The organism is Streptomyces sp. NPDC001663 (assembly GCF_042893105.1).
Classification (GTDB): domain Bacteria; phylum Actinomycetota; class Actinomycetes; order Streptomycetales; family Streptomycetaceae; genus Streptomyces.
This window is the reverse complement of sequence record NZ_JBIAUR010000023.1, coordinates 110,910-168,580: the sequence shown is the minus strand read 5'-3', so window position 1 is coordinate 168,580 and position 57,671 is coordinate 110,910. Positions and strand designations below refer to the sequence as shown.

Genomic DNA, 57,671 nt, shown 5'->3' with positions numbered 1-57,671 from the left:
ACAACGCGGCGGGTTCGCTCTTCGCGGCCGGCGAGGTGGATGCGGTGCTCATCGGGGCGGACCGCATCGCGGCCGACGGTTCGGTGGCGAACAAGGTGGGGAGCTATCCGCTTGCGGTGCTCGCGCGGTACCACCATGTGCCGTTCATTGTGGTGGCACCGGTGACGACGGTGGATCCGGACACCCCGGACGGGGCGTCCATCGAGGTCGAGCAGCGCCCTGGGCATGAGGTGACCGAGGTCACAGCACCTCAGGTGCCGGTGGCGGGAGCGGAAGCAGGGGGCGGGATACCGGTGGCACCGCTGGGGACCCAGGCGTACAACCCGGCGTTCGACGTGACGCCGCCCGAGCTGGTGACCGCGATCGTCACGGAGGAGGGCGTCGTTTCGCCCGTGACGGCTGAGGCTCTTGCAGAGCTGTGTGCCAGGTCGCGCCAGGTGACGATCGGCTAAGGGATGATGTCGGGCTCGATCGACGGCAACGGCCCCTCCACTTGCGGTGATTCGCAGGGCGAGGGGCCGTGACATCCAACGGCGACATCAACGGTTGACGTCTGGGTCCTGATAGGCCGCTTCCAGCTCCCGAATTCGGGTCGGCTGCCGGAGTGGGCGGTCTAGCCGGCCCACGGCTGCGATGACATCCGCGGGCGGGCTCAGTCGCTCGGTACTGTCGCGGCCTGGCCAAGAGCCGTAGGGCCGACCGCATGGTCAGCCTCCGCCTACCCTGGGTAGCTGACATCCGTTACTGACATCAACGTCGCGGGACAGGGGCAGACAGTGACGGCCCAGTACGACTATCGTCACCGCTCAGTGACCATGCTCACCTGCACCTTCACCACTGTTATGAGAATGGGATGATGTCGTTTATGAAGGGACGAGTCCTTGTCGTCGACGACGACACCGCACTGGCCGAGATGCTCGGCATCGTGCTGCGTGGTGAAGGTTTTGAGCCGTCTTTCGTAGCCGACGGGGACAAGGCGCTGGCTGCGTTTCGGGAGGCCAAGCCTGATCTCGTGCTGCTCGATCTGATGCTGCCGGGGCGGGACGGTATCGAGGTGTGCCGGCTGATCAGGGCCGAGTCGGGTGTGCCGATCGTGATGCTCACGGCCAAGAGCGACACCGTCGATGTGGTGGTCGGGCTGGAGTCCGGGGCCGACGACTACATCGTGAAGCCGTTCAAGCCGAAGGAGCTTGTCGCCAGGATCCGGGCGCGGCTGAGGCGGTCGGAGGAGCCTGCGCCGGAGCAGCTTGCCATCGGGGATCTGGTCATTGACGTGGCTGGGCACTCCGTCAAGCGCGACGGGCAGTCGATTGCGCTGACACCGTTGGAGTTCGATCTGCTGGTGGCTCTTGCGCGCAAGCCCTGGCAGGTGTTCACGCGCGAGGTGCTGCTCGAGCAGGTGTGGGGTTACCGGCATGCTGCGGACACCCGGCTTGTGAATGTTCACGTGCAGCGGCTGCGCTCCAAGGTCGAGAAGGACCCCGAGCGGCCGGAGATCGTGGTGACCGTGCGGGGTGTCGGTTATAAGGCAGGACCGAGCTGAGATGACTGGTGACAGTGCCGCTTCGGCGAACGGGTCGGCAGGGGCCCGCGCGGGGCGGCCTGTCGGCCGGAAGACGGCGGGTGGCCGCTGGGGACGCCTGCTGGAGGGCGGGTTGCTGCAGGGCGGCGTCCAGGGCAGTCCGGTGCTGCGGTTGTTCATGCGCTGGGTGCGGCGGCCGCTGCTGCCCGTCATGCGGCTGTGGCGGCGCAACATTCAGCTCAAGGTCGTCGCCACGACCCTGTTGATGTCCTTGGGCGTCGTTCTGCTGCTCGGGTTCGTCGTCATCGGGCAGGTGCGCAACGGGCTGCTGGACGCCAAGGTGAAGGCCTCGCAGAGCCAGGCCACGGGCGGTTTCGCGGTGGCCAAGCAGAAGGCCGACGAAGCGGCCGCCGGGACCAGCGACGACGGCATCACGGTGGACGGCCGTCCCTCGCAGAACGTCATCCAGTGGATGAGTGACCTCGTGTCCTCGCTGTCCAGCGGTGGCCAGGGCGCCTTCGACGTGGTGACCCTGCCGGCGGGCGAGGACAGCGGCGGCGGGCGTGGCCCGCGTGCCTCCGGGGACGTCGACCCCTCCGCCAGCGTCCCCGAGGATCTGCGCGCGCAGATCAACGAGAGCACGGCGGCCGCCCAGAGCTACACCCGCATCATCTACAGCAACGACAAGGACTCCCAGCCCGCGCTGGTCATCGGCAAACAGGTCAACGACCCCAACGGCGACCCGTACCAGCTGTACTACCTCTTCCCGCTCACGCAGGAGGAGAAGTCGCTCAGCCTGGTCAAGGGCACGCTCGCGACCGCCGGGCTCTTCGTCGTCGTACTCCTCGGAGCCATCGCCTGGCTCGTGGTGCGGCAGGTCGTCACGCCCGTGCGGATGGCGGCCGGGATCGCCGAGCGGCTGTCCGCGGGGCGGCTGCAGGAACGTATGAAGGTCACCGGCGAGGACGACATCGCACGGCTCGGCGAGGCCTTCAACAAGATGGCGCAGAACCTGCAGCTGAAGATCCAGCAGCTGGAGGATCTGTCGCGGATGCAGCGGCGGTTCGTGTCGGACGTGTCGCACGAGCTGCGGACGCCGCTGACGACCGTACGGATGGCCGCGGACGTCATCCACGAGGCGCGCGAGGACTTCGACCCGATCACCGCGCGGTCGGCGGAGCTGCTCGCGGATCAGCTGGACCGGTTCGAGTCGCTGCTCGCGGACCTGCTGGAGATCAGCCGGTTCGACGCGGGTGCGGCGGCGCTGGAGGCGGAGCCGATAGACCTCAGGGAGGTCGTACGGCGGGTCGTCAGCGGGGCCGAGCCGCTCGCCGAGCGCAAGGGCACGCACATACGCGTGCTCGGCGACCAGCAGCCCGTCGTCGCCGAGGCGGACGCCCGGCGCGTGGAGCGGGTGCTGCGCAACCTCGTCGTCAACGCCGTGGAGCACGGCGAGGGCAAGGACGTCGTCGTCAAGCTCGCCTCGGCGGGCGGGGCGGTCGCGGTCGCGGTGCGCGACTACGGTGTCGGGCTCAAGCCCGGCGAGGCCACGCGCGTGTTCAGCCGCTTCTGGCGGGCAGACCCGGCACGCGCGCGTACCACGGGCGGTACGGGCCTCGGGCTGTCCATCGCCCTGGAGGACGCGCGGCTGCACGGCGGCTGGCTGCAGGCGTGGGGCGAGCCGGGCGGCGGTTCGCAGTTCCGGCTGACGCTGCCGCGGACCGCGGACGAGCCGCTGCGGGGCTCGCCGATACCGCTGGAGCCCAAGGACTCGCGGCGCAATCGTGGACTCAATGACGCCGGGCTGCCGCGCGGGGGCGGGGAGAAGGTCGCCACCGTGCCCGCACAGCCGGCGGGGGACCAGATACCGCAGATAGCCCCGAGGCTGAACGGTGCGACCCCCACCGCAGACCCGACGGCGCTGCCCGGCAGCGGCGCACGCGTCGTGCCGCGGCCCACCTCGGGCGCGTGGCGACAGGACGAGACGCCCACCGAGGGCGGGGCGGGGAGCGAGACCTCGAGCCCGGAGACCGGGTCGGAGGACTCGAAGAAGCATGGGGAGGCATTTCGTGGGCGCTGACCGCGAGGGGGATGCGCGGCGCAGACCGGTGCGCGCGGCGGCGTACGGCGCATGTGGTGTCGTACTGCTGGCAGGGTGCGCATCGATGCCCGACAGCGGAGATCTGCGCGGCGTCGACTCCACTCCGCGCCAGGACACCCAGGTACGGGTCTTCGCGATGCCGCCCCGGGAGGACGCCCAGCCCACCGAGATCGTGTCGGGCTTCCTCGAGGCGCTGACCAGCGACGACCCGAACTATTCGACGGCTCGTCAGTATCTGACGGGTACGGCGTCGAAGACGTGGAAGCCGGGGCTGGCCACCACGGTCCTCGCGGACGGACCAGGCACCGAGCAGGACCACTCGGGCGGTAGGGAGGACCCCGGCAACGTGTCCTTCACGCTGACCGGTGCCAGGGTCGCGCGCGTGGACGCGCACCAGTCGTACGCGCCTGCCAGCGGGCACTACACCGCGCTGGTGCACCTCACGAAGGACAAGAAGACCAAGCAGTGGCGCATCGACAGCCTTCCGCAGGGCGTCGTCATGGGGAAGTCGGACTTCCAGCGCAACTACATGTCGGTCAACAAGTACTACTTCGCCTCGAACGCCGCCGCGGGCACGACGACCCAGACGGCGGCCGTCGCCGATCCCGTGTATGTACGCCGGCGGGTGGACCCCATGACACAGATGGTGCGTTCCCTGCTCAACGGGCCCACGAACTGGCTCGATCCCGTGGTGCGGACGAGTTTTCCCACCGGTACGGCGCTGAAGAAGGGCATCACTGCGCTGACGCCCGACGACCAGAGCAAGCTGACCGTGCCGCTGAACGAGAGTGCCGCCCGGGTCGGGCAGACCCAATGCAACGAGATGGCGTCTCAGCTGCTGTTGACGCTGCAGAATCTCACCCCGGCAGTGGACGAGGTCGAGCTGCAGTCCGGCAGCAAGCGGTTGTGCTCGCTCAGCGGGGGCCGGGCCGACGACGCCGCCGCCCGCGCTTCGGTGGAGTCTCCCGGCTACCTGTACTTCATCGACGGCAAGCACCGGCTCGTACGGATCGCCGTCGACAGCAGGGGCACCAAGGCCGATCCAGTGCCCGGAGCGCTGGGCGAGGGCGCCAAGGAACTGCGCTCGGTGGCCGTCTCGCGCGACGAGGACACCGCGGCCGCGGTCGCCGGCGAAGGCAAAGACCTGTACGTCGCGTCGCTGGTGTCGGGCGGTTCGCTCGGGGACCCCGTGCTGACCAGCCAGGGCAAGACGGCGCAGGACCGGCTGACGGCGCCCAGCTGGGACGCCCACGGCGACCTCTGGGTGGCCGACCGCAACCCCGACGACCCCCGGCTGCTCCTGCTGGAAGAGGGCAAGGGCGAGCCGCTGGTGGTGCGGACTCCGGGCCTGGACGGCCGCGTCCAGGAGGTCCGGGTGGCCGCCGACGGGGTGCGGGTGGCGATGGTGGTGGCGAAGGGCGACAAGACGTCCCTGCTCATCGGGCGGATCGAGCGGCGGCAGGAGTCGGGCGAGGACCGGCCGACCGTGTCGGTGCTGGAACTGCGCTCCGCGACACCGGAGTTGGAGGACGTCACGACCATGTCATGGGCCGGGGACAGCCGGCTCGTGGTGGTCGGGCGCGAGCAGGGCGGCGTACAGACAATGCGGTACGTCCAGGTCGACGGCTCCACGCCGGAGGGGCCGGCGCCCGCGGCCCTCAGCGGGGTCAAGGAGATCACCGCGGCGGAGTCCGACGGGCTGCCGCTGGTGGCCTACTCGGAGGACGGGATCGTGCGGCTGCGGTCCGGGGCGCAGTGGCAGAAGGTGGTCGCGGACGGGGTCGCGCCGGTCTATCCGGGGTGAGTCCCGGGGGCCCGTTCTCTTGTCCGGGGTGAGCCCCTGGGGCGAGTCGTCCACAGGGAGTTCTCCAGAGTTTTCCACAGGGGTGGCCGGGGGGCTCCGGCGTTGGCACAGTGGTGGGCATGCGGGGGTGGTGGCAGGACCTCACCGACCTGGTGCTGCCGGCCGAGTGCGGAGGCTGCGGGAGGCCTCGCGCGGTGCTCTGCCCTGAGTGCCGTGCCGCCCTGAGCGGGGCCGCACCGAGCCGGGTGCGACCGGTGCCGGAGCCGCCCGGGCTGCCCGTGGTGCACGCGGCCGCCCGGTACGCCGACGAGGTGCGGGCCGTGCTGCTGGCCCACAAGGAACGGGGCGCACTGGCCCTCGCAGCACCGCTGGGCACGGCCCTGGCGGGGGCTGTGCGGGCGGGGCTGCAGGAGTCCGGGGCGCTGGGCCACGGGGGCACTTCGGCGGGGCTCAGGGACGTACAGGGCAGCGCGGTTGCGGGTGGCGACGGGCCGGTACTGCTCGTTCCCCTACCGTCCGCGCGGGCGGCGGTCCGGGCGCGGGGACACGATCCGGCGCGGCGGATCGCGCTTGCCGCTGCGGGCGAGTTGCGGCGCTCCGGGATCGCGGCGCAGGTGCTCTCCGTGCTGCGTCAGCGGCGTGCCGTGGCCGACCAGGCGGGGCTCAACTCCCGGCAGCGGATGGACAATCTCGCGGGCGCGCTTGCGGTGGCACCCGGCGGGGCAAGGCTGCTTCAAGGCGGACGGATCGTGCTCGTCGACGACCTGATGACGACCGGTGCGTCCCTGTCAGAGGCGGCTCGTGCCGTGCGGACGGCTGCGGCGGACGAGGGGACGGGAGCTTACGGGAGGAGGGCAGAGGAGGGCGTCGCGGATCGGCGGATGTCGGGGCCGGAATCGTACGGTGAGGCAACTACGGCCGTGTACGCGGCAACTGCTCGGGAAGGCACAGAGGAACCGATGGCTGGATCAGCGGACGAAGGGACCGGCCGTATGCACGTCGTGCCGGGAATGGCGGGTGCGGGGCGCGCGGGTGACCTGATCTGCGCAGCCGTGGTCGCAGCGTCGCCGGATGCTTTCGAAATAAACCGGAACTGACTGCGAACTTGCATCGTTGCAGGTAATGAGAGGACCAATTCACCTGAACGGAGGTACGCCGCGGTAGAGGGTGACGACATCCGTCCAGGCGAGATATGTTCGGTTGTGAGGGAAAGGCGCAGGCCATACCTCTCGTATCCGAATGCCGAGCTGCGGGTTTCTCACTATCACCCGCTCCGGTGGAGTGGAGATCTTGCCCGCGGGGGAGGAGGTGGAAGTCACCGAGTCCGAGGTTCCGGAGCACCGGAGCCTGGTGCAAAAGGGAGATGCTCCGCAGCGAGGCGGAGCGATCCGGGAACGGAGTTCTGCGTGGACATCGTCGTCAAGGGCCGCAAGACCGAGGTGCCCGAGCGGTTCCGCAAGCACGTGGCCGAGAAGCTGAAGCTGGAGAAGATCCAGAAGCTCGATGGCAAGGTGATCAGCCTCGACGTCGAGGTGTCCAAGGAGCCCAACCCCCGACAGGCCGACCGTTGTGACCGAGTGGAGATCACGCTCCGCTCCCGCGGTCCGGTGATCCGGGCGGAGGCAGCGGCCAGCGATCCGTACGCGGCGCTCGACCTGGCGGCGGAGAAGCTGGATGCCCGGCTGCGCAAGCAGCACGACAAGCGGTTCTCGCGGCGCGGCGCGCGCCGGATCTCGGCTGCCGAGGTCCCCGACCACGTCCCGGGCGCGGCGACGCTCAACGGGAACGGCCACCCGGTCCATGAGGAAGAGCCGGACGGCGTACCCACCAAGAAGATCGGCTCGCTGGAAGTAAAGGGCGAAGGCCCCCTCGTCGTCCGCGAGAAGACCCACGTCGCCTCCCCGATGACTCTCGACCAGGCCCTCTACGAGATGGAACTGGTCGGCCACGACTTCTATCTCTTCGTCGACTCCGAGACGAAGGAACCGAGTGTCGTCTACCGGCGGCACGCCTACGACTACGGCGTCATTCACCTCAGCACCGACCCGATGGTCGCGCAGGCGCAGTCTCCCGCGCCGGGCGGCACGCTGGGTGGCTGACGCACGCGACTGACGGATGAGCCTGTGCCCCTGGAGCGCCTGTGCGCCCCCAGGGGCACCGGTGTGCAACCACTTCGCGCCCCGCTCTGTCACCGCGTTGTCGTCCGGGCATGGAATCATGGCCGCAATGGCCCAATCGGTGGGCCGTTGCCTTGGGTTGGCGATGGCGCAGCACCACAGGCCACAGCCTTCAGGGGGAGGAACGATGGCGGACAGCTTCGGACCGATGCAGGAGGGGGATGCCGACGGCGGCGTCGTCGGCATGGGCCCGGACGCGGGCACTCCACGCAAGGAGCCGATCAGAGTCCTTGTCGTGGACGACCACGCCCTCTTCCGCCGTGGCCTGGAGATCGTGCTCGCGGCCGAGGAGGACATCCAGGTCGTCGGGGAGGCCGGGGACGGCGCGGAGGCCGTCGACAAGGCCGCCGACCTGCTGCCGGACATCGTCCTGATGGACGTGCGGATGCCGAAGCGGGGCGGGATCGAGGCGTGCACCTCCATCAAGGAGGTCGCCCCCAGCGCGAAGATCATCATGCTGACGATCAGCGACGAGGAGGCCGACCTCTACGACGCGATCAAGGCGGGTGCGACCGGTTATCTCCTCAAAGAGATCTCCACGGACGAGGTGGCCACCGCCATTCGCGCCGTCGCCGACGGCCAGTCGCAGATCAGTCCTTCCATGGCGTCGAAGCTGCTCACCGAGTTCAAGTCGATGATCCAGCGCACGGACGAGCGCCGACTGGTGCCGGCCCCGCGGTTGACCGACCGCGAGCTGGAGGTCCTCAAGCTCGTCGCCACGGGAATGAACAACCGCGACATCGCCAAGGAGTTGTTCATCTCCGAGAACACCGTGAAGAACCACGTGCGCAACATCCTGGAGAAGCTGCAGCTGCACTCCAGGATGGAGGCCGTGGTGTACGCGATGCGGGAGAAGATCCTCGAGATCCGCTGACCGCGACGTCGGTCAACGGAGGGCGGCGACCAGTGCTCGGGTCACCTCCTTGGTGAGCGGCTCGTGCAGCTCCGGGGCGTCCACGCGCTCCACGCGTACGCTCGTGCAGTTCACCCAGCTCGCCGCCTCGACCAGCGCCTCCGCCACGGCCGGGACGACCTTCGCGCTGTCCAGGGTGACCTGCTTGGCGACCAGGGTGCTGCCCTCGCGGGCCGGGTCCACGCGGCCGACCAGGCGGCCGCCGGCGAGGACCGGCATCGCGAAGTAGCCGTAGACCCGCTTCGGCTTGGGGACGTAGGCCTCCAGGCGATGGGTGAAGCCGAAGATCCGCTCCGTGCGCGCCCGCTCCCAGATCAGGGAGTCGAAGGGGGACAGCAGTGTGGTGCGGTGGCGGCCGCGCGGGGGCGTCTCCACGGCCGCGGGGTCGGCCCAGGCCGGCTTGCCCCAGCCCTCGACCGTCACAGGGACCAGGCCCGAGTCGGCGATCACCGCGTCGACCTGTTCGCCCTTGAGACGGTGGTAGTCGGCGATGTCCGCCCGCGTGCCGACGCCCAGGGACTGGCCCGCCAGGCGGACGAGACGGCGCAGGCACTCGGTGTCGTCCAGCTCGTCGTGCAGCAGCGCGTCCGGGATCGCGCGCTCGGCCAGGTCGTAGACCCGCTTCCAGCCGCGGCGCTCCACGCACACCACCTCGCCGTACATCAGCGCGCGCTCGACGGCGACCTTGGCGCCGGACCAGTCCCACCACTCGCTGGTGCGCTTCGCGCCGCCCAACTCCGTGGCCGTGAGCGGGCCTTCGGCTCGGAGCTGCTTGATGACCTGGTCGTAGGCGCCGTCGGGGAGCTCGTGGTTCCAGTGCGGGCGGCCCCGGTAGGCGCGGCGGCGGAAGGCGAAGTGCGGCCACTCCTCGACGGGCAGGATGCACGCCGCGTGGGACCAGTACTCGAAGGCGTGAGTCTCCGTCCAGTAGGCGTCCTCGACCGTCCTGCGACCCACCGAGCCGAGGCGGGCGTACGGGATGAGCTCGTGGGAGCGGGCGAGGACCGAGATCGTGTCGAGCTGGACCGCGCCGAGGTGGCGCAGGACGCCGCGGACACCGCCCTTGCGGTCGGGGGCGCCGAGGAAACCCTGGGCGCGAAGGGCGATGCGGCGGGCCTCGTCCGCCGAGAGGTCGGTGGTGGGACGCGGGGTCGTCATGGTCCGCACGATAGAAGGTGCCACTGACAACGCCAGCTGACCTGCGGATTCGCAGCTAGGCGCCCGAAGTTGGGGCAGGGGCGGGGAGATACGGCGCCGTCGACGGCAGCTCCAGGTCCGAGGGCAGGAGCGAGCCCACCCAGCAGTCCCGCCGTACGCCCTTGTTGTTGATCGCGGAGCGCAGCGTGCCCTCGATGATGAAGCCCGCCCGCTCCGCCACGGCACGGGAGCCGTTGTTGCCCACTTCGGCGCGCCATTCGACGCGGTCGATCGACAGATGGATGAAGGCCCACCGCGAGGCGGCGACAACGGCCTCGGTGGTGTAGCCGTGACCGCGGTGCTCCTTCGTGCCCCAGAAGCCGACCTCGGCCGAGCCCAGGGAACGCATGGTGAAGCTGAGCATGCCCACCAACTCCTCCCCTTCGGGGAGGAAGACGCCGAACGTGAACATGGAGCCGGCCGCCCAGCCGTCGGGGACCAGCTGCTCCGTGAAGCTCTGCGCGTGTTCGGGGAGATAGGGCGAGGGGATCGTCGTCCAGCGCTGGATGTCGGGGTCCTGGGCGGCGGCGTACACGGCGTCGGTGTCCTCGGGGCCGACCGTGCGCAGAAGGAGGCGGGCGGTCGTGAGCGTCACGGGTTCCATCTGCCGATTCTCCTTGGCATGTCGGACGGCACGCCATGTTTTGCCGTGTGTGAGCGCGTGATCACAATTCGCGTAATTCGTCGGCGGTGCGCGGCACCATCCGCGGGGCCCGACCGTTGTCCCCTTTGAAGAAGATTTGAAGCGGTGTGCGAAGCAGTCGGCGGTCGTCGTCCCGGCAGGCCTCCCGGCTTGGCGGTGTCCTCGCATACGATGGCCGTTGCTCAGTAAGTCAAATGGAAACCGACCGTCCCAGGCCCGACCGGCAAGGAGACCAACCCCCGTGTCCGTCCTCTCGAAGATCATGCGTGCAGGCGAAGGCAAAATCCTGCGCAAGCTGCACCGCATCGCGGACCAGGTCAACTCCATCGAAGAGGACTTCGTCGACCTCTCCGACGCCGAGCTGCGGGCCCTCACCGATGAGTACAAGCAGCGCTACGCCGACGGCGAGAGTCTGGACGACCTGCTTCCCGAAGCGTTCGCCACCGTGCGCGAGGCGGCCAAGCGTGTCCTCGGACAGCGTCACTACGACGTCCAGATGATGGGTGGCGCGGCCCTCCACCTCGGCTATGTCGCCGAGATGAAGACCGGTGAGGGCAAGACCCTGGTCGGCACCCTGCCCGCGTATCTGAACGCCCTTTCCGGAGACGGCGTTCACCTCATCACGGTCAACGACTACCTGGCCGAGCGCGACTCCGAGATGATGGGCCGCGTCCACAAGTTCCTTGGCCTGAGCGTCGGCTGCATCCTCGCCAACATGACGCCGGCCGAGCGCCGCCAGCAGTACGAGTGCGACATCACGTACGGCACGAACAACGAGTTCGGCTTCGACTACCTCCGCGACAACATGGCGTGGTCGAAGGACGAACTGGTGCAGCGCGGCCACAACTTCGCCATCGTCGACGAGGTCGACTCCATCCTCGTCGACGAGGCCCGTACGCCGCTGATCATCTCCGGCCCGGCCGACCAGGCCACCAAGTGGTACGGCGACTTCGCCAAGCTGGTCACGCGCCTGAAGAAGGGCGAGGCCGGCAACCCGCTCAAGGGCGTCGAGGAGACCGGCGACTACGACGTCGACGAGAAGAAGCGCACGGTCGCCATCCACGAGTCGGGCGTCAGCAAGGTCGAGGACTGGCTGGGCATCGACAACCTCTACGAGTCGGTCAACACGCCGCTGGTGGGCTACCTGAACAACGCCATCAAGGCCAAGGAGCTCTTCAAGAAGGACAAGGACTACGTCGTCATCGACGGCGAAGTCATGATCGTCGACGAGCACACCGGCCGTATCCTCGCCGGCCGCCGCTACAACGAGGGCATGCACCAGGCGATCGAGGCGAAGGAAGGGGTGGACATCAAGGACGAGAACCAGACGCTCGCCACGATCACCCTGCAGAACTTCTTCCGCCTCTACGGCAAGCTCTCCGGCATGACCGGTACGGCGATGACCGAGGCCGCCGAGTTCCACCAGATCTACAAGCTCGGCGTCGTCCCGATCCCGACCAACAAGCCGATGATCCGCAAGGACCAGTCGGACCTGATCTACCGCACCGAGGTGGCCAAGTTCGAGGCGGTCGTCGACGACATCGCCGAGAAGCACGAGAAGGGCCAGCCGATCCTCGTCGGTACGACGTCGGTCGAGAAGTCCGAATACCTCTCGCAGCAGCTCTCCAAGCGCGGTATCCAGCACGAGGTGCTGAACGCGAAGCAGCACGACCGCGAGGCGACGATCGTCGCCCAGGCCGGCCGTAAGGGCGCCGTCACCGTGGCCACCAACATGGCCGGACGTGGTACGGACATCAAGCTCGGCGGCAACCCCGACGACCTCGCCGAGGCCGAGCTGCGTCAGCGCGGCCTCGACCCCGAGGAGCACATCGAGGAGTGGGCCCAGTACCTGCCCGCCGCCCTGGAGCGTGCCGAGAAGGCGGTGAAGGCCGAGTTCGAGGAGGTCAAGGACCTCGGCGGGCTCTACGTCCTGGGTACCGAGCGGCACGAGTCGCGCCGTATCGACAACCAGCTGCGCGGTCGTTCCGGCCGTCAGGGCGACCCCGGTGAGTCCCGCTTCTACCTCTCGCTCGGCGACGACCTGATGCGGCTCTTCAAGGCCCAGATGGTCGAGCGAGTGATGTCGATGGCGAACGTCCCGGACGACGTGCCGATCGAGAACAAGATGGTCACGCGCGCGATCGCGTCCGCCCAGTCGCAGGTCGAGCAGCAGAACTTCGAGACCCGTAAGAACGTCCTGAAGTACGACGAGGTCCTCAACCGCCAGCGCGAGGTCATCTACGGCGAGCGGCGCCGCGTCCTGGAGGGCGAGGACCTGCAGGAGCAGGTCGTGCACTTCATGGACGACACGATCGACGCGTACATCGCCGCGGAGACCGCCGAGGGTTTCGCGGAGGACTGGGACCTCGACCGGCTGTGGGGCGCCTTCAAGCAGCTGTACCCGGTGAAGATCACCATCGAGGAGCTGGAGGAGGCGGCCGGCGACCGGGCCGGTCTGACCGCCGAGTTCATCTCCGAGTCCATCAAGGACGACATCCACGAGCAGTACGAGTCCCGCGAGGCGCAGCTCGGCTCCGAGATCATGCGTGAGCTGGAGCGCCGGGTCGTGCTGTCGGTCCTGGACCGCAAGTGGCGCGAGCACCTCTACGAGATGGACTACCTCCAGGAGGGCATCGGCCTGCGCGCGATGGCGCAGAAGGACCCGCTGGTCGAGTACCAGCGCGAGGGCTTCGACATGTTCACCGCCATGATGGAGGGCATCAAGGAGGAGTCCGTCGGCTACCTGTTCAACCTGGAGGTCCAGGTCGAGCAGCAGGTCGAGGAGGTCCCCGTCGAGGACGCCGAGCCGGTCGACCTGGGCAAGCAGGACGCGGTGCCGGCGCAGGCGGGTGCGCGTCCGGAGATCCGCGCCAAGGGGCTCGACGCCCCGCAGCGCCGGAACCTCCACTTCTCCGCGCCGACCGTGGACGGCGAGGGCGGCACCATCGAGGGCGACTTCGTGGGTGACGAGGAGCCGGTGCGCTCCGAGGCCGACGGCCTCACGCGCGCGGAGCGGCGCAAGCAGTCCCGGAGCGGGCGCCGCCGCAAGAAGTAGGCCGCGAGCAGGCACGTGACGGTGCCTGCGGCGCCCGTAGCGGATCGAAGGGCCGGGTCACCGAGGGTGGCCCGGCCCTTCGGCGTGTGCGGCCAGGGGGCTACTCGTCGGTGGCGCGTGGCGGGCGGGCGCCGCCCAGTTCCACCGCGGTGCAGCGCCAGCGGAGGTCGTGGCCCCGTTCCAGGCGGAAGGCCATGGCGCGCAGCTGGTCGCCGGCGCCGATGCGGGCGAAGGCCTCGACGGCTCCGGGGCGCGGGACGCAGTAGCCGATGTCGCGGACGACCGGGCGGGCACCGTGGGTGCGCAGGGGCCCGCGCTCGGCGAGCCAGGCCAGTTCGTCGTAAGCGCGGCCCACGGTGTGCCGGAGCATCGAGTGGACGGGGCGCTGACCGCTCAGGACCGCGACCAGGAGGTCGGCGAAGACGTCGGTGGGCCGGGGCTGGGGGACGAGTGTGCGGAGCGCCTGAGAGGGAGGGGGCGGGCTGGTCCGGCGGTCGGCGACGGTGGCCGCCGCGCTCCTGGCCGGAGCTGCGGCGACCGTCGACGGCCGGTTGTCGGCGGGCTTCGTGACCGCCGGGACGCCGCTGCCCCGGGACCTCGGCGGGCGGCCGCCGCCCGGTGCCGTACGGGCCGGGGTGCCGCCCGGGGTGCGGGGCGGGGCACCGCCGGGGCGGCGGGAGTCGCGGCGGGCCGGAGGACGGCTGCTCGACTGGTGCTGCGCCCTGGTCATGACCTTGTGCATCGCATGTCCCCGTTCGGTCGGCCCGGCGATACCGGGCAGTAACTTGGCGATGGGGATCTTGTACGGGGCCATGGGCAGCGGCGGCAAGCAAGCGGGGCCCGGGTCGGGGAGGCCGGAATGTTCACCTATCAGGGTGATGGAGGAGGCCTGTGACCTGGGGATCACGGGGATGCCGCGGGTGAATTCCCGGGTCCGGAGTTGACGCCTCCGGGCGTGTGGGCGGGGACTCGAAAGGGGACGCCACACGTATCCTGAAGGCCCTCCGGGAGCCGCGGCAGCGCCCCGGCCACCGACCACGAAAGCGGCCAGCCATGCGTGTCTACGTCCCCCTGACCCTCTCCGGTCTCGCCGAGGCGTACAAGACGGGAGAGCTGGGGACCGGGCCGCTCGTCGCGTACGCCGTTACGCCCGCGCTGCGCGAGTGGTACCTCTCCGACGACATCGAGGAGCTGGAGTACGCGGCCCTGAACCGCGCCGCCCTGGCCTCGCTGCGGCTGCTGGCCGCGGACCCCGGCGCGGCGCGGCGCCGGGTCGTCGTCGCCGTCGACGTCCCCGACAGTGCGGCCGCCGCCGACCCCGACCGGGGCCTCGACCCGGCCGCGCTCGGCGAGGTGCGGGTGACCGGGACCGTACGGCTGGCCAAGGCCGCCGCCGTGCACGTCGACCTCGAGGACGCGGAGGCGGACGTGGCCACCGCGGCCGGGGCGCTCGAGGCGGCGGACCGCGGGGACGACGACGCACAGTTCCTGGTGGACGGGGCCGAGGACCACGAGTTGCTGTGGTACGCGACGCAGGAGATCCCCAACCTGGTCGGGCTCGAGGACTGAACCCGCGGTTGGCCCTGCTCCTGCCCGCTCAATGTCCGGCTGACCTGCGATTCTCTTGATTGTCAGTGGCGGCGGGTACGTTTTTGGCATGGGGAAGCAGACAGGGGCGCACATCGTCTGGGACTGGAACGGCACGCTGTTCCACGACAACGACGCGATCATCGGGGCGACGAACGCGGCGTTCGCCGAGCTGGGCCTGGCGCCGATCACGATGGAGCAGTACCGGTCGCTGTACTGCGTGCCGGTGCCGAAGTTCTACGAGCGACTGCTCGGCCGGCTGCCGACGGACGCCGAGTGGGAGGTCATGGACGAGACCTTCCACCGGTACTACGCCGAGCACCGGGTTGCGTGCGGGCTCACCGCGGGGGCGACGGAGCTGCTCGCGGGGTGGCGGTCGGCGGGGCGCAGCCAGTCGATCCTCAGCATGTACGTGCACGACGAACTCGTCCCGCTGGTGCGCGGGTTCGGGATAGAGGCGCACTTCATACGCGTCGACGGGCGGACCGGGCCGTCTGGAGGCAGCAAGGCCGAGCACATGGTGCGGCACCTCGCCTCGCTCGCCGGGGTGGATCCGGCTCGCACGGTGGTCATAGGCGACGCCGCCGATGACGCGGTGGCCGCGCGGCACGTGGGAGCGCGGGCCGTGCTGTACACCGGCGGGTCGCACGGCCGGGCCAGCCTCGAAGCGGTGGGTGTACCGGTGGTGGACACGCTCGTGGAGGCGGTTGCCGAGGCGGAGCGGTTGGCTGCGTAGGAGGCTGCGCGGTTACGTCACCGGCGCCTTCGCCCTCAGCACTGTCAGGAACTCCCGCATCCACGCCGAGTGGTCCGGCCAGGCGCGGGACGAGACCAGGGTGCCGTCGACCACCGCCTCGGCGTCCTGGAAGCTGGCGCCGGCGGCCTGCATGTCCGGTTCGAGTGCGGGATACGCCGTGACGCGGCGGCCGCGGAGGCTGTCGATCGCGGCGGTGAGGAGGGGGCCGTGGCAGATCTGGGCGACGGGCTTGTCCGCGTCGAAGAAGGACTTGAGGATCTTGCGCAGTTCGGGGTCGTTGCGCAGGTACTCGGGGGCGCGGCCGCCGGGGATGACGAGGGCGGCGTACTGACCGGGGTCGACCTCGGCGAAGGCGAGGTCGGCGGGCCAGGTGTAGCCGGGCTTCTCGGTGTAGGTGTCGAAGCCGGGTTCGAAGTCGTGGACGACGAACTGGAGCTTCTTGCGGGCGGGGGCCGCGATATGGACCTCGTAGCCCTCCTCGCGGAGGCGCTGGTAGGGGTACAGGACCTCGAGTGACTCTGCTGCGTCGCCGGTGATGATGAGGATTTTCGCGGTCATTGTGGGCGGCTCCCCTCGGGCGGGCGTGCGCTGTCATGGGCAACGTGCCTCGTGGAGGGTGGCCTTGCCAAGAGGTCAGGGCGTTTTCGAGCAAAGGGGGATCAAATGGAGGACAGGATTCGGCGACCCGCACGACGGCGGGGTGTGTGCCCCTGTGCAGAGTGTCAAAGTTCCACCCCTGGATTTGTACACATACGGCTCATGACGGGCCCCCCGTACTGAGCGATAGCCTTGTGGCGTGATCAGCGCGATATCTCGCGGGGGCGCTGTTGCCCCTGCCCTGCGCCCGGTGAGCACGGACCACCTCCGTGACCGGGCGGCAGTCGCTGGTCTTCGCGGGCGGGACGGGGTCGCAAGGACCCCGAGGACGCCGCACACACCCCGGAAGCACACGTTGCAGAGAGCAGCGTCACATCCCGTGGGCGCGTCGGAAATGGCTGATAACCCCCCGCTCATCTCGCCTTGCGGCATAGCGTCGGAGCAGACCGGAGAACCCGGGCCGTGGCGACGAGCCGCAGGGGAAGAGACCGTACTTCCTTCTACGTCACGCAACGGCGCGCGACAGGAGCCAGAGGACAATGCAGACCAAGCTGGACGAAGCCAAGGCCGAGTTGCTCGAGAGGGCTGCTCGGGTAGCTGAGAACAGCCCGGTCGGGGGGCACCTACCGACTGGGACGACGGACGAGAGCACGCCCGACCGGGACACCGTGCTCGCGTTCCTCCAGCGTTACTACCTGCACACCGCCCCGGAGGACCTCACCGGCCGCGACCCGGTCGACATCTTCGGAGCCGCTCTCTCCCACTACCGGCTGGCCGAGAACCGGCCACAGGGCACGGCCAACGTCCGGGTCCACACGCCCACGGTGGAGGAGAACGGGTGGACGTGCAGCCACTCCGTAGTCGAGGTCGTCACCGACGACATGCCCTTCCTCGTCGACTCCGTGACGAACGAGCTCACGCGGCAGGGACGCGGCATCCACGTCGTCATCCACCCGCAGATCGTCGTCCGCCGGGACGTCACCGGCAGGCTCATCGAGGTGCTCGGCGCACACACGGGCGGCGAGCTGCCGCACGACGCGCACACCGAGTCCTGGATCCACGTCGAGATCGACCGTGAGACCGACCGCGGTGACCTCAAGCAGATCACCGCCGACCTGCTGCGCGTCCTGTCCGACGTCCGCGAGGCCGTCGAGGACTGGGACAAGATGCGGGACGCGGCGATCCGCATGGCCGACGAGCTGCCCCAGGAGCCGGTCGCCACCGACCTGCGCGAGCAGGACATCGAGGAGGCCCGCGAGCTGCTGCGCTGGCTGGCCGCCGACCACTTCACCTTCCTCGGCTACCGCGAGTACAGCCTGCGCGACGACGACTCCCTGGCCGCCGTGCCCGGCACCGGCCTCGGCATCCTGCGCTCCGACCCGCACCACGCCGGCGACGAGAGCCACCCGGTCAGCCCGTCCTTCGAGCGGCTGCCCGCCGACGCGCGTGCCAAGGCGCGCGAGCACAAGCTCCTCGTCCTGACCAAGGCGAACAGCCGGGCCACCGTGCACCGGCCGTCGTATCTGGACTACATCGGCGTCAAGAAGTTCGACGAGCAGGGCAATGTCGTCGGTGAGCGGCGCTTCCTCGGTCTGTTCTCCTCCGCCGCGTACACCGAGTCCGTCCGCCGGGTTCCGGTCATCCGCCGCAAGGTCGAGGAGGTCCTGGAGCGCGCCGGCTTCTCGCCCAACAGCCACGACGGGCGCGACCTGCTGCAGATCCTGGAGACGTACCCGCGCGACGAGCTCTTCCAGACGCCCGCCGACGAGCTCGAGTCCATCGCCACGTCCGTCCTGTACCTGCAGGAGCGGCGCCGGCTGCGGCTCTACCTGCGCCAGGACGAGTACGGGCGCTACTACTCCGCCCTCGTCTACCTCCCGCGCGACCGCTACACCACCGGCGTCCGGCTCAGGATCATCGACATCCTGAAGGAGGAACTCGGCGGCATCAGCGTCGACTTCACGGCCTGGAACACCGAGTCGATCCTGTCCCGGCTGCACTTCGTGGTCCGGGTCCCGCAGGGCACCGAGCTGCCGCAGCTGTCCGACGCCGACAAGGAGCGCATCGAGGCCCGTCTCGTCGAGGCCGCGCGCTCCTGGGCCGACGGTTTCGCCGAGGCGCTGAACGCCGAGTGCGGCGAGGAGCGCGCCGCCGAGCTGCTGCGCCGGTACAACAACGCCTTCCCCGAGGGCTACAAGGCGGACCACACACCGCGTTCCGCGGTCGCCGACCTCGTCCACCTGGAAGAGCTCACCGAGGCGCAGGCCCACGGCGGCAAGGACTTCTCCCTCAGCCTGTACGAGCCGGTGGGCGCCGCGCCCGAGGAACGCCGGTTCAAGATCTACCGCAAGGGCGACGCCGTCTCGCTGTCGGCGGTGCTGCCGGTGCTCAACCGGCTCGGCGTCGAGGTCATGGACGAGCGGCCGTACGAGCTGCGCTGCTCGGACCGCACCACCGCCTGGATCTACGACTTCGGCCTGCGCATGCCCAGGTCGCAGAACGGCGGCGGCGACTACCTCGGCGACGACGGCCGCGAGCGCTTCCAGGAGGCCTTCTCCGCCACCTGGACCGGCAAGGCGGAGAACGACGGCTTCAACGCCCTCGTGCTGAGCGCCGGGCTCGACTGGCGTCAGGCGACGGTGTTGCGGGCGTACGCCAAGTACCTGCGGCAGGCGGGCTCCACCTTCTCGCAGGACTACATGGAGGACACCCTCCGCAACAACGTCCACACCACCCGGCTGCTTGTCTCCCTGTTCGAGGCGCGGATGTCGCCGGACCGCCAGCGCGCGGGCCACGAGATCGTCGACGCCCTCCTCGAAGAGGTCGACGCGGCCCTCGACCAGGTCGCGAGCCTCGACGAGGACCGGATCCTGCGATCCTTCCTGACCGTCATCAAGGCGACCCTCCGTACGAACTTCTTCCAGGAGGCGGCGGGCGGCAAGCCGCACGCGTACGTGTCCATGAAGTTCGACCCGCAGGCGATCCCCGACCTGCCGGCGCCGCGCCCGGCGTACGAGATCTGGGTGTACTCGCCGCGCGTCGAGGGCGTGCACCTGCGCTTCGGCAAGGTCGCGCGAGGAGGTCTGCGCTGGTCCGACCGGCGTGAGGACTTCCGGACCGAGATCCTCGGCCTGGTCAAGGCGCAGATGGTGAAGAACACCGTCATCGTGCCGGTCGGCGCCAAGGGCGGCTTCGTGGCCAAGCAGCTGCCGGACCCGAGCGTGGACCGCGACGCCTGGCTGGCCGAGGGCGTCGCCAGCTACAAGACGTTCATCTCGGCGCTGCTCGACATCACCGACAACATGGTCGCGGGAGAAGTCGTGCCCCCGGCCGACGTCGTACGGCACGACGAGGACGACACCTACCTCGTCGTCGCCGCCGACAAGGGCACCGCGACCTTCTCCGACATCGCCAACGGCGTCGCGGAGACGTACAACTTCTGGCTCGGCGACGCCTTCGCCTCCGGCGGCAGTGCGGGCTACGACCACAAGGGCATGGGCATCACCGCCCGCGGCGCCTGGGAGTCCGTCAAGCGGCACTTCCGGGAGCTGGGTGTCGACACGCAGACCGAGGACTTCACCGTCGTCGGCATCGGCGACATGTCCGGCGACGTGTTCGGCAACGGCATGCTGCTGAGTGAGCACATCCGGCTGGTCGCCGCCTTCGACCACCGGCACATCTTCATCGACCCGAACCCGGTCGCGGAGACGTCGTACGCCGAGCGCCGTCGCATCTTCGAGCTGCCGCGTTCGAGTTGGGCCGACTACAACACCGAGCTCATCTCGGCCGGCGGCGGCGTGTTCCCGCGTACGGCCAAGGCCATCCAGCTCAACTCGCACATCCGCGAGGCCCTCGGTATCGAGGGCAAGGTCTCCAAGATGACTCCGGCCGACCTGATGAAGGCCATCCTGCAGGCGCCGGTGGACCTGCTGTGGAACGGCGGCATCGGTACGTATGTGAAGGCCAGCACGGAGACACAGGCGGACGTCGGCGACAAGGCCAACGACCCGATCCGCGTCGACGGGGCCGACCTGCGCGTCAGTGTCGTCGGCGAGGGCGGCAACCTGGGTCTGACCCAGCTCGGCCGGATCGAGTTCGCCCTGCACGGCGGCAAGATCAACACGGACGCCATCGACAACAGCGCGGGCGTGGACACCTCCGACCACGAGGTGAACATCAAGATCCTGCTCAACGGCCTGGTCACCGACGGCGACATGACCGTCAAGCAGCGCAACAAGCTGCTGGCCGAGATGACCGACGAGGTCGGCCGCCTGGTCCTGCGCAACAACTACGCGCAGAACACGGCGATCGCCAACGCGCTGGCCCAGTCCAAGGACATGCTCCACGCCCAGCAGCGCTACATGCGCCACCTGGTGCGCGCGGGCCACCTGGACAGGGCGCTGGAGTTCCTCCCCACCGACCGCCAGATCCGCGAACGCCTGGGCGCGGGCCAGGGCCTCACCAGCCCGGAGACGGCCGTCCTGCTGGCGTACACGAAGATCACGGTCGCCGACGAGCTGCTGCACACCTCGCTGCCCGACGACCCGTACCTGCGCACCCTGCTGCACGCGTACTTCCCGTCGGCGCTGAGCGAGCAGTTCTCCGACCGCATCGACGGCCACCCGCTGCGCCGCGAGATCACGACGACCGTCCTGGTCAACGACACGGTCAACACGGGCGGTACGACGTATCTGCACCGGCTGCGCGAGGAGACCGGCGCCTCGCTGGAGGAGATCGTCAGGGCGCAGACCGCGGCCCGCGCGATCTTCCGGTCGGCGCCGGTGTGGGACGCGGTGGAGGCCCTCGACAACCAGGTCGAGGCCGCCGTCCTGACCCGTATCCGCCTGCACTCCCGCCGTCTGGTCGAGCGCGGCACGCGCTGGCTGCTCAACAACCGGCCGCAGCCGCTGCAGCTCGCCGAGACCGTCGACTTCTTCGCCGAGCGCGTCGAGCAGGTCTGGCAGCAACTGCCGAAGCTGCTGCGCGGCGCGGACCTCGAGTGGTGGCAGCAGATCTACGACGAGCTGACCGGCCCCGGCGTCCCGGACGAAGTCGCCACGCGCGTGGCCGGGTTCTCCTCCGCGTTCCCGGCGCTGGACATCGTCTCGGTGGCCGACCGCATGGGCCGGGACCCGATGGACGTCGCCGATGTCTACTACGACCTCGCCGACCGGCTGCACATCACCCAGCTCATGGACCGCATCATCGAGCTGCCCCGCGCCGATCGCTGGCAGTCCATGGCCCGCGCCTCCATCCGCGAGGACCTGTACGCGGCCCACGCCGCGCTGACCGCCGACGTCCTGGCGGTGGGCAACGGCACCTCGACCCCGGAGCAGCGCTTCAAGGCGTGGGAGGAGAAGAACGCCGCGATCCTGGGCCGGGCGCGCACGACCCTGGAGGAGATCCAGGGCTCGGAGACGTTCGACCTTGCCAACCTGTCGGTGGCGATGCGGACGATGCGCACGCTGCTGCGGACGCACTCGTGAGCATGTAGGCACTACGACGACGAGGGCGCCCCGAGCAGAACAGCTCGGGGCGCCCTCGTCGTCGTAGGAACGTCAGGAGGCGACCGCCACCTTCGGCTTGGGCTTGACCTTGTCGGTCTTGTCGCCGGTGAAGGCCTCGTACTCCTTCATGACGTCCTCGGTCGGGCCGTCCATGCGCAGCTCGCCGCGCTCCAGCCACAGCACCCGTTCGCAGGTGTCGCGGATCGACTTGTTGTTGTGGCTGACCAGGAACACCGTGCCCGCGTGCTTGCGCAGTTCGCGGATCCGCTCCTCGGACCGCTTCTGGAAGGACCGGTCGCCGGTGGCGAGCGCCTCGTCGATGAGGAGTACGTCGTGGTCCTTGGCGGCGGCGATGGAGAAGCGGAGGCGGGCGCCCATGCCGGAGGAGTACGTCCGCATGGGGAGGGTGATGAAGTCGCCCTTCTCGTTGATGCCGGAGAAGTCGACGATGTCCTGGTAGCGCTCCCTGACCTCCTCGCGGGACATGCCCATCGCGAGGCCGCCCAGGTAGACGTTCTTCTCGCCGGTCAGGTCGCCCATCAGGGCCGCGTTGACGCCGAGGAGGGAGGGCTGGCCGTCGGTGTAGATGCTGCCGTTCTCCACCGGCAGCAGGCCCGCGACCGCCTTGAGCAGGGTCGACTTGCCGGAGCCGTTGGTGCCGATCAGGCCGATGGCCTCGCCCTTGTACGCCACGAAGGAGACGTTCTTGACGGCATGCACCTTGCGCACGCCCGCCGCCTTCTCGGCCTGCCCCCGGCGCAGCATGCGGTTGAGCGCGGCGGTCGCGGAGCCGCGTCCGGCGCCGGTGCCGTTGACCCGGTAGACGATGTCGACGCCGTCGCAGACGACGGTGGGGATCAGCTCGCCGGGGAGTGCGTCGGCGGGCTCGGGGAACGCGTCGGAGATCACGTCGGTGAACTCGTTGCTGTACTCGTCGTTGGTGTACTCAGCCACGGCCGTACGTCTCCTCAGCCTTCCAGAAGTAGATGAAGCCGCCGACGCCCGCGAGCAGGGCCCAGCCGGTCGCAGCCGCCCACACGTGCGGGGGCAGCTGGCTGGAGTGGAAGCTGTCGATCAGCGCGTAGCGCATGAGGTCGATGTAGACGGCGGCCGGGTTGGTCTGCAGGGCGATCGTCAGCCAGTGGGGCAGGTGGTCGCCCTTGGTCAGCTTGTCGATGCTCCACATCACGCCGGAGACGTACATCCAGGTGCGCAGCACGAACGGCATCAGCTGGGCGATGTCGGGGGTCTTCGCGCCCATCCGCGCCATGACCAGCGAGACGCCGGCGTTGAACGTGAACTGCAGGACCAGGGCCGGGAGGGCCAGCACCCAGGAGACCGCGACCGGTACGCCGAAGCAGAGCAGGATGACGATCAGTGCGGCCATCGAGAACAGCAGTTGCTGCAGCTGCTGGAGGCAGAACGAGATCGGAAGTGCGGCCCGCGGGAAGTGCAGTGCCCGCACGAGGCCGAGGTTGCCGGAGATCGCGCGGGTGCCCGCCATGATCGAGCTCTGGGTGAACGTCCAGATGAAGACGCCCGTGACGAGGAACGGGATGTAGTCCGGCACGTGCCGCTTGGTGCCCAGCAGGACGCCGAAGATGAAGTAGTACACCGCCGCGTTCAGCAGCGGGGTCATGACCTGCCAGACCTGGCCGAGCTTCGCCTGGCTGTACTGCGCGGTGAGCTTGGCCGTGGCGAACGCCGTGATGAAGTGGCGCCGCTCCCACAGCTGGCGGACGTATTCCGGCAGCGTGGGGCGGGCGCCGCTGACCGAGAGGCCGTGGCGGGCGGCGAGGGCCGCGAGGTCGTCGTCGGCCGGGGCCGGCGACGGGGGCGGTGTGTGGAGGACCTGGCTCACATCCGCTGCTTTCGCTCGGGGGAGGGGGGTGCTGGCGTCCGGCCCGTCGGCCGGCCGGTCCGTTGCCCCACGTTTCCTTACGCTTCTCTTCACGTTCTCTTACGTCGGGACGGGACCGTATCGTCGCAACGGGAGCGTAGGCCGATTCGGCGTCGGAACGCAACCGTTTCGTCGTGACGTCTTCCACGGGGTGAGACCGTTTCGTTGTGACCTGGTGCGTGGGGACGGGACCGTATCGTCGCAACGCCCTATGCTGGTCCGCATGACGACGAACGCCGAGGAGCCCCAGACGCGTCCGCGCCGCCGGACCCCGGCCGGGGCGGCCGTACTCCGGGAGGATGTGACGGAAGCCATCCGGGCGGCCGTCTTCGAGGAGCTCGCGGCCGTCGGCTATGCGCGGATGTCGATCGAGGGGATCGCGCGCCGGGCGGGCGTCGGCAAGACGGCGGTGTACCGGCGCTGGAAGTCCAAGCTGCACCTGGTGCTCGACGTCGTCTCGGCGATCGCGGTGATGGGCCTGCCGACGCCCGACACCGGCTCCCTGGAGGGCGACCTGCGCCTGCTGTACGAGGTGACGTCGCGCGCGCTGCGCCACCCCGTGGCCTCGCAGATCATCCCGGATCTCCAGGCCGAGGCGGCCCGCAACCCCGAGATCGCCGAGGCCATGCAGAAGACCCTGCGGGAGGGGCAGGAGGGTGTCGCGAGCAAGATCATCGTGGCCGCGGAGCAACGGGGCGAGGTCCGTGCCGGGCTCAACGAGGAACTGGCCCTGGACCTGATCTCGGGCCCGCTGTACTGGCGCTCGGTGGTGATCCGCAGCCCGAAGCTGCCGAAGGGGTACCTGCCCGCCCTGGCCCGTGCCACCGCGGAGGCCCTCAAGGCGCTGTGAGTATGCTGCGGTCCCCGGCCGCCGGCGGCCGAAAGTGCGTCGCCGTGCGTGCGGTGACCGGAGTTGAGGCGGAACTGCCGTGAGAGTCGTGATCGCCGAGGACAACGCCCTGTTGCGCGAGGGGCTCGTCCTGCTGCTGACGTCCGCCGGACACGAGGTCGTGGCCGTCGCCGGCACCGGGCCCGAGGTGCTCCCCGCTCTCCTGGAACACCGCCCCGACGCCGCCGTCCTCGATGTGCGCATGCCGCCCGGCTTCCGGGACGAGGGCCTGCGCGCGGCCCTGGAGGCACGCGCACAGATTCCCGGGCTGCCGGTGCTGGTGCTCTCGCAGTACGTCGAGGAGTCGTACGCCGCCGAGCTGTTGACCGGTGGTGCGAACGGGCTCGGCTATCTGCTCAAGGACCGGGTCGGCCGGGTCGACGAGTTCCTCGACGCGCTGGAGCGGGTCGCCGCCGGCGGTACGGCGCTGGACCCCGAGGTCGTCACCGAGCTCCTCACCCGCCGCAAGGACTCCCCGCTCGACTCGCTCACGCCCCGCGAGAGCGAGGTGCTGAAGCTGATGGCCGAGGGGCACGACAACGCGACGATCGCCAAGACGCTCGTCGTCACCGAGCGGGCGGTCCACAAGCACATCGGCAACGTCTTCCTCAAGCTGGGCCTGCCGCCGAGCGACAGCGGCCACCGGCGGGTGCTGGCCGTGCTGACGTATCTGAACAACCGGTAGCCGAGGCGTTGTTCGCGGTCAGCGGGCGTCCGGTGCGGCGCGCAGGGCGAGGAGTTCGGGAGCGAGCACCTCGATCCGGCCACCCTCGGCCGGCCCGATCAGGCCGTCGCGGCGGAGGCGGGACAGGGCGCGGTTGACCGTGACGCGGGTGACGCCGAGCAGGTCGGCGAGTTCGTTCTGCCCGCCGGGCAGAGGCGCGCGCCCGTCGGCGGCGGCCGCCTCCAGCAGCCAGGCCGCGAGCCGCGCCTCGCACGGCAGGGTGACCGCGTCCGTCAGGCGTTGCTGCTGGGTGCGGGCCTGGGCGGCGAGGAGGCGCAGCACGTGCGCGCGCACGGCGGCCGAGTCGTCCAGCAGTGCCATGAACCGGGCGCGCGGTACGGCCCTTACGGCGCACGGCGTGAGTGCGGTGAACGTCCCTGTGTGGCCCGCCCGGTCGAGCAGCGCGACCTTGTCCAGGGCGCAGGGTCCGTCCCACGCACCGAACCGCACCACGCGACCGCCTGCTGCCGTGGCCGACGCCGCCGTAGCGCCGTCCAGGAGCACGAGCAGGTGGTCGGCGGGGGTGCCCTGGGTGCGGAGCAACTCTCCGGTGTCGTAGCGGCGGGGGACGGACACCTGCCAAAGGCGCTGCAGGTCGGGGTCCGGGAGTGCGGAGAAGAGGGGGACGTCGCGCAGCCGCTGCCAGGCGTCTCCGCCGTCCATGCAGCCACCTCCTCCCTGCCGGCCGGCTGTCTGTATCGGCCGATACAGCACCGGGATCGCGCCGAGCCTAGTCTCGTGGCCGCCACCCCGAGCAGAGCCGACCGGGATGACGCACAAGACGGAAGGAACTTCCCGTGCTCGTAGTCGAATTGGCCTTCACCCCCACCCCTGAGCGCCTCGCCACCCGCCCCGCCCACCGCGAGACCCTCGCCCGGCTGCACGCCGACGGTGAGCTGGCCGCGGCAGGACCCTGGGCCGACGACGACGGCGCCCTCCTGGTGTTCGCCGTGAACCGCGGCCGACTGGAGGAGCTCCTGGACGCCGACCCGTACTACCGGCGCACGCCTGGGGTGGAGGTGCGCTCGGTGCGCGCGTGGACGCCGGTCGTTGGGGTGCTTCAGCCGTTCTGATCGTGCTTGACCGGGCCCAGGGCGCCGTCGAGGCGGTGGGGCGGTGCGAGGTCGTCCATCCCGCGCAGGCTAGTCGCGTGCCGCCTCCGGATGCAGTCGTACCCAGCCCTGCCAGGCGGAGGTGATCATGTCCTGGACGTCGTGTTTGGCCTTCCAGGCCAGTTCGGTGGCGGCTCGGTCGGCGGAGGCCACGACACGGGCCGGGTCGCCGGGGCGGCGGGGGGTGACCGTCGGGGGGCGGTCGTAGCCGGTGATGGCGTTGATGCGGTCGATCATCTCGCGGACCGAGACGCCTTCCCCGCGGCCGATGTTGAGGGTGAGGCTGTGGCCGGGGGACGACTGGAGGGCGCGGGCTGCCGCGACATGCGCGTCGGCCAGGTCCACGACGTGGATGTAGTCCCGTACGCAGGTGCCGTCGGGGGTCTCGTAGTCGTCGCCGAAGATGCGCGGGGGAGCGTTCTCGGTGAGCTTCTCGAAGACCATGGGGACGAGGTTGAAGACGCCGACGTCCGCGAGCTCGGGGGCCGCCGCGCCCGCCACGTTGAAGTAGCGGAGGGAGGCGGTGGCCAGGCCCGTCGCGCGGCCCGTCGCCCGGACCAGCCACTCGCCGGCCAGCTTCGTCTCGCCGTACGGGGACATGGGGATGCAGGGGGTCTCCTCCGTCACCAGGTCCACGTCCGGCATGCCGTACACCGCGGCGGAGGACGAGAACACGAAGGACGGGACGCCGGCCGCCGTCACAGCCTCCAGCAGGACGCGCAGGCCCTCGACGTTCTCCCGGTAGTAGTGCAGGGGCAGGTCCATCGACTCGCCCACCTGCTTCTTCGCCGCCAGATGTACGACTCCGGTGACGCCGTGGTCCGCGAGCGCGCGCCCGACCCGCTCGCCGTCCAGCGTCGAACCGACCACCAGCGGCACGCCTTCCGGCACGCGCTCGGCGATGCCGGTCGAGAGGTCGTCGAACACCACGGCCCGCTCGCCCGCCTCGGTCATCGCCCGTACGACGTGCGCCCCGATGTAACCGGCGCCGCCGGTGATCAGCCAGGTCATGTGTGGCCGTCCCCTCGTCAGTAGGCGTCATGGCCCGTGTCCCACGTAACAGTGAAGCAGGCCGGGGGTGTCACACGGGGACCACAGGAGTAACTCCCTGTGAATCGGGAGACACGCGGGGTGTCGACTCCGGCATCGGGGGAGCGGTCGAGCGCCAGAGGCGGGCGAAGGACAGGACGGCGGCCGCCGTGAGCAGGCCGTTGCGTACGAGCATCAGGGAGCAGCCCGCCCAGGTGCAGGCCATGACCTGGCCGTACAGGACCGGGTAGGCCACGGCGCTGACCGCGGTCGCCGCCAGGATCAGTGCCGTCACCGGGCGCTGCACGGTGTGCCGCGAGGTCAGGCACACGGCGGCCAGGCCCAGCAACCAGATCATGTACTGCGGGCTGATCACCCGGCTGGTGACGGTGAAGAGCAGTACTGCGCCGAGTGCGGCGTCGTACGGTGTCGCGGGACTCCAGTGCCGGGCCCGCAGCCGCCACAGGAGCAGCAGGCCGAAGGCGACCGCCGTGAGCGCGAGGGACACGTGCGCCACGGTCCGGACGTGCGGGCCCGTGAACTCGAAGGCGCCGTACTGGTAGCGGACCTTCCCGGGCCATCCGGCGTGCGTCGCGAAGGCGAGCACGGTGCCGCCCAGCGACTCGATCTGCACGCCCCGGCCGCCCTGTTGGCGCAGGAAGCCGAAGGGGTTGGCGAACAGCGCCGCCAGCACCCCGAGCGACACGGCTCCCGTACCGGCCGCCCATGCCCACGCCGAACGTGTCGTACGTCCCCTCGGCATGCCCAGCAGCACCAGCGCCGGCCACACCTTCACGAGCGCGCCCAGGGCCGCGAACGCCCCGCACGCGCGCGTGGAGCGCGACAACTTCAACAGGGAGATGACGGCGAGGGCCGTGACCTGCACGTCGTAGCGGGCGAGCGGGACGTTGAGGAGGAGCGGGAGGCCGAGCGTCCAGTAGGCGGCGCCGCGCAGCGAGCCGGCGCGGGCCAGCGCGAGCGTGATCGCCGCGTCGGCGGCCAGGGTGAGGGTGACGAACGCCTGGAAGTAGGTCAGGCCCGGCAGCAGCGCCGGCGACAGCAGCACCGGGCCGGCGCCCGGCGGGTACTGCCACAGCGGGTCGTGCGCCGGGAAGGCGCCGTGCGCGAGGACGCCGTACCAGTGGTGGTACAGGCGCCACACCTCCCGTGCGACCGCGCCTCCGCCGAGCCGGGTGAGGTCGTCGTGGGCGAGCAGCCACAGCATGGCGGAGCGGGTGATCAGCCAGACGGCGGCGAGGGTGAGCAGGCGGTGCTTCCTGACGGCATTCATCACGGCGGATCGTAAGCCGGGCGAATGGTGTGTCCGTGCCAATGCACCGTCAATCGTCGGTAAGAGCTTGCCAACAGCACAAAATCAGCCGGGTGGAGAGCAAGCGCGCGAGCGTGGTGGCTGTGGCGGTGCCCGTCGCCGTCATGCTCGCGATCGGGCTCTGGGGGCTCGACCGCGGCGGCATGTGGGGCGACGAGAGCGTCACCTTTCTGGTCGGGCGGCGCACGGTGCCCCAGATCTGGCAGTTGCTGCACGGCATGGACGCGGTGCACGGCCTGTACTACCTGCTCATGCACGTCGTGCTCGCCGCCCACCCCGGCGAGGTCGTCCTGCGCCTCCCGTCGGTGTGCGGGGCGGCCGCGACGGCGGGCCTGGTCGCCGCGCTCGGCGTCCGGCTGGCCCGCCCCCGGGTCGGTCTGTGGGCCGGTCTGCTCTACGCCGTCACGCCGCTGACCGGCCACTACGCCCAGGAGGGACGGTCGTACGCCCTCGTCGCGGCGGGTGCGGCGGGCGCGACGCTGTTGCTGGTGCGGGAGTTGGAGAAGCCTCGGTCGTGGTGGCCGTACGGGGGCGTCGTCGCCGTGACCTGCCTGCTGCACGAACTCGCGGTGCTGGTGCTGTGCGCCCACGCGGTCACGTTGGCGCTTGCGCGGGTGCCGAAGACCGTGTGGTGCGGGTGGGGGCGTGCGGTGGGGGTGGTCGGGGTTGTTCTGCTGCCGTTGGTGTGGGTGTCGCAGGGGCAGTCCGGACAGGTGGGGTGGTTGGTGGCGCCGGGGTGGGAGCAGGTCGGCGAGCTGGTGCGGGACTTCGCCGCGGGGCCTACGGGGGTGGTGTTCTGGGTGGCTGTCCTGCTGATGGTGGTGGGGGTCCGGGCGGGGCGATTGGCGGCGGTCGCGCTGCCGTTGCTGGTGGTGCCGCCGGGGGCGCTGATGGCCGTGTCGCAGGTTCGGCCGCTGTATCACGAGCGGTATGTGCTGTACGCGTTGGCGGGAGCGGCGTTGTCGACCGCCGCCGGGACCGAGTGGGTGGCCGGGGTCGTGGGGCGCCAGCGGCCAGGTGGTCGCCTCGTCCCCCTCGCGGGCGCCCTGGTCATCACCCTCGCCTTCCTCCAGCACCTCCCCCTCTACCGCCACGACCGCTCCCCGGCCGACCGGCCCGAGAACCTCGCCGTCGTCTCCGCGCTCGCCGCCCGTGAGATCCGCCCCGGCGATCCCGTGCTGTTCGTGCCGTCGGTCTGGCGGCTTGCGGCGCTCACGTATCCGAAGGGCTTTCGGAAGGGGCGGGACATCGCGCTGGGAGAGTCAGGGCCCCGTTCCGGAACTCTGAGCGGGCGTGAGACCACGCCCCGGCGGCTGAAGCGCGAGCTCGCCGGTGTGGACCGTGTCTGGGTCGTCGCCCAGTCGGGCGTCCTGCGCTCGCGCCCGGTGGACCCGACCGAGCGACTCAAACTCGCCGTCGTGGAAGGGCAGTTCATCCCACGGGAGAGGTACGTCAGTGGCCGGGTGGCCCTGCAGCTCTACGTCCGTCGCGCGCCTACGAATCCTCCGCGGACGCCGACACCGCGGCCGCGTCCAGCGCGGTCGTGAGCTCGTCGAGCCGGGCCCGCAGCGCACGGATCTCGTCCATGTCGAAGCTGGTCGCCGCCACGATCCGGCGCGGCACCTGAAGCGCACGCTCGCGCAGGGCCACGCCCTCCTCGGTGAGCCGTACCTCCACCGAGCGCTCGTCCCGCGCGCTGCGCTCACGCCGTACCAGACCGGCCGTCTCCAGGCGCTTGAGCAGCGGGGAGAGTGTGCCGGAGTCGAGGCGGAGGTGTTCTCCCAGCTTCTTGACCGGCAGGTCGCCGTGCTCCCACAGCACCAGCATCACCAGGTACTGCGGGTAGGTGAGCCCGAGGTCCTTGAGGATCACGCGGTAGACGCCGCCGAAGGCGCGCGAGGCGGCGTTCAGGGAGAAGCAGATCTGCTGGTCGAGGCGGAGCCAGTCGGTCGTGGGCGGCGTCTCGGCGGGGGTCGGTGTCGGGGTCGGCGAGGTGCTCATGCCTCCAGGATAGCTCTTGCGAGCCATTTAGTTGTGCGCAATTGAGTTGTGTGCTCTACTTGTGGTCGTGAGGCGGCCGCGAGAGAGCCGCCGGAGCAATGTGACTCGAGAGGGATGGTTTTCCATGGACGCGCTCTACACCGCTGTCGCCACCGCCACCCACGGCCGTGACGGTCGCGCCGTTTCCAACGACGGCAAGATCGACCTGAAGCTGGCCCCGCCGGTGGAGCTGGGCGGCAACGGCGAGGGCACCAACCCGGAGCAGCTGTTCGCCGCAGGTTACGCCGCCTGCTTCGGCAGCGCCCTCGGCCTCGTCGGCCGCCAGGCCAAGGTCGACGTCACCGACGCCGCCGTCACCGCCGAGGTCGGCATAGGCAAGCAGGGCGAGGGCTTCGGCCTCAAGGTCACCCTCCGCGTCGAGCTGCCGGACACCGTGGACGAGGCCACCGGCCGCAAGCTCGTCGAGACCGCCCACCAGGTCTGCCCCTACTCCAACGCCACCCGCGGCAACATCGAGGTCGACCTCGTCATCGAGTAACCCCCACGGGAGAGCCGACCCGCGCCAGCACCTCCCCCGTCCGCAGGCTCCACGCCACCACGACCGCCTCCGGCGGCACCGCCCGGTTCTGCGTCAGCAGGAGCCAGCGGGCGTGGTAGCGGCGGACGAGGGCCTCGCGCTCGGCGCGGGTCGTGCCCGGCGCGAAGTAGGCCCGGACCTCGGCGGCCCGGCGCCTGCGCTCCCGCTCGTCCAGGGCCGGGTCGGGCCAGATGGGCGCGGCGAGGTTCGGCCCGTATCCGGCGATGAGGTGACTGGCGAAGTACCCGTCGGTGAGCACCACATCGCCGGGCCGGACGTACCGCATCGCCCAGTCGTACGTCGGCCAGTCCGGCGGCTGGTCGAGCCCCACCGGATCCAGCGCCGGCGGCACCACCGCCCCGCCCTGCACGGTGAGGAACCCGACGCACGCCCAGACAAGGGCCATCGCGCCCAGCGCCTTCCGGAACCACCCCCACGGCCGGGGCGCCGCCAGCTCCACCGCCAGTGCGAACTGCAGCGGCACCAGCGCGGCCCACAGCGCCCTCGCGTACGTGTAGTGCCCGCTCACCCAGCCGTACGCCACCACCGCGCTCTCCAGCGCGAACATCAGCACCAGCGGGTCCCGCCCGGCCGAGCCCCGGGCGCGCCACCACAGCGCGGGCGCTCCGATCAGGGCCAGCCAGGAGTTCCCGGCCAGGTGCTCGTAGAGCCGCTCGTGCATCCAGTCCATGCCGGTGTCGTCGGACAGCGACAGGACGTCGTAGTACGGCCATACGACGGCGACCACCAGCGCGGCCACGCCTGTGAGCCCCCACCGGGCCGCCACCGGCCGCCGCCACCCCCGCTGCCGCGCCGCGACGATGCCCAACGCCCCGACCACCGCCGACACGGCCGTGACCGGATGGATGAGCAGGATCAGGCCGTACAGGGCGCCGATCCCGGCGTAACCCCACCAGCCTTCGAGCCCGCTCGGACCGACGAACCGAACGGGCTTCGAGCTCGCGCACGCGCGCGTGGCGGTCGTCCCCCAGGCCCAGAACGTCAGCCCGATGGCGAACGCCGACGGATAGCTGATGTTCGTCGTCATCGACATCAGCCCGAGGTAGCCGCTCCACAGGATCCGTTCGGTGCCCCACAGCAGCGTCATCGCGGGCAGGGCGAGGACCGGCGCCCACGGGCGTGAGGTGAGGGTGCGGACGAAGCGGCCGATGCCCGTCAGCAGGACGATCAGGTGCAGTGGGCCCGCGAGCCTCAGCACCTCCCAGCCGGTCAGTCCCGTCAGCCGTGCGAAGACGGCCTGGGCGACGGCGTACGGCCCGTAGTACGGGCTGCCCGCGCCCGGCAGGGCCGCCATCGAGTGGGCGGGGTGGAGCAGGTTGGCCTTGAGCCGCTCGATCACCGCCGCGTGCTGGCCGGTGTCGCAGCACAGCGGGATCCGCCAGAACGCCAGCGTCATCACGAGCCAGAACAGACCGCCGAAGACCTGGTACGGGGTGGGATGCCACGCACGGCCGCCGCGCACGGCCGTAGCGCCGCGTGCGGTCCGCCGGACCAGGAGACCGGCGCTCACCGGACGGTCGGCAGGGGGAGGGTCTTGGGCATGGCCCGTATGTTTCCCTCCGGGAGCGCCGGATCGATGGAGCGTCACCTCATCGAGTGAGCCCGTTCAGTGGCCGGGGAGGGCAGCAGCGGCGACGGCGCGGGCTGCGCGAGTTCCTCGCCCAGCATCACCGTCCGTACGACCCGCTCGGCGGCCCGCCCGTCGTCGAACTCGCAGAACCGCTCCCGGAAGGCGGCCCGAAGCCCCGCCGACTCCTCGTCCCGCCAGGTCCCCGAGGTGAACAGCCACGCCAACTCCCGGTAGGAGCACGACACATGGCCCGGTGCCTCGGCGGTGATGTCGAAGTAGGCGCCCCGGCTCGCCGCGTACGCGCCCCAGTCGTCGGCGTGGATCACGATCGGCCGGTCCAGGTTGGCGTAGTCGAACATCAGGGCCGAGTAGTCGGTGACCAGCACGTCGGAGGCGAGCATCACGTCCTCGACGTGCGGCTCGTCCGTCGCGTCGATCAGCACACCGCGCGCGTGCAGATCCGCAAGCCCCAGCCCGCGCGCCGTACCGGTCGCGAGTGAGGGATGCAGGCGTACGACGAGGGTGTGGCCGGCACCGAGATCCGCGGCGAACCGGGCCAGGTCGATCCGGTCGACGTGCCCGCCCCGGCGGTACTCGCGGCGGGTCGGGGCGTACAGCACCACCTTGTTGCCGTGCGGGACCCCGAGTCGCGCGCGGACGGCCGCGGCGTGTTCCGCGGAAGGGGCGACCAGCGCGTCGTTGCGCGGGCTGCCCGTCCGCAGCGACGTGAAGTGGCAGGGGTAGGCCCGCTCCCACACCAGCTCCGAGTGCCGGTTGGCGACCAGGCTCAGGTCCCAGCGGTCCGCGCGGTGCAGCATCTTCGGCACACTGAAGCCGTGCCGGGCGCCGGGCCTGTCCAGCAGGTCTGCGCCCATGTACTTGAGCGGGGTGCCCTGGTGGGTCTGGACGTGGATGCTGCCGGGGCGTTTGGCCAGCGTGCCGGGCCAGTTGACGTTGTTCACCCAGTACGTGGCCCGGGCCATGAGCGCGTGGTAGCGCCGCGAGCCGGGGGTCACGTGGTCCAGCCCGTCCGGCAGCGAGTCCACCGCGTCCTCCCGGACCACCCACACCCCGCGGATGTGCGGGGCGAGTTCGCGGGCCTTGGCGTGGATCGCGGCCGGGTCGCCGTGCACGCCCGCGTGGTGGCTCGCCGAGTAGACGGCGAGGTGCGGGTCGAGGGGGAGCCTCGACAGGGCCGCGTATCCGGCCTGTCGGGCGGCGCTCGACGCCCTGCCGACCGTACGCCGCTTGCCGGCCCCGGCGATCCTGCGCAGCCCGCGCGCCCCGCGCAGCGCCGCGAACGAGGCGTACGGCGAGGTCGCCAGCAGCCGCATCTCGGTGCCGCGTTCGCCGTCCGGCGGGATGAAGCCCTCGGGGCAGTGGCGGCGGTGGAAGGAGCGCATCTCGCGGTAGAAGTCGGGGCGGTCCGCCGCGGTCACGCGGTCCTCGCGGGCGATGACGAACAGCATGTGGTCCAGGGCCCGTTCGAAGAGAAGGGGCCGCGCCCAGGCGAGGTCCTCGCGCTCCTCGAGAAACGCGAACAGACCCTCGTACTGGGGAAAGATGTCGAAGTGCCGGCGCCCCGGCGTCTTGGTGATCGCGCCCTGCCGGCGCTGCCGGTACTCCACGCCGATCCGGTTCAGACAGGCGATGCTCTCCGCCAGCACCATCGACCGGTAGGTGACGGGCGCGTCCTCGTACAGGCCGGGCGCGTACTGCAGGCCGTGCTCCTGGAAGAAGGCGCGCCGGTACGCCTTGTTCCAGGCGACCAGGAACAGATGGACGTACTCGGGGCTCTCGCGGAGGCTGAAGACGTCCTGGCCCGCGGCGGCCAGCAGAGTGGAGGCGTCGCTGGGGCCGCCCCGGCCCCACCAGTGGGTGCGGACATGGTCGAAGACCAGGATGTCCGGATCCTCGGCCGACTTCAGCCGGTCGGCGACGGCGGCCAGCAGACCCGGCGTGTAGAAGTCGTCGCTGTCGAGGAAGAGGACGTAGTCGCCGCGCGCGTGCTCCAGGCCGGCGTTGCGGGCCCGGCCCAGGCCGACGTTCTCGGGCAGGTGCAGCACCCGCACCCGCGCGTCGCGCTCCGCGTACTCGTCGAGGATGGCGCCGCAGCCGTCGGGCGAGCGGTCGTCGACGGCGATCACCTCGAAGTCGGGATACGACTGTCCGAGCACCGAGTCGATGCACTCGCGCAGGAAGCCCTGCACCTTGAAGACGGGGACGATGATGCTGAAGCGGGGCACTGCTGAGCTCAGCTCCTTACGAGGGTGGAGGCGGCGGGGGCCGGGACGCGCTCCGCGAGCGGGATCACGGGCGGGATCGACTCGGGCGGCTCGCCCAGCAGCACGCGGCGTACGACACGTTCGGCGGCGCGTCCGTCGTCGAACTGGCAGAAGCGCTCCCGGAAGGCGGCCCGCGCGGCCCCGGACTCCGGTCCGCACCAGGAGCCGTCGCGGAACACGCGCGCCAGCTCCTGCGGTGTGCGGGCCACGGGGCCCGGCGGGTGCTCCGGCAGGTCGAAGTAGACGCCCCGGGTCTCCCGGTAGACGTCCCAGTCGTCGATGTACACGACGACGGGCCGGTCCAGGTTGGCGTAGTCGAACATGATCGACGAGTAGTCGGTGATCAGCGCGTCGGCGGCCAGGCACACGTCCTCGGAGGAGCGGTGCGCGGTCACGTCGATGATCCGGCCGGTGCTCTTCGCCCTGCCCTGGTCGTAGAAGTAGTGGGCGCGCAGCAGGACGACGACGTCCTCGCCGGCCTCCTCACAGAAGGCCTCCAGGTCCAGGCCCGTCTCGAAGCCGGTGTGGTAGTCGCGGTGGGTGGGCGCGTACAGGACTGCTGTCTTGTTCTCGGGGATGCCCAACTCCCGCCTGACACGGGCCACATCGTCGGCCGTGGCCGTGTAGTAGACGTCGTTGCGCGGATAGCCGTACTCAAGGGTCTCGTGCGCGGCGGGGAAGGCCCGCTCCCACATCTGGGTCGAGTGCCGGTTGGAGGTGAGGTTGTAGTCCCAGCGGTCCACGCGGGCCAGCAGCTTGGCGAAGCTGCCGGTCGCGGACGCCACCACGGGGTACGTCGCCTGGTCCACGCCCATCTTCTTCAGCGGGGTGCCGTGCTGGGTCGACAGGTGGACGCTGCCGGGGCGCTTGACGACGGCGTCCGCGAAGTTGGCGTTGTTGACGAGGTACTTGGCGCGGGCCAGCACCTCCCAGTACTCGGCGCTGCCGATGACCGCGTACTCGATGTCCTTCGGCACGGTGTGCGCCTGGTCCGGCTCGACGAGGAACACCGAGCGCAGATGCGGGGCGAGTTCGCGCGCCTTGGCATGGATCGCGGCCGGGTTGCAGGCGTAGCCGCGGCCCCAATAGGCGCAGTACACCGCCAGGTTGGGGTCCAGCGGGCGGCGCAGGTCCCGGGCGTAGCGCAGACGGGTGCGCAGCATGCGGGGGCGGGGGAGGCGCTCGGCCACCTTGGCCGCCGACTGGTTGGCGCCGCGCAGGGTGCGGAAGGCCGCGTACGCCCCGCTCGCCAGGAGGCGGTGCTGGACGCCGAGGCTGCCGCCCGGCGTCCGGTAGCCGGCCGGGCGGTGGCGGCGATACAGCCTGCTCGCCCGGCGGAAGAAGGCCCGGCGCTTGGCGGGCAGGCGCCGGGCGTGCGCGGCCGTCTTCAGTACGGCGGAGAAGAGCTGCTCGAACAGCGGGCCCAACCGGTCCGGGTCGAGGTCCTGTTCGGCGGCCCGGGTGAGTACCAGGTCGGTCTGGGAGAGGAGTTCGAGGTGGTGCTCGCCGGGCAGACTGAGCCGGTTGCCCTGCCGGCGCACCAGATGCCGTACGACGACCTGGCGCAGCACCGCGACCTTCTCGGCCTTCAGGGTGACCAGGCCGCCGAAGCCGACGTCCGTGAAGTGGCCGTCGGGAAAGGCGATCCGGTGCTCGGCGAGGAAGACCCTGCGGTAGGCCGCGCTCCACGCCGGGAGCTGTACGCCGGTCAGCCGGGGCACCTGGTCGGGGGAGAAGGCCCCGTCCGGCGTCTTCGGCAGCAGCAGCGCGGTCGGGTTGGTCGGCTCGCCCTCCCACCAGGGGATGCGTTCGTGTTCGGTGTACAGGACGTCGACGTCGCCGGTGTCGGCGAGGCGGGCGTCCAGCGCCGAGAGCGCGCCCGGGACGAGGACGTCGTCGCCGTCGAGGAACAGCACATACGCGCCGGTCGCCGCCCGCATCCCGGCGTTGCGCGCCCCGGCCAGACCGGCCGACGGGGGTGAGTGCACCGGGGCCATCCGGGAGTCCCGCCCGGCGTATCCGGCGACGACGTGGGCCGCGGGCGCGTCGGGGGCGTCGCAGACCGGGATCAGCTCGAAGTCGCCGAAGGACTGCGCGAGAACGGAGTCCAGCGCCTGGGACAGCCGGCCTGCCACCCCATGGGACGGGACGATGATGCTGAAGCGGGGCATTCTGCTCTTTCTGTCGATGTTCTTGCGGGGCCCGGGTGCGTCTCAGCCGACGCGGCGGCGTCCGGGCCGCCCCGTGGGGCGCCAGGTGGACGGCCGGCTCGGTGTGGGCCGCGACGGACTGGAGGGCATGCGAACTCCCCGGAGTGAGAACGGCGTTCAGAGGCTGTCGGTGACGGTCAGGGGGCCGGTGGGTTGCGGCACGGTGGCTTGCGGGGAGCGCGCAAGGGCCGCGGCGGCGGACGGCACGGGGTGGCGCTCGTCGAGGGGGAGCACCGGCGGGAGGCCGGTCTCGCCCAGCACCACATGGCGTACGACCCTCTCGGCGGCGCGTCCGTCGTCGTACGTGCAGAAGCGCTCGCGGAACGCGGCCCGCAGTTGCGTGGAGCGGGAGCCGCGCCAGTGGCCCGTGGCGAAGATGTCGATCAGCTCGTCCTCGCTGCGGGCCACCGCGCCCGGCGGGAAGGAGCGCAGGTCGAAGTAGATGCCGCGGGCCGCCTCGTACGCCTCCCAGTCGTCGGTGTGGATCACGATCGGCCGGTCCAGGTTGGCGTAGTCGAACATCAGGGACGAGTAGTCGGTGACCAACGCGTCGGAGGCGAGGGCCAGTTGCTCGATGCTCGGGTGGCCGGTGACGTCGATGACGCGTACACCGTGCGGGACGGGGCCGTGGGTGCGGGCCAGGACGACGAAGCGGGGGCCCAGGCGGTGCAGGACGCGTTCCAGGTCCAGGGGGGAGCGCTGGGTGCGGCAGTAGTCGCGGTGGGTGGGCGCGTAGAGGATCGCGACGGTGTCCTGCGGGATGCCGAGGGAGTCGCGGATGCGGGTCACCTCCGCCGAAGTCGCCTTCTGGAAGGCGTCGTTGCGCGGACTGCCGTATTCGAGCGTGGTGTAGCCGCCCGGGTGGACCCGCTCCCAGGTGAGGGTGGAGTGGCGGTTCGCCGACAGCACGTAGTCCCACTTGTCGACACCGCGCAGGAGCTCTTCGAAGTCCAAGTCCCTTGCTGCGGCGGGGCGTTCCTGGAGGTCGAGGCCCATGTGCCCCAGCGGGGTGCCCTGCTGGGTCTGGATCAGGATCTGGCCCGGGCGCTTGACCAGGCGGGGCTCGAAGCCGGTGTCGTTGACGAGGTACTTGGAGCGGGCCAGGGCGGTCCAGTAGGCCGCCGTGTCCCGGCGGGCGAGCCACGCCGTGCGGATGTGCGGGGCGAGGGAGCGGAAGGCCTCCTCCAGGGCGCCCGGGTTGCCGCCGCGGCCGTCGTGGGTGGCGAAGACGGCGCGGTCGGAACGCAGGGGGAGGCGGAGCTGGACGCGGTAGTGGAGGCGCAGGGTCAACGTCCGTACGGTGCGCAGGAGTTTGACGGCGAGCTTGGCCGTGCGGCGGTATGCGGCGGCCGTCAACTGCAGGGTGCGGTACGTGCGGTGCAGGCCCCAGCGGACCAGGGTGTGGCGCAGGCGGGAGCGCAGCGGGACGGGGTGGCCGGGGACGCGGTATCGGCGGCAGTGGGCGCGGGCCCTGCGCAGGAACTCGGCGCGCGAGCCGCGCGGCAGCCGGTCGCGGCGGGCGAACACCTTCGTCAGATGGTCGACCATGCGGCGGAACAACATCGGCCGCCAGCGCGCCAGTTCGGGGCGTGCGTCGAGGAACGCGAAGACACGGTCGTACTGCTCGAAGAGGTCGAAGTGCTTGCGGCTGGTCGTGCCGAGGATGTTGCCCTGGCGGCGCTGGCGGTAGTGGACGCACACCCGGTCGAGGGTCGTGATCGACTCGGCGGTCATCAGGACCGGGAAGGTCCACGGCGTGTCCTCGTAGTAGCCGGGCGGGAAGGCGAAGCCCTCGCGCTCGACGAACTCCCGCCGGTAGGCCTTGTTCCAGGCCACCATCAGCAGATTCAGCAGGCCCGGGCGGTCCTCCAGGCGGAAGGGGGCCGGGCCCTGCTCGGCGAGCTGGACGGCGACGACGTTGCGGACGGTCTCGCCCGACCAGTACGTGCGCGCGTAGTCGTAGACGACGACGTCCGGTTCGCCCGTCTCCTTCAGGCGGTCGGCGATCGAGCGCAGTGCGTGCGGGGTGAGGGTGTCGTCGCCGTCGAGGAAGACCAGGTAGTCGCCGCTCGCCCGTTCCATGCCGGCGTTGCGGGCGCGGCCCAGGCCCTGGTTCTCGGCCAGGTGCAGGGGGCGGACGCGCGGGTCGCGGGCCGCGAACTCGTCGATGATCGCGCCGGATCCGTCCGGCGAGCAGTCGTCGACCGCGATCACCTCGAGATCGGGATACGACTGCGACAGCACCGATTCCAGACACTCGTGCAGATACGCCTGAACCTTGTACGCGGGGACAATGACACTGAACCTGGGCAAGGGACATCCATGGGTCGGTGCGACGACAGGGCCTTGCCCGGGAACGGCCGATGGAGTGACTTGGTTACGCCGCGTGCGGCATACGGGGGATCTTGGGTGAACGGAAGGGGGCGGGACCGTAACGTCCCGCCCCCTCAAGCCGGTTGTCGTACAGGCCCGGCGGCTACTTCACCGCGCCCGCCATCACACCGGACACGAACTGCCGCTGGAACGCGAAGAACACGGCCAGCGGGATCACCATCGAGATGAACGCGCCGGGCGCCAGGACGTCGATGTTGTTGCCGAACTGCCGGACCTGCTGCTGCAGTGCGACCGTCAGCGGCTGCGACGACGAGTCCGAGAACACCAGCGCGACCAGCATGTCGTTCCACACCCACAGGAACTGGAAGATGCCCAGCGAGGCGATCGCCGGTGCGCCCAGCGGGAGTACGACGGTGAGGAACAGGCGGGTCTCGCCGGCGCCGTCCAGCCGTGCCGCCTCCAGGAGTTCACGGGGGATCTCCGCGAAGAAGTTGCGCAACAGGAAGATGGCGAACGGCAGTCCGAAGCCGACGTGGAAGAGGACCACGCCGATGATGTCGCCGAAGATCCCGATCTTGCCGAAGAGATCGGCGAGCGGGATCAGGGCGACCTGGACGGGCACGACGAGCAGCGCGACCACGACCAGGAACCACCAGTCGCGGCCCTTGAAGTCCATCCAGGCGAAGGCATATCCGGCCATCGCGCCGATGAACACCACCAGCAGGGTGGCCGGGACCGTGATCCAGATGGTGTTGAACAGCGAGTGGGTGATCGTGTCGTTCTCGAGGAGCGACTTGTAGCTCTTGGCGGTCAGCTGGCTCGGCGCGGTGAACGCCTTCCACCAGCCCGAGGAGGCGATGTCCGTCGGGTCGCGGAAGGAGGAGACCAGCAGGCCGAAGGTCGGCACCAGCCAGAACACCGCGACCAGGATCAGGAAGACGCGCAGGACCCCGCCGCCCGCCCCGCTCGCCACCCTGGCGGCGAAGGAGCGCTTGGCGCGCACGGTCGTGTCGAGGGTGGTCACCGCTGACGCTCCCTTCGCAGACGGCGGATGTTGACCCACATCACCGGCAGCACCAGCAGCAGCAGGATCACGCCGATCGCACTGCCGACGCCCTCGTTGCCGCCGCCGCCGAAGGACGACAGGAACAGCTGCAGGGCAAGGACGTTGGCGTCGTCCTGACTGGGCTGCGGGGCGATGATGTAGACCAGGTCGAAGATCTTCATCACGTTGATCATCAGCGTGACGAGGACGACGACCAGGACCGGGGCGAGCAGCGGCACGGTGACCCTTCGGAACACCTGCCACTCGTTGGCGCCGTCCACGCGGGCCGCCTCCAGGAGGTTGCGGTCCACGCCCGCAAGGCCCGCCGCGATGAGCACCATCGCGAAGCCCGCCCACATCCACACGTACGCGCCGATGATCGCGGGCGTCACCAGCGTCGGGCCGAGCCAGTCGATGCCGTTGTACGGCGCCGAGAAGTTCGAGGCGGGCAGCCGTAGTTGGGCCCCGTCGGCCGACGCGGGCAGCGTGAAGACGCCGTCGGCGCCGCTCTTGGCGGAGGCGACCACCTTGCCGCCCTTCACGGCCTCCACCTTCACGTCCTTCAGCGCCTTCTCACCGGGGTCGACCTTGCCCTTGGTTCCGCCGCCGCCGAGCTTGAAGTCCAGCCAGACGGTGCCGGTGATCCCGGAACCGCTCGCCGGCTTCGCGTTCTCCGGGGTGCCGGGAAGCTTGTCGGGCGCGATGCCGACCAGGGGGAGCAGGGCCGGGGTGCCCGCGTGCACGGTGCCGGTCGTCGTGAACGAGCCGCCGCCGGAGGCCTTGAGGTCACTGGCCGTCGCGTTCGGCCGTGCACCCGGATAGACCGAGGACGACACGAACGTGTCGTGGATCGACTTGGCGACCGCGTTGGCGGCGCCCAGCTCCGGGTCCTGTTCGTAGACCAGCCGGAAGATGATGCCCGCGGCGAGCATCGAGATCGCCATCGGCATGAAGACGATCAGCTTGAACGCCGTTCCCCAGCGCACCCGTTCGGTCAGCACCGCGAAGATCAAACCGAGCACGGTGACCACGGCGGGCGCCACCGCCACCCAGATCGCGGTGTTGCGTACGGCGGTCAGCGTGGCGTCGTCGGTGAAGATGTCGTGGTAGTTGTCCATCCCGACGAAGCCCGAGCCATCGGCGTCGTAGAGGCTCCGCCAGACCGAGTACCCGATCGGGTAGACCACGAGCGCCCCGAGGAGCACGAACGCGGGCAGCAGGAACAGCACCGCCACCCACAGCCGCGTCCCCGTGATGCTCTTGCGCGGTTCGACCTGGGGCGTCGGCAGTGCGCCGGCGCCCCCTGCCGATTTCGCCACTGACGTCATGACCGGCCCGTCAGCTCGAGCCGTACGCCTTGGCCGCGTCGGCCTCCAGCTTCTGCTGGGTGCCGGCGATGTTCTTCGGGTTGCTCAGGAAGTCCTGCAGGTCCTTCCACTCGCCGGTGCCGGCCGTGCCGCCGAAGGCCGCCGGGGCCTGGTCGGACATGTCGAAGCGGAAGTTGTCACCGGCCGCGATCAGCGCCTTGGCGATCGTGCGGGTGATGGCGTCCTTGTACTTGCTCTCGTCCATCGCCTTGCTCGGGGAGATGAACCCGCCCTGCGCCGCCCAGATCTCGGCCGCGTCCGTCGAGGCCAGGAACGTCAGCAGCGCCTGGGCGCCCTTGCCGTCCTTCAGCGCCACGGCCACGTCACCGCCGCTCACCACGGGCGACTGGGTGCCGGTCGAGGGGAACGGGAAGACCTTGGCGTCCGTGCCGAGCTTCGCCTTGGTGTCGGCGTTGATGTTCGCCGTGACGAAGTCGCCCTCGAAGACCATCGCGGCCGGGTTGGTGCCGGAGAAGGTCTGGGTGACCGACTTCGGGAACTCCGTGTTCAGCGCGCCCTTGGTGCCGCCCGCGATCAGGTCGTTCTTGCCCCACAGCTGGGCGAGTGTGGTGAGCGCCTTGGTGACGGACGGGTCCGTCCACTTGATCTTGTGCGCGGCCAGCTGGTCGTACTTGTCGGGGCCCGCCTGCGAGAGGTAGACGTTCTCGAACCAGTCGGTGAGGGTCCAGCCGTCCGCGCCGCCGATCGAGACGGCGGGGGAGCCGGCGTCCGACAGCGTCTGTGCGGTGGCGAGGAAGTCCTTCCAGGTCTTCGGCGTGGTCTTGATGCCGGCCGCGTCGAAGGCCGCGGTGTTGTACCAGACCAGGGACTTGTTGGCGGCCTTGGCGTAGACGCCGTACTGCTTGCCCTTCCAGGCGCCCAGGTCCACCCAGCCCTTGGAGAAGTTCTTGTCCAGCTGGGCCTTGGCGTCCGCGCCGAGCGGCTTGAGCCAGCCCTTGTCCGCGAACTGGTGGAGCACGCCGACCTGGGGCAGGAACGCGACGTCCGGCGGCTTGCCGCCCTCGATCTTGGTACCGAGGAAGGTGGAGGTGTTGTTGCCCGTCGGCACGAAGTTGACCTTGGCGCCGGTGCGCTTCTTGAACTCGTCCAGGACCTTCTGGAAGTTCTCCTGCTCGGGCCCCGTCCAGACGGCGGCGACCTCGAGGGTCTGGCCGTTGAGCTTGGGGAGCTTGACGGTGCTCGCGTTCTCCGAGCTGCCGCCTCCTCCGCCGTTGTCCTTGTTGTCGCTGCCGCCGCATCCGGTGAGCGCCAGCGCCAGCGCTCCCGCGAGGAGGGCGGCTGCGGACTTGGCGGCCCTGCGTGTCCGGTTGTTGCTGCTCGTGCTGCGCATCACTGCCCCGTTCTTCGATCTTCGTCGAACGTCGAGCGCTGTCCCGTGTGATCTGGTCTACGCCCGTGGGGTGGGGTCGGCAAGTGTGCGTCCTGTGTCAACCGGGGGATCGTGACCCCCTCGTGACCAGGCGTCGTATGAGGAGCCGCACGAGGGGTGCGGACCTACAGGAGCGAAGGGACCTCCGTCGCCGAGACCTCCCGTGCCGCCCTTTCCAGCGCACTGGCCAGCAGGGCCAAGTCCGTCGGGCCGTTGCCCAGTTCGCGGACCGGGCGGCGGGTCGGGGGGTCGCCCATCCGTTGCCAGTCCAGGGGGACGACCGTGGGGCGCAGTGTCGCCGTGCGGGGGATGCGGCCCGTGACGCGGCCGCCCTGGAAGGGGGTTGTCCGGCCGTCGGACCAGGTCAGGCGGCCGCGGCCCGGGGCGGGGTCGTCCGGGGCGGTGCCGGGGGCTTCGAGGGTGGCCCGGAGGGTCGCCGCCCGGGCCGGTTCGGTGTCCGCCGTACGGCCGCCCGGGGTGGTCGCGGCCACCAGGTGGACGCCGAGTCGCTCGCCCTCGCGGGCCACCGCCTCCAGCGCCCGCATGACGGAACCCGCCGCGGGCCGGCCGGGTGAACCGAGCGCGGGGGAGACCAGGGCGTCCAGGTCGTCCACCACCACGACGAGGCGGGGCAGCGGCGGTGCCGCCTCCGTCTGGCGGCGCGCCGTCCCCGGACGCAGCCGCATCGTCGAGCTGGGCGGGGTGTCCAGGTCGCCCGTACCGGTCGCTCCGGTCGCTCGCTGGGACACGATGCGGCCCGACAGCTCCCGGCCCGTGTGCCACTCGGTGAACACGGAGCGGCCCAGCAGCTCGGCCCGCCGCTTCAGCTCGGCGCTCAGGGACTGGGCGAACTCCCGCATACGGACGGGGTCGTTGGCGGTGAGATGGGTCGTCACATGCGGGACGTCCGTACAGACGCGCAGCCCCTCGCCGTGTCCGCCTCCCCCAGCGCCCACGCTGTCCCGGCCGTCCATCAGGACGATGCCCAGCCGGTCGGGGCGCTCGGCCGCGGCCAGCGAGGCGACCACGGCCCGCAGCAGCTCCGTACGTCCGCTGCCCGCGGGGCCCTCGATCAGCAGGTGCGGTCCGTCGGCAGCGAGGTCCGCGCAGACCGGGCCGCGCGGGCCCGCCCCGAGCACGGCCCAGGCCCGGCCGCCGAGCGACTGTGTGTCGTCCGCCGCGTCCGCCCAGCGTGCCATCAGCGACGCCGGGGTGGCCCTCGCGAGCCCCAACTCGTCCAGCAGCCTTGCGGCTTGGGGCAACGGCGCGGACACGCGCGCGTGCCGTTCACCGGTGGCACCGTCCACCCGCAGTGGCGCCAGCGCCCGCGCGAACCGCTCGGCCCAGGGCAGGGAGACGGCGTCCACCGCGGCCACGGTGCCGGGGCCTATGGGGCCGGCGTGCGGGGACGGTGCGGCTGCGCTCGGACCAGCCGTGGGTGTTGTTGCGGGGATGGGGGTGGTGCGCGTGGTGTGCGTGTCGGTCGGTTCCGCAGGTCCTGCGGGTCCACCAGGTCCCGTGGGGCGGGCCGGGTCCGCCGTCCCCGGCAACTGGCCCGCGGCCCCGTCCTCGGACGTCCTCGCCCGCGCCACCCGCATCAGCCGCAGCGCCGTCGCCACGTCGCCGCTCAGCAGGGCGACCGCGCCGCACTCCCGGAACGCCGGGGCCACCGCGCACGCCGCCTCGTACGTCTCCGTCACCGGCGACGCGGGCGAGGCGGATGCCGTCTCGGCGAGGCACACGACGTGTATCCCGGCCCGCGGTCCCTCCAGCGCCAGCCGCGCCACCGCCTTGCGCACGTCCGCGCCTCCGGGGTCGCCGTCGACGACGACCACGGTGTACGGCCCGGCGAAGCCGTCCGTCTCCTCCGTGCCGTCGTCGGCACGGGCCCAGGAGGGCCGGCGGGTGGCGGCTCGGGCCTGGGGCCGGCCCGTGGACATCGGCGCCGGTCGCGTTCCGCTCCTTGTGTCCGCCTGGTGGTCCTCCAGGCGCCGCAGCAGTTCGTCCGTACGGGCCGTGGCCTGTTCGCGGTCGTAGGCGAGCAGGAGGCGGCAGTCCTGGCCGTGGCCCGGGCGCAGATGGGGGAGCCAGCCCAGCCAGGACCACTCCGCGGTGCGCTCCTCCAGGGGGCGGGAGCGGTCCGCGGTGATCAGGACCATCTCCAGGGCATCGGGGGAGTGCAGGGCCGCGAGCTGGGCCATCACCGCGCGGGCCAGCCCGGACAGACGGGTGCGGGGGCCGGCCAGGCCGAGTGCCCCGGCCTCGCGCAGGTCCGCGGTGACCGGCACCGCGGGCAGCAGCCCGGAGCCGTCGGGCGCCGCCCGGTCGGCCGTGCCGAGCCGGACCGTGAGCGCCTCCGGGTGGCCCGGTCCGCGCTCCCACAGCCGCGGGCCCGGTCCGAGCGCGGTCAGGAGCAGCGTGGCCAGGTCCGGCCAGGTCTCCGGGAGCTGGGGGCCGGTGAGCGGGGCGGGCCCCGCCGTCGCCTCGGGGGCGTCGTCCTCGTCGTACGCGTCCTGCTCGGTCGTGGCCTGATCGCCGCGCCCGCCGGCCAGCCGCCGTGCCCATGCTGTGAGACCCCCGCGCCTGCGCAGGCCCGGTGGTACGTCGGTGCCGCGCAGCGGGGTTCCCTTGCGCCGACCCGTTCCAGGGGCGTCCGTGTCGTCCGGTGCGGACGTGTCCCATACGACCGCGCCGAAGTGGCCCGCGTGTGTGTCGCCGCTCGCTCCGGACGCTCCTGTGACGCTGCTCTCGATCCGTGGCGCGCCGCCCTGCTCGGGCACCAGCGGCGCTTCCGCGGAGCCGTGTCCCTGGGCGGCCGGCACGCCGCGCGAGGGTGTGGCGGTGCTGTCGCCGCCGTCGGCCACGCGCGCGTGGGACGTCGGCTCCGGCGTCGTGGCGCCGCTCGTGGGGGCCGTAGCCGCACGCTCGCCGCCGGAGGTCACCCGGACATGCCCCTCACCGTCCGGAGCGGTCGCCACCCGGGCTCCCGGTCCTCCGGCGGGGGCGATCCGCAGGGCCGACTCGCCGATCCGCAGCAGCGCCCCAGGGGCGAAGCGCACCGGGCGCTTGCCGAGGCGGGTGCCGTCCAGGGTCGTGCCGTTCGTGGAGTCCAGGTCGGCGACCGAGACCTGGCCGTCGGCGGTCACCGTCACCGCGCAGTGCAGACGGGAGACGTCCGGGTCGTCGAGCGGGACCTCGGCGTCGGCGGAGCGGCCGATGCGGATCTCGCCGCCGTGCAGAAGGTGGACGCCGCCCGCGTCCGGGCCCGCGATCACCTGCAGTTGGGTCGGGGCGTCGTCCAGCTCCGGGTGGGGCTCGGGCTCGGCCGGGGCGCCCAGCGAGAGCACGGCGCCGTCGATCAGCGGGGGCTCGCCCAGGGTGCAGCGCCGGTCGTCCAGGCGCTCCGCGCCCACGTACAGCACCACCGCGCCGCCGGAGGCGGCCGCACCCGCGTCACCCGCGACCGCCGAGGCCAGTGCCGACGCCACCGCGGCCAGGGCCGTACCGGCGGGCGCCGTGACCAGCACGTCGCAGCTCGCGGTGCGGGTCCGCGCCCGGTCGGGCGGGCCCAGCGGGTCTACGACGGTCAGCCGGATCTGCATCGCCGTCAGCGGTCCCTTCTGCGCGGGCGCGGACAGACAACACCCCACCCCACACGAGCACATCGGCCAGTACGAAATGCATCCTCGCATCTGCCACTGACAACACGCCCATGCTCCGGTCCCAAGTGATCTTGATTGGTCACCTCTGCCCCTAAAAGTGCCTGACCAGTAGCGCACCGACGATCACTTGAGATCGGTCACGTCCGGTCCCTGGCAACCGGCCGACCGGGTCGAGCGTCTTTCCTTCGAACGCGTACGGGAACCGGTACGTAAGAGGCACAGAAAGACGACAGCCGGCCGCTTCGGGCGGCGGCACTACAGTGGGTCGGAACAGTGTGTCGGAAACACAGGCAAGCAGCAGGGAGCACATGACGTGCGGCCGGTAGGCAGCAAGTACCTGCTCGAGGAGCCGCTCGGACGCGGCGCCACGGGCACCGTCTGGCGGGCCCGCCAGCGAGAGACCGCGGGGGCCGAGGCCGCCGTGCCCGGTCAGCCCGGCGAGACCGTCGCGATCAAGGTCCTCAAGGAAGAACTGGCCAACGACGCCGACATCGTGATGCGCTTCCTCAGGGAGCGCTCAGTCCTGCTGCGCCTGACCCACCCGAACATCGTCCGGGTCCGCGACCTGGTCGTCGAGGGCGATCTGCTGGCGCTCGTCATGGACCTCGTCGATGGCCCCGACCTGCACCGCTACCTGCGCGAGAACGGCCCCTTCACGCCCGTCGCCGCGGCCCTGCTCACCGCCCAGATCGCCGACGCGCTCGCCGCCAGCCACGCCGACGGCGTCGTGCACCGCGACCTGAAGCCGGCCAACGTCCTGCTCGCGCAGCAGGGCGGCCAGATGCACCCGATGCTCACCGACTTCGGCATCGCGCGCCTGGCCGACTCCCCGGGCCTGACCCGCACCCATGAATTCGTCGGCACGCCCGCGTACGTCGCGCCGGAGTCCGCCGAGGGCCGCCCGCAGACCTCCGCCGTCGACATCTATGGCGCCGGCATCCTGATGTACGAGCTGGTCACCGGCCGTCCGCCGTTCGGCGGCGGCTCCGCCCTCGAGGTCCTGCACCAGCACCTCAGCGCCGAGCCGCGCCGCCCCTCGACGGTCCCCGACCCGCTGTGGACGGTCATAGAGCGCTGCCTGCGCAAGAACCCGGACGAGCGGCCCAGCGCCGAGAACCTCGCGCGCGGGCTGCGCGTGGTCGCCGAGGGCGTCGGTGTGCACGCCAACTCCGCGCAGATCGCCGCGGCGGAGAGCGTCGGCGCCCTGCTCGTCCCCGACCCGACCCCGGCCGCGGTCCCCGGCTCGGCCGACCCCACGCAGGTGCTGCCGCACGGCGCGGGCGGCTACGACCCGAACGCCGCGACCAACGTCATGCCGCACACCGGCAGGCCCCCGGTCGGCGCCGCCGACCCCACCGCCGTACTCCCGAACACCGGGGCGGCCGACCCGACCGCGGTCATGCCGCCGATGCCGCAGGGACAGCCGGGGCAGCAGCCCGAGCAGCCGCACCCCTGGCAGAACCAGCTGCGCGCCGCCCGCGACCGCAATGAGCAGACACAGGTCCAGCAGTACCTCGACCCTAACGAGGACCCGCTGCGCCGCCGCCCCCAGCGGCAGGTCGCCCGCCCGCAGCAGCAGCCGCGCCCCCAGCAGCAGCGACCGCCCCAGCGGCGGCCGCAGCAGCAGGGTTACGGCTATCCGCAGCAGCAACAGCCCCAGCAGTACGCCCCGCCGCAGCACCAGCAGCCCCAGCGGTACGCACCCCCGCAGCAGCCCCAGCAGCCCGCGCGCGAGCCCCGGCAGCCGAGGCAGCGCAGCGCCAACCCGATGAAGATCCCCGGGCTCGGCTGCCTCAAGGGATGCCTGTTCACGATCGTCATCCTGTTCGTCGCGGGCTGGCTGGTCTGGGAGCTGAGCCCGCTCCAGGAGTGGATCGGCACGACCAAGAGCTACTGGCAGCAGCTGACCGACATGTTCAACACCGTGAGCGGGTGGATCGGCAAACTGGGCGATCTGGGCGGCAGCGGCGGCAACTGAGCAGCGAGCTTGGTGATTTGTCGACACCTGGCGGGTGATTTCCGTCTCCGCGGTGAAGGTTGGCTCCTCGGACGCGTAGTTTTAGCGATTAACACGCGTCGGTAGGAGCAGTCTTGGCACGGAAGATCGGCAGCCGGTACACCGCGAACCAGATCCTTGGGCGGGGCAGCGCCGGCACGGTGTGGCTGGGCGAGGGGCCGGAGGGTCCCGTCGCCATCAAGCTGCTGCGCGAGGATCTCGCGTCCGACCAGGAACTCGTCGGACGCTTCGTGCAGGAGCGCACCGCGCTGCTCGGCCTGGAACACCCGAACGTCGTCTCCGTACGCGACCTGGTGGTCGACGGCAACGACCTCGCGCTCGTCATGGACCTAGTACGCGGCACCGACCTGCGCACCCGGCTCGACCGCGAGCGGCGGCTCGCGCCCGCGGCGGCGGTGGCGATAGTCGCGGACGTCGCGGACGGTCTCGCCGCCGCGCATGCGGCGGGGGTCGTGCACCGCGACGTGAAACCGGAGAACGTGCTCCTCGACATGCAGGGACCGCTCGGCCCCGGCGGCTCGCACCCTGCCCTGCTGACCGACTTCGGGGTCGCCAAGCTCATCGACTCCCCGCGCCGCACGCGCGCGACGAAGATCATCGGCACGCCGGACTACCTGGCCCCGGAGATCGTGGAGGGCCTGCCCCCGCGCGCGGCGGTGGACATCTACGCCCTCGCGACCGTCCTCTACGAGCTGCTGGCGGGCTTCACACCCTTCGGCGGCGGCCACCCGGGCGCGGTCCTGCGCCGCCACGTGACGGAGACGGTGGTCCCCCTGCCGGGCATCCCGGACGAGCTGTGGCAGCTCCTCGTCCAGTGCCTGGCCAAGGCCCCGGCCTCCCGGCTGCGGGCCTCGGAGCTGGGCGTACGGCTGCGGGAGCTGCTGCCGCTGGTCGCGGGGATGCCGCCGCTGGACGTGGACGAGCCGGACGTGGAGCCGGCGGAGGAGTCGGAGACGGCACCCGGCGAGGCCGCGGCGCCGGTCCGCGAGCAGGTCCGGCGCGGCGCGGTGCCGCTGGTACCGGGGGCGAAGCCGGCCGACTCCAACCGCGACACCCATACGTCGATGAGGGTCCCGGCACCCGACGAGCTGGCCGGCGGCGCGCGGGGGACGGCCCGGGTGCCGCGGGCGACGGGCGCCCCGAGGCCGGGCTCCGCACGGCACCGCGCCGTGACGCGCCGGCGCCGGCTGGTCCTGGGCGCGGCGGCGGTACTGCTGGTGGCGGCGGCCGGCGTGGGGACGTGGCTGGCGACCTCGGGGGACGACGCGGGGGCGACACCGCAGGACACGAAGCAGTCGGCACCGGCGTCGCCGTGACCGCCCAGAGGCTCCGCCCCCGGACGGGTCGAAGCCCAGCGCAGCGGCCCGGCGCTCCCTACTTGGCGGAGCCGTTACGCTGGAGGGCGTGGCAGTCGTCGATGTATCCGAAGAGCTCAAGTCCCTCTCCTCGACCATGGAGTCGATCGAGGCCGTTCTGGACCTCGACAGGCTGAGGGCAGACATCGCCGTGCTCGAGGAGCAGGCGGCCGCGCCGTCCCTGTGGGACAACCCGGACGAGGCGCAGAAGATCACCAGCAAGCTGAGCCATCTGCAGGCCGAGGTCAGGAAGGCCGAGGCACTGCGCGGGCGGATCGACGATCTCGCCGTGCTCTTCGAGATGGCCGAGGAGGAGGACGACCCGGACACCCGCGCCGAGGCCGAGTCCGAGCTCACCTCCGTCAAGAAGGCGCTGGACGAGATGGAGGTCCGTACGCTCCTGAGCGGTGAGTACGACTCCCGCGAGGCGCTCGTCAACATCCGCGCCGAGGCCGGCGGCGTCGACGCCGCCGACTTCGCCGAGAAGCTGCAGCGGATGTACCTGCGCTGGGCGGAGCAGAAGGGCTACAAGACCGAGCTCATCGAGACGTCGTACGCGGAAGAGGCCGGCATCAAGTCGACCACCTTCGCCGTGCAGGTGCCGTACGCCTACGGGACTCTCTCCGTCGAGCAGGGCACGCACCGGCTGGTGCGGATCTCGCCCTTCGACAACCAGGGGCGGCGCCAGACCTCCTTCGCGGGTGTCGAGGTGCTCCCCGTGGTCGAGCAGACCGATCACATCGAGATCGACGAGTCCGAGCTGCGGGTGGACGTGTACCGGTCGTCCGGCCCCGGCGGCCAGGGCGTGAACACCACCGACTCCGCGGTGCGGCTCACCCACCTCCCCACCGGCATCGTCGTCTCCTGTCAGAACGAGCGGTCGCAGATCCAGAACAAGGCCACCGCGATGAACGTCCTCCAGGCCAAGCTGCTCGAGCGGCGCCGCCAGGAGGAGCAGGCCAAGATGGACGCCCTCAAGGGCGACGGCGGCAACTCCTGGGGCAACCAGATGCGTTCGTACGTCCTGCACCCGTACCAGATGGTCAAGGACCTGCGCACCGAGTTCGAAGTCGGCAACCCCGAGGCCGTGTTCAACGGCGAGATCGACGGGTTCCTCGAGGCCGGAATTCGCTGGCGCAAGCAGCAGGAGAAGTAGCCGACAGGAGTTACTTTGTCGACATGACAACTGCCGCCCACCGGGCGGCAGTTGTCGTTTGTCTGGGTTTTACATCACACTCACAGGTTCCAATCCCCGGTAAACGAGACGCAAGTGGACATTGCGCGCGCAATGGCCTTGACGTTGCTTTGAAAAATGGGAAGGGTAAAGCGTGGCATGCGTATCTCTGGGGCGCATGTGAACCGGGGGAACTTGCAGCGCAGCCACCCCCGTTGATCACGGCCCCCGAGCGCCGCCTCAATGACGATGAGCTACTGGGGGTAGCAACCACATGACGAAGAAGACGCGGATTCGCGTCGCGCGCCTCGCCGCCGGCGCCGTGATCGCCGCGGGTGCCTCGCTGACCGCCGCCGGTGCCGCTTCCGCGCTGGACATCGGCGTGAGCGTGGACGACAGCGGCGTCGGTGTGAACGTCGACACCGGCCTCGGCGACGACCCGACCGACCCGCCCACCGGCCTGCCGACGGACCCGGCGCCGACCGGTCTGCCGACGGACCCGCCGACCACCCAGGACCCGACGGACCCGCCGGAGCCCACGGAGGAGCCGACCGAGCCCACCGAGGACCCGACGGACCCGACCACGGCGCCGACCGACCCGGGCAACGGCAACGGCGGCGGCAATGGGAACGGCAACGGCAACGGGAACAACGGCGGGGGCAACAGCAACACCAACCCCGACGGCGGTTCCAACGACTCCGCGCAGGAGGAGGGCTCCTCGGCCCTCACCGACACCGGCTCCTCGTCCGACACCTCGGCCCAGGGCAGCGGTGCGCAGCTCGCCGAGACCGGTGCCGGTCAGACCGCGTTCCTGCTGGTCGGTGCCGCGACGATGATCGCCGGTGGTATCGGCTTCCGCATCCTGCCGCGCCTGGTGAGCGGCCGTGGCGGTGCGGCTGCCTGACGGTGGCCGTCCGCGCACGGAGCGTGTGCGACGACGTACGACGAGGGGCCCGGAGCGTGCATCGCTCCGGGCCCCTCGGGCGTCCTGTGCACCTGTGTGACGCGCCCTATGCGGTCTGGTGCGCCAGCAGCGCCACCGCTGCGATCAGCACCGCCAGCAGGGCGATCAGTGCCATGGGGTTGAGCCCCGCGAAGAAGTTCTCCTGCTGCAGCCGCTCGCGGTTCGCACGGCACACGGGGCACCGGCCCTCGCTCACGGGCGCCGCGCAGTTCGCGCACACCAGCCGGTCGTACGTCATGCGCTCGCCCTCCTAGCCCTACGGTTCCACCTGGAGAACGCTCGTGGGTGGGTGAACGTTCCCCTCTCTACTGTGCCAGGTTCCTCCGGAGGGTGCGCGGGGGTCGCTCCCAGGGGGTGCGTGGGGGTTGTCACGCGGCTGCGGGCCGGTGGGGGCTGGGCGCGCAGTTCCCCGCGCCCCTTAGGGAGGTGCACAAAACGCACATCAAGTACGCAACCCCTGCCGGAGCCTGCGGTTGCACACCCGACTCGCGTATGGTCACGCTCATCTACCCCCGGCGACCCGTGGTGCATCCGTGATCCGATTCGACAACGTCTCCAAGGTCTACCCCAAGCAGACCCGTCCTGCACTCAGGGATGTCTCCCTGGAAGTGGAGAAGGGCGAGTTCGTCTTCCTCGTGGGGTCCTCCGGCTCCGGAAAGTCCACCTTCCTGCGGCTCATCCTCCGCGAGGAGCGGTGCAGCCACGGTCAGGTGCACGTCCTGGGCAAGGACCTCGCGCGCCTCTCCAACTGGAAGGTGCCGCAGATGCGGCGCCAGCTGGGGACGGTGTTCCAGGACTTCCGGCTCCTGCCCAACAAGACGGTGGCGGAGAACGTCGCCTTCGCGCAGGAGGTCATCGGCAAGTCGCGCGGCGAGATCCGCAAGTCCGTTCCCCAGGTGCTCGATCTCGTCGGGCTGGGCGGGAAAGAGGACCGGATGCCCGGCGAGTTGTCCGGTGGTGAGCAGCAGCGCGTGGCCATCGCGCGCGCCTTCGTCAACCGGCCCAAGCTGCTCATCGCGGACGAACCCACCGGCAACCTCGACCCGCAGACCTCCGTCGGCATCATGAAGCTGCTCGACCGGATCAACAGGACCGGTACGACCGTTGTGATGGCCACGCACGACCAGAACATCGTGGACCAGATGCGCAAGCGCGTCATCGAGCTGGAGAAGGGCCGCCTCGTCCGCGACCAGGCACGCGGCGTCTACGGCTACCAGCACTGACCGCCACGTCCACGGAAAGGCTCAACCAGTCGCCATGCGCGCACAGTTCGTACTCTCCGAGATCGGTGTCGGTCTCCGCCGCAACCTGACGATGACCTTCGCGGTCATCGTCTCCGTCGCCCTGTCGCTCGCCCTGTTCGGTGGGTCGCTCCTCATGAGTGACCAGGTCACCACCATGAAGGGCTACTGGTACGACAAGGTCAACGTCTCGATCTTCCTCTGCAACAAGAGCGACGCCGAGTCGGACCCCAACTGCGCCAAGGGCGCGGTCACCGAGGACCAGAAGAAGGACATCCTCGGCGATCTGAAGAAGATGACGGTCGTCCAGACGATCACCTACGAGTCCCAGGACGCGGCGTACAAGCACTACAAGGAGCAGTTCGGCGACTCCCCGCTGGCCAGCTCCCTCACGCCGGACCAGATGCAGGAGTCGTACCGGATCAAGCTGAAGGACCCGCAGAAGTACCAGGTCATCGCGACCGCCTTCGACGGGCGTGACGGCGTGCAGTCCGTGCAGGACCAGAAGGGGATCCTGGACAACCTCTTCGGACTGCTCAACGGCATGAACTGGGCCGCGCGGGCCGTGATGGCGCTCATGCTCGTCGTCGCGCTGATGCTGATCGTCAACACCGTGCGCGTCTCGGCGTTCAGCCGGCGCCGTGAGACCGGGATCATGCGGCTGGTCGGCGCCTCCGGGTTCTACATCCAGGCGCCGTTCATCGCGGAGGCCGCGGTCGCCGGACTCATCGGCGGGACGGTCGCCTGCGGGTTCCTGGTGGTCGCGCGGTACTTCATCATCGACCACGGTCTGGCCCTGTCGCAGAAGCTGAACCTGATCAACTTCATCGGCTGGGACGCGGTGCTGACCAAGCTGCCGCTCATCCTCGCGACGAGTCTGCTGATGCCCGCGCTGGCCGCGTTCTTCGCGCTGCGCAAGTACCTGAAGGTGTGACGCATGCCAAGAGGGCCGTACGGTCAACCGGCCGTACGGCCCTTCGCGTTGTCCTAGACTCACCGGCATGTCAGGTCGTGACCTGTTCTGCCAGCCCCGTCGCATCCGCCGCGGGGCCGCCCTGACATTGGTCTTCGCGAGCGTGCTCGTCGCCGCCGCGGCGACCGGCTCCTTTCCCGAGATGGACCGGAAATCCGTGTCCGGAGCCGCCCGTTCGGCCGTCCCCGCCGGTCATCACGAGGACGTCGCCAGGGCGGCCGAGGAGGCCATGGCGAACGGCAAGTCCCCCATGGAGGCCGCCGAGCGCGCCGTCAGCCGCAGCGGGGACCGCTGGGGCGCCGTTTACTCCGAGGGTGAGTACCAGGAGTTCGAGGAGGCCCTCGACGGCCAGTACACCGGCGTCGGCCTGTGGGCCCGGCGGGAGCGGGACGGCCGTATCGAGGTGACCAGGGTGCAGTCCGGGTCGCCCGCCGCGACCGCCGGGATCCGCAAGGGCGACCGGCTGCGTAGCATCGACGGCCGGAAGGTCGACGGGCAGCCCGTCACCGAGGTCGTGTCCTTACTGCGCGGCGACGCCACCGACGCGGCCGCCGGTACGGAGGTCGAGCTCGGCCTGCAGCGCGGCACGCGCGCGTGGACCGAGACCCTGCGCCGGGCCCGTCTGTCCACCGATTCGGTCACCGTTCGAAAACTCGCCGACGGTGTCACCGTCATCAGGATCGCCGCGTTCACCAAGGGCTCCGGCGACGTCGTCCGCACCGCCGTGCGGCAGGCCCCGGTCGGCACCGGAGTCATCCTCGACCTGCGCGGCAACTCCGGCGGCCTGGTCACCGAGGCCGTCACCGCCGCCTCCGCCTTCCTCGACGGCGGCCTCGTCGCCACGTACGACGTCGACGGCGCACAGCGCGCCCTGCACGCCGACTCCGGCGGCGACACCACCAGACCCCTGGTCGCGCTCGTCGACGGCGGGACGATGAGCGCGGCCGAGCTTCTCACCGGCGCCCTGCAGGACCGCGGCCGCGCGGTCGTCGTGGGCTCCCGCACCTTCGGCAAGGGCTCGGTCCAGATGCCGAGCCGGCTGCCCGGCGGCTCCGTCGCCGAACTGACCGTCGGGCACTACCGCACCCCCTCCGGCCGCAGCGTCGACGGCCGGGGCATCACGCCCGACCTGGACGTCGAGCAGGCCGACCAGCAGTCCACCGTCACCCGCGCCGAGACGATCCTCAGCGGGCTCGGCGACGCCGACTAGAGGCCGACCGGACCTCGATTTAAGGGCTGGCCCCGACACCCCTGCGTAGTGCGAAAATGGACGGCACTATGAGCAAGGGAATGTACGTACCGAAGGAGTCCCAGCCCAAGCAGGGCGGGGCGGCCGCGAAGGCCAGGGACGGCGAGAAGGGCGGCAAGCGCAAGATCGTCGCCCAGAACAAGAAGGCCCGGCACGACTACGCGATCGTCGACACCTACGAGGCCGGGCTCGTGCTGACCGGCACCGAGGTCAAGTCGCTGCGCGAAGGACGGACCTCGCTGACCGACGGCTTCGTCCAGATCGACCGGGGTGAGGCGTGGCTGCACAACGCCCACATCCCGGAGTATCACCAGGGCAGCTGGACCAACCACTCCGCGCGCCGCAAGCGCAAGCTGCTGCTGCACCGCGAGGAGATCGACAAGCTGGAGTCGAAGGCGCAGGAGACGGGTCACACGATCGTGCCCCTCGCCCTGTACTTCAGGGACGGCCGGGCGAAGGCCGAGATCGCGCTCGCGCGAGGCAAGAAGGAGTACGACAAGCGCCAGACCCTGCGCGAGAAGCAGGACCGGCGGGAGTCGGACCGGGCGATCGCGGCGGCGAAGCGGAAGCAGCGGGGCGCGTAGCCGGTCCGCCGCCGGGAATACGGTGGCATCGGTGTGCGTTGGTCACGTACGATGGCACTGCACCTCACAGCAGGTGTGCGCCCTCTTCGGAGGGATTGAAAAAACAACATGGGGATGATCGGTTTCGACAGCGGCTGTCGAAGCAGGGGAAGCGTGTCGAGGAAGCGGCAATGATCTCGTAAACCATATGTCGCAAAAAATAATCGCCAATTCCAAGAGCGATTCTCCCGAGCTTTTCGCTCTCGCTGCCTGATCAGGTAGTGATCGAATAGCTCCTTAATGGGAGTGTCAGCCCGGGGCTGTTCCCGACCCGGATCCTGGCATCAGCTAGGGGACTAAACCTTGATCCCGGTCACGGGGTGAAGAGGGAAACCAAACAGTGACTGGGCCCGTCGGCGACTTGTTCGCGTGATCGCCGGGGCCGAGAAAATCTCAGCGAACTGCACACGGAGAAGCCCTGATTCCGCACCGTTGGACGCGGGTTCGATTCCCGCCATCTCCACTCATCCCATGTCGAAGAGCCTCTGACCTACCCAGGTCAGGGGCTCTTTTTGTGGGGCCGGGCCACATATCCGGGGATCGTTCACGCTTCTACGGTCCCTCCCCATGACCCAGACCAGAGCCGCACGTCACATCACCGTCCTCGCGACCCTGCTGGTCGCCCTGCTCGCCGCCCTCCTCACCCCCGGCCGGGCGGCCGCCGCCTCCCTCCAGGAGGTCACCGGCTTCGGGTCCAATCCCGGAGCCCTGCGCATGTTCCGGTACGTCCCCGACGGGCTGCCCTCCGGCCGTCCCGTCGTCGTCGCGC

At 70.6% G+C, this 57,671-nt stretch carries 44 protein-coding genes and 1 other RNA gene (2 of these 45 cut by a window edge); 26 read left to right on the top strand and 19 right to left on the bottom strand.

Annotated elements, in window-relative coordinates; all coding sequences use genetic code 11:
- The 7 genes from mtnA to ACFY1L_RS48680 form a co-directional block, all read left to right on the top strand.
- Nucleotides 1–452 carry the 3' end of an S-methyl-5-thioribose-1-phosphate isomerase gene (gene mtnA, locus ACFY1L_RS48710; protein WP_388840901.1) on the top strand. Its footprint begins 697 nt before the window's first position, so only the last 452 of its 1,149 coding nucleotides appear in the window; the start codon falls outside the window, past its left edge; its stop codon occupies nucleotides 450–452.
- A 401-nt stretch (nucleotides 453–853) separates the two neighbouring features.
- Nucleotides 854–1,543 (top strand): two-component system response regulator MtrA, encoded by a 690-nt coding sequence (mtrA, locus tag ACFY1L_RS48705; RefSeq protein WP_187283109.1) that lies wholly within the window; start codon nucleotides 854–856, stop codon nucleotides 1,541–1,543.
- A gap of 1 nt (nucleotide 1,544) precedes the next feature.
- A complete protein-coding gene (gene mtrB / locus ACFY1L_RS48700) occupies nucleotides 1,545–3,602 on the top strand; it encodes an MtrAB system histidine kinase MtrB (RefSeq protein WP_388840898.1) in 2,058 nt (685 codons plus the stop codon).
- Nucleotides 3,592–5,427: an LpqB family beta-propeller domain-containing protein gene (locus ACFY1L_RS48695; RefSeq protein WP_388840895.1), complete on the top strand. Its 1,836-nt coding sequence runs from the start codon at nucleotides 3,592–3,594 to the stop codon at nucleotides 5,425–5,427. The genes mtrB and ACFY1L_RS48695 overlap by 11 nt, the downstream gene beginning before the upstream one ends.
- A 119-nt stretch (nucleotides 5,428–5,546) precedes the next feature.
- Nucleotides 5,547–6,524, top strand: coding sequence for a ComF family protein (locus tag ACFY1L_RS48690; RefSeq protein WP_388840892.1), 978 nt, complete (start codon nucleotides 5,547–5,549; stop codon nucleotides 6,522–6,524).
- 309 nt (nucleotides 6,525–6,833) lie between these two features.
- Nucleotides 6,834–7,526 carry a ribosome hibernation-promoting factor, HPF/YfiA family gene (gene hpf / locus ACFY1L_RS48685; RefSeq protein ID WP_388840890.1) on the top strand — a complete coding sequence of 231 codons (693 nt, stop codon included), beginning with the start codon at nucleotides 6,834–6,836 and terminating at the stop codon, nucleotides 7,524–7,526.
- 205 nt (nucleotides 7,527–7,731) lie between these two features.
- The gene (locus ACFY1L_RS48680) at nucleotides 7,732–8,478 is read left to right on the top strand and encodes a response regulator (RefSeq protein WP_388840887.1); all 747 of its coding nucleotides are present in this window, start codon (nucleotides 7,732–7,734) and stop codon (nucleotides 8,476–8,478) included.
- A 12-nt stretch (nucleotides 8,479–8,490) separates the two neighbouring features.
- On the opposite strand, the gene ACFY1L_RS48675 is transcribed toward ACFY1L_RS48680, so the two are convergent.
- Nucleotides 8,491–9,675, bottom strand: a complete 1,185-nt coding sequence (locus ACFY1L_RS48675; protein WP_388840884.1) for a winged helix-turn-helix domain-containing protein — start codon at nucleotides 9,673–9,675, stop codon at nucleotides 8,491–8,493.
- Nucleotides 9,676–9,730: 55 nt separating this feature from the next.
- Nucleotides 9,731–10,318, bottom strand: a complete 588-nt coding sequence (locus ACFY1L_RS48670; RefSeq protein WP_388840881.1) for a GNAT family N-acetyltransferase — start codon at nucleotides 10,316–10,318, stop codon at nucleotides 9,731–9,733.
- A 280-nt stretch (nucleotides 10,319–10,598) separates the two neighbouring features.
- Here ACFY1L_RS48670 and secA point away from each other — a divergent pair, with 280 nt between their 5' ends.
- Complete coding sequence (gene secA, locus ACFY1L_RS48665; RefSeq protein WP_388840878.1) at nucleotides 10,599–13,412, top strand: preprotein translocase subunit SecA; 2,814 nt, start codon at nucleotides 10,599–10,601, stop codon at nucleotides 13,410–13,412.
- A gap of 100 nt (nucleotides 13,413–13,512) precedes the next feature.
- Here the strand turns inward: secA and ACFY1L_RS48660 are convergent, their stop codons facing one another.
- The gene (locus tag ACFY1L_RS48660) at nucleotides 13,513–14,154 is read right to left on the bottom strand and encodes an Rv3235 family protein (protein ID WP_388840875.1); all 642 of its coding nucleotides are present in this window, start codon (nucleotides 14,152–14,154) and stop codon (nucleotides 13,513–13,515) included.
- Between the two features lie 311 nt (nucleotides 14,155–14,465).
- Between ACFY1L_RS48660 and ACFY1L_RS48655 the strand changes: the two genes are divergently transcribed.
- Together ACFY1L_RS48655 and ACFY1L_RS48650 are read left to right on the top strand one after the other, a co-directional pair.
- The gene (locus ACFY1L_RS48655) at nucleotides 14,466–14,981 is read left to right on the top strand and encodes a DUF6912 family protein (protein WP_388840872.1); all 516 of its coding nucleotides are present in this window, start codon (nucleotides 14,466–14,468) and stop codon (nucleotides 14,979–14,981) included.
- An 88-nt stretch (nucleotides 14,982–15,069) separates the two neighbouring features.
- Nucleotides 15,070–15,735: an HAD family hydrolase gene (locus ACFY1L_RS48650; protein ID WP_388840869.1), complete on the top strand. Its 666-nt coding sequence runs from the start codon at nucleotides 15,070–15,072 to the stop codon at nucleotides 15,733–15,735.
- A gap of 12 nt (nucleotides 15,736–15,747) precedes the next feature.
- Here ACFY1L_RS48650 and ACFY1L_RS48645 read toward each other — a convergent pair whose 3' ends face one another.
- Entirely contained in the window at nucleotides 15,748–16,314 is a 567-nt protein-coding gene (locus ACFY1L_RS48645; protein ID WP_388840866.1) for a DJ-1/PfpI family protein, read from the bottom strand.
- Between the two features lie 578 nt (nucleotides 16,315–16,892).
- On the opposite strand from ACFY1L_RS48645, the gene ACFY1L_RS48640 reads away from it, so the two are divergent.
- A complete protein-coding gene (locus ACFY1L_RS48640) occupies nucleotides 16,893–21,839 on the top strand; it encodes an NAD-glutamate dehydrogenase (protein WP_388840863.1) in 4,947 nt (1,648 codons plus the stop codon).
- A 72-nt stretch (nucleotides 21,840–21,911) separates the two neighbouring features.
- On the opposite strand, the gene ACFY1L_RS48635 is transcribed toward ACFY1L_RS48640, so the two are convergent.
- Nucleotides 21,912–22,766 (bottom strand): ABC transporter ATP-binding protein, encoded by an 855-nt coding sequence (locus ACFY1L_RS48635; RefSeq protein WP_388840935.1) that lies wholly within the window; start codon nucleotides 22,764–22,766, stop codon nucleotides 21,912–21,914.
- Nucleotides 22,767–22,806: 40 nt separating this feature from the next.
- Complete coding sequence (locus ACFY1L_RS48630) at nucleotides 22,807–23,721, bottom strand: ABC transporter permease (RefSeq protein ID WP_388840860.1); 915 nt, start codon at nucleotides 23,719–23,721, stop codon at nucleotides 22,807–22,809.
- A gap of 262 nt (nucleotides 23,722–23,983) precedes the next feature.
- Between ACFY1L_RS48630 and ACFY1L_RS48625 the strand changes: the two genes are divergently transcribed.
- Nucleotides 23,984–24,610, top strand: coding sequence for a TetR/AcrR family transcriptional regulator (locus tag ACFY1L_RS48625; protein ID WP_388840856.1), 627 nt, complete (start codon nucleotides 23,984–23,986; stop codon nucleotides 24,608–24,610).
- A 79-nt stretch (nucleotides 24,611–24,689) separates the two neighbouring features.
- Nucleotides 24,690–25,334 (top strand): response regulator, encoded by a 645-nt coding sequence (locus ACFY1L_RS48620; protein WP_388840853.1) that lies wholly within the window; start codon nucleotides 24,690–24,692, stop codon nucleotides 25,332–25,334.
- An 18-nt stretch (nucleotides 25,335–25,352) separates the two neighbouring features.
- Here ACFY1L_RS48620 and ACFY1L_RS48615 read toward each other — a convergent pair whose 3' ends face one another.
- Nucleotides 25,353–26,036: a Crp/Fnr family transcriptional regulator gene (locus ACFY1L_RS48615; RefSeq protein WP_388840850.1), complete on the bottom strand. Its 684-nt coding sequence runs from the start codon at nucleotides 26,034–26,036 to the stop codon at nucleotides 25,353–25,355.
- Between the two features lie 134 nt (nucleotides 26,037–26,170).
- Between ACFY1L_RS48615 and ACFY1L_RS48610 the strand changes: the two genes are divergently transcribed.
- Nucleotides 26,171–26,446 (top strand): YciI family protein, encoded by a 276-nt coding sequence (locus ACFY1L_RS48610; RefSeq protein WP_388840847.1) that lies wholly within the window; start codon nucleotides 26,171–26,173, stop codon nucleotides 26,444–26,446.
- 69 nt (nucleotides 26,447–26,515) lie between these two features.
- Here the strand turns inward: ACFY1L_RS48610 and galE are convergent, their stop codons facing one another.
- Complete coding sequence (galE, locus tag ACFY1L_RS48605) at nucleotides 26,516–27,496, bottom strand: UDP-glucose 4-epimerase GalE (RefSeq protein ID WP_388840845.1); 981 nt, start codon at nucleotides 27,494–27,496, stop codon at nucleotides 26,516–26,518.
- Nucleotides 27,497–27,566: 70 nt separating this feature from the next.
- On the bottom strand, nucleotides 27,567–28,805 hold the full coding sequence (locus tag ACFY1L_RS48600; protein ID WP_388840842.1) for a glycosyltransferase 87 family protein: 1,239 nt from the start codon (nucleotides 28,803–28,805) through the stop codon (nucleotides 27,567–27,569).
- Nucleotides 28,806–28,897: 92 nt separating this feature from the next.
- On the opposite strand from ACFY1L_RS48600, the gene ACFY1L_RS48595 reads away from it, so the two are divergent.
- On the top strand, nucleotides 28,898–30,391 hold the full coding sequence (locus tag ACFY1L_RS48595) for a hypothetical protein (protein WP_388840839.1): 1,494 nt from the start codon (nucleotides 28,898–28,900) through the stop codon (nucleotides 30,389–30,391).
- Here ACFY1L_RS48595 and ACFY1L_RS48590 read toward each other — a convergent pair.
- Entirely contained in the window at nucleotides 30,339–30,872 is a 534-nt protein-coding gene (locus ACFY1L_RS48590; protein ID WP_388840836.1) for a MarR family winged helix-turn-helix transcriptional regulator, read from the bottom strand. The genes ACFY1L_RS48595 and ACFY1L_RS48590 overlap by 53 nt on opposite strands.
- 97 nt (nucleotides 30,873–30,969) lie before the next feature.
- Between ACFY1L_RS48590 and ACFY1L_RS48585 the strand changes: the two genes are divergently transcribed.
- Nucleotides 30,970–31,383, top strand: a complete 414-nt coding sequence (locus ACFY1L_RS48585; RefSeq protein WP_361270992.1) for an organic hydroperoxide resistance protein — start codon at nucleotides 30,970–30,972, stop codon at nucleotides 31,381–31,383.
- Here the strand turns inward: ACFY1L_RS48585 and ACFY1L_RS48580 are convergent.
- The 8 genes from ACFY1L_RS48580 to ACFY1L_RS48545 form a co-directional block, all read right to left on the bottom strand.
- Nucleotides 31,373–32,953, bottom strand: a complete 1,581-nt coding sequence (locus tag ACFY1L_RS48580) for a hypothetical protein (RefSeq protein WP_388840832.1) — start codon at nucleotides 32,951–32,953, stop codon at nucleotides 31,373–31,375. The genes ACFY1L_RS48585 and ACFY1L_RS48580 overlap by 11 nt on opposite strands.
- Before the next feature lie 74 nt (nucleotides 32,954–33,027).
- Complete coding sequence (locus tag ACFY1L_RS48575) at nucleotides 33,028–35,259, bottom strand: CDP-glycerol glycerophosphotransferase family protein (protein ID WP_388840829.1); 2,232 nt, start codon at nucleotides 35,257–35,259, stop codon at nucleotides 33,028–33,030.
- Nucleotides 35,260–35,267: 8 nt separating this feature from the next.
- Nucleotides 35,268–37,469, bottom strand: coding sequence for a CDP-glycerol glycerophosphotransferase family protein (locus ACFY1L_RS48570; protein WP_388840826.1), 2,202 nt, complete (start codon nucleotides 37,467–37,469; stop codon nucleotides 35,268–35,270).
- A gap of 156 nt (nucleotides 37,470–37,625) precedes the next feature.
- Nucleotides 37,626–39,821: a CDP-glycerol glycerophosphotransferase family protein gene (locus tag ACFY1L_RS48565; protein ID WP_388840823.1), complete on the bottom strand. Its 2,196-nt coding sequence runs from the start codon at nucleotides 39,819–39,821 to the stop codon at nucleotides 37,626–37,628.
- 163 nt (nucleotides 39,822–39,984) lie between these two features.
- The gene (locus ACFY1L_RS48560; protein WP_388840820.1) at nucleotides 39,985–40,866 is read right to left on the bottom strand and encodes a carbohydrate ABC transporter permease; all 882 of its coding nucleotides are present in this window, start codon (nucleotides 40,864–40,866) and stop codon (nucleotides 39,985–39,987) included.
- On the bottom strand, nucleotides 40,863–42,215 hold the full coding sequence (locus ACFY1L_RS48555; protein WP_388840817.1) for a carbohydrate ABC transporter permease: 1,353 nt from the start codon (nucleotides 42,213–42,215) through the stop codon (nucleotides 40,863–40,865). Before ACFY1L_RS48555 ends, ACFY1L_RS48560 begins: the two co-directional genes overlap by 4 nt.
- 10 nt (nucleotides 42,216–42,225) lie before the next feature.
- Nucleotides 42,226–43,605 carry an ABC transporter substrate-binding protein gene (locus ACFY1L_RS48550; protein WP_388840813.1) on the bottom strand — a complete coding sequence of 460 codons (1,380 nt, stop codon included), beginning with the start codon at nucleotides 43,603–43,605 and terminating at the stop codon, nucleotides 42,226–42,228.
- A 164-nt stretch (nucleotides 43,606–43,769) separates the two neighbouring features.
- Nucleotides 43,770–47,246 carry an FHA domain-containing protein gene (locus ACFY1L_RS48545; RefSeq protein WP_388840810.1) on the bottom strand — a complete coding sequence of 1,159 codons (3,477 nt, stop codon included), beginning with the start codon at nucleotides 47,244–47,246 and terminating at the stop codon, nucleotides 43,770–43,772.
- Between the two features lie 373 nt (nucleotides 47,247–47,619).
- Here ACFY1L_RS48545 and ACFY1L_RS48540 point away from each other — a divergent pair, with 373 nt between their 5' ends.
- The 4 genes from ACFY1L_RS48540 to ACFY1L_RS48525 all read left to right on the top strand — a co-directional run bounded on the left by ACFY1L_RS48540 (nucleotide 47,620) and on the right by ACFY1L_RS48525 (nucleotide 52,756).
- A complete protein-coding gene (locus ACFY1L_RS48540; protein ID WP_388840807.1) occupies nucleotides 47,620–49,284 on the top strand; it encodes a serine/threonine-protein kinase in 1,665 nt (554 codons plus the stop codon).
- A gap of 113 nt (nucleotides 49,285–49,397) precedes the next feature.
- The gene (locus tag ACFY1L_RS48535) at nucleotides 49,398–50,639 is read left to right on the top strand and encodes a serine/threonine-protein kinase (protein ID WP_388840804.1); all 1,242 of its coding nucleotides are present in this window, start codon (nucleotides 49,398–49,400) and stop codon (nucleotides 50,637–50,639) included.
- An 88-nt stretch (nucleotides 50,640–50,727) separates the two neighbouring features.
- Nucleotides 50,728–51,834: a peptide chain release factor 2 gene (prfB, locus tag ACFY1L_RS48530; protein ID WP_388840801.1), complete on the top strand. Its 1,107-nt coding sequence runs from the start codon at nucleotides 50,728–50,730 to the stop codon at nucleotides 51,832–51,834.
- Nucleotides 51,835–52,126: 292 nt separating this feature from the next.
- Entirely contained in the window at nucleotides 52,127–52,756 is a 630-nt protein-coding gene (locus ACFY1L_RS48525; RefSeq protein WP_388840799.1) for a hypothetical protein, read from the top strand.
- 106 nt (nucleotides 52,757–52,862) lie between these two features.
- On the opposite strand, the gene ACFY1L_RS48520 is transcribed toward ACFY1L_RS48525, so the two are convergent.
- Nucleotides 52,863–53,054, bottom strand: a complete 192-nt coding sequence (locus ACFY1L_RS48520; protein ID WP_016438128.1) for a hypothetical protein — start codon at nucleotides 53,052–53,054, stop codon at nucleotides 52,863–52,865.
- Nucleotides 53,055–53,349: 295 nt separating this feature from the next.
- Here ACFY1L_RS48520 and ftsE point away from each other — a divergent pair, with 295 nt between their 5' ends.
- The 6 genes from ftsE to ACFY1L_RS48490 all read left to right on the top strand — a co-directional run.
- Nucleotides 53,350–54,039: a cell division ATP-binding protein FtsE gene (gene ftsE, locus ACFY1L_RS48515; protein WP_004000799.1), complete on the top strand. Its 690-nt coding sequence runs from the start codon at nucleotides 53,350–53,352 to the stop codon at nucleotides 54,037–54,039.
- 34 nt (nucleotides 54,040–54,073) lie between these two features.
- On the top strand, nucleotides 54,074–54,991 hold the full coding sequence (ftsX, locus tag ACFY1L_RS48510; protein ID WP_388840795.1) for a permease-like cell division protein FtsX: 918 nt from the start codon (nucleotides 54,074–54,076) through the stop codon (nucleotides 54,989–54,991).
- Between the two features lie 67 nt (nucleotides 54,992–55,058).
- Nucleotides 55,059–56,240 carry a S41 family peptidase gene (locus tag ACFY1L_RS48505; protein ID WP_388840794.1) on the top strand — a complete coding sequence of 394 codons (1,182 nt, stop codon included), beginning with the start codon at nucleotides 55,059–55,061 and terminating at the stop codon, nucleotides 56,238–56,240.
- An 80-nt stretch (nucleotides 56,241–56,320) separates the two neighbouring features.
- Complete coding sequence (smpB, locus tag ACFY1L_RS48500) at nucleotides 56,321–56,863, top strand: SsrA-binding protein SmpB (protein ID WP_030943448.1); 543 nt, start codon at nucleotides 56,321–56,323, stop codon at nucleotides 56,861–56,863.
- A gap of 110 nt (nucleotides 56,864–56,973) precedes the next feature.
- Nucleotides 56,974–57,368: a transfer-messenger RNA gene (gene ssrA / locus ACFY1L_RS48495) on the top strand.
- Between the two features lie 101 nt (nucleotides 57,369–57,469).
- Nucleotides 57,470–57,671, top strand: the beginning of a protein-coding gene (locus ACFY1L_RS48490) for an alpha/beta hydrolase family esterase (RefSeq protein ID WP_388840791.1). 782 nt of this gene lie beyond the right edge of the window; 202 of the gene's 984 nt are visible here — the first part of the coding sequence; its start codon is at nucleotides 57,470–57,472; the stop codon falls past the right edge of the window.

Bases quoted from the DNA above. Each gene is read 5' to 3' on its own strand.
- ACFY1L_RS48505 (WP_388840794.1), top strand. From the start codon at position 55,059: ATGTCAGGTCGTGACCTGTTCTGCCAGCCCCGTCGCATCCGCCGCGGG.
- ACFY1L_RS48660 (WP_388840875.1), bottom strand. From the start codon at position 14,154: ATGCACAAGGTCATGACCAGGGCGCAGCACCAGTCGAGCAGCCGTCCT.
- ACFY1L_RS48650 (WP_388840869.1), top strand. From the start codon at position 15,070: ATGGGGAAGCAGACAGGGGCGCACATCGTCTGGGACTGGAACGGCACG.
- mtrA (WP_187283109.1), top strand. From the start codon at position 854: ATGATGTCGTTTATGAAGGGACGAGTCCTTGTCGTCGACGACGACACC.
- ACFY1L_RS48655 (WP_388840872.1), top strand. From the start codon at position 14,466: ATGCGTGTCTACGTCCCCCTGACCCTCTCCGGTCTCGCCGAGGCGTAC.
- ACFY1L_RS48525 (WP_388840799.1), top strand. From the start codon at position 52,127: ATGACGAAGAAGACGCGGATTCGCGTCGCGCGCCTCGCCGCCGGCGCC.
- ACFY1L_RS48625 (WP_388840856.1), top strand. From the start codon at position 23,984: ATGACGACGAACGCCGAGGAGCCCCAGACGCGTCCGCGCCGCCGGACC.
- galE (WP_388840845.1), bottom strand. From the start codon at position 27,496: ATGACCTGGCTGATCACCGGCGGCGCCGGTTACATCGGGGCGCACGTC.
- ACFY1L_RS48640 (WP_388840863.1), top strand. From the start codon at position 16,893: ATGCAGACCAAGCTGGACGAAGCCAAGGCCGAGTTGCTCGAGAGGGCT.
- smpB (WP_030943448.1), top strand. From the start codon at position 56,321: ATGTACGTACCGAAGGAGTCCCAGCCCAAGCAGGGCGGGGCGGCCGCG.
- ACFY1L_RS48585 (WP_361270992.1), top strand. From the start codon at position 30,970: ATGGACGCGCTCTACACCGCTGTCGCCACCGCCACCCACGGCCGTGAC.
- ACFY1L_RS48555 (WP_388840817.1), bottom strand. From the start codon at position 42,215: ATGACGTCAGTGGCGAAATCGGCAGGGGGCGCCGGCGCACTGCCGACG.
- ACFY1L_RS48615 (WP_388840850.1), bottom strand. From the start codon at position 26,036: ATGGACGGCGGAGACGCCTGGCAGCGGCTGCGCGACGTCCCCCTCTTC.
- ACFY1L_RS48645 (WP_388840866.1), bottom strand. From the start codon at position 16,314: ATGACCGCGAAAATCCTCATCATCACCGGCGACGCAGCAGAGTCACTC.
- ACFY1L_RS48520 (WP_016438128.1), bottom strand. From the start codon at position 53,054: ATGACGTACGACCGGCTGGTGTGCGCGAACTGCGCGGCGCCCGTGAGC.
- mtrB (WP_388840898.1), top strand. From the start codon at position 1,545: ATGACTGGTGACAGTGCCGCTTCGGCGAACGGGTCGGCAGGGGCCCGC.
- ACFY1L_RS48545 (WP_388840810.1), bottom strand. From the start codon at position 47,246: ATGCAGATCCGGCTGACCGTCGTAGACCCGCTGGGCCCGCCCGACCGG.
- ACFY1L_RS48600 (WP_388840842.1), bottom strand. From the start codon at position 28,805: ATGAATGCCGTCAGGAAGCACCGCCTGCTCACCCTCGCCGCCGTCTGG.
- ACFY1L_RS48570 (WP_388840826.1), bottom strand. From the start codon at position 37,469: ATGCCCCGCTTCAGCATCATCGTCCCGTCCCATGGGGTGGCAGGCCGG.
- ACFY1L_RS48680 (WP_388840887.1), top strand. From the start codon at position 7,732: ATGGCGGACAGCTTCGGACCGATGCAGGAGGGGGATGCCGACGGCGGC.
- ACFY1L_RS48690 (WP_388840892.1), top strand. From the start codon at position 5,547: ATGCGGGGGTGGTGGCAGGACCTCACCGACCTGGTGCTGCCGGCCGAG.
- ACFY1L_RS48550 (WP_388840813.1), bottom strand. From the start codon at position 43,605: ATGCGCAGCACGAGCAGCAACAACCGGACACGCAGGGCCGCCAAGTCC.
- ftsX (WP_388840795.1), top strand. From the start codon at position 54,074: ATGCGCGCACAGTTCGTACTCTCCGAGATCGGTGTCGGTCTCCGCCGC.
- ACFY1L_RS48670 (WP_388840881.1), bottom strand. From the start codon at position 10,318: ATGGAACCCGTGACGCTCACGACCGCCCGCCTCCTTCTGCGCACGGTC.
- ACFY1L_RS48675 (WP_388840884.1), bottom strand. From the start codon at position 9,675: ATGACGACCCCGCGTCCCACCACCGACCTCTCGGCGGACGAGGCCCGC.
- ACFY1L_RS48590 (WP_388840836.1), bottom strand. From the start codon at position 30,872: ATGGCTCGCAAGAGCTATCCTGGAGGCATGAGCACCTCGCCGACCCCG.